Raw genomic sequence first — 56503 nt, 5'->3', positions numbered from 1 at the left:
CAAACGTCCACACCCCCAGGCCACGCCGCCAAGCGGCCAACGCCGCCAGGCCGAACGCCTGCCGCAATGGGGTGATCAGCAAGGTGAGGCACAGCAGGCGCAGGGTCCAGTCGCCAAGCCCGCGGATGAGGGCCTCGGCCGGATTCGCCCCCAGGCGGTCGGTGAAACCGGCCCACCAGAGCCACATGGCCGGCAGCGCGCACAGGACCAGCAGCGTGGGCTTGACCCAGGGGGCGGCCAGACGGCGTTGCCACATGGCGGGCTTGCGCTCAGTAAAAACGGCGCAAATCCATGCCCGCGTACAGCTGGCCAACCTGCTCGCCGTAACCGTTGAAGGGCAAGGTCTTGCGGCGCTTGGCCAGCAGGCCTCCCTCGCCGATGCGGCGCTCGCTGGCCTGGCTCCAGCGCGGGTGCGCCACGTCGGGATTGACGTTGGAATAGAAACCGTATTCCTGCGGAGCCGCCACGTTCCAGGCGGTGGCCGGCTGTTTGTCCACGAAACGGATCTTCACCAGCGATTTGCCGCTCTTGAAGCCGTATTTCCACGGCACCACCACGCGCACGGGCGCGCCGTTCTGCTGGGGCAAGACCTCGCCGTACATGCCGAACGCCAACATCGTCAGCGGGTGCAGGGCCTCGTCCAGGCGCAGGCCTTCCACATAGGGCCACAGCAGGACGCTGGAGCGCAGACCGGGCATGGCCTCGCGGTCGGCCAGGGTGTGGAATTCGACGAACTTGGCACTGCCCAGGGGCTGGGCCTGGCGCACCAGGGCGGCCAGCGAATAGCCCACCCAGGGAATCACCATGGACCAGCCTTCGACACAACGCAGGCGGTAGATCCGCTCCTCCATGGGCGCCAGCCGCAGCAGCTCGTCCAGGTCATAGGTGCGGGGCTTGGCCACCAGCCCCTCGACCTGGACGGTCCAGGGCCGGGTTTTCATGCGGCCGGCCAGGCGGGCCGGATCGGCCTTGTCCAGACCGAACTCGTAGAAGTTGTTGTACGTGCTGGCGTCGCGGTAGGGAGTGGGGGCTTCGGCGGTGAGCGCCCCCGGGACGTCCGAAGGCACACCGGCCAAGGCCGGTAAGCGCCCCGGCCGGCCCTCGGCCCAGGCCTGGCGCCCGGCCCAGGCAACCAGCGTGACACCGCCCAGCCCCCAGGCTGCCTGCTGCAGCCAGCGACGCCGTTCCTGGTAGACCGCGCGCGGGGTGATCTCACTGGGAATGGGGTGCTGAAATCCGTCTTGTCCGGTGCGGATCCTCATGGCGACTTCCTTTCGTGCGGTGGGGTGCAGCATCAGAGCCCAGAAATGGCACGGGGGTTCCGCGGAACCCCCGTGTGCCCAGTCACGCAGACGGCATCACAACTCGCCGTAGCTGTGGAGGCCGCTCAGGAACATGTTCACGCCGAGGAAGGCGAAGGTGGTGACCACCAGGCCCACCAGCGCCCACCAGGCCGCCACGGTGCCGCGCAGGCCTTTCATGAGGCGCATGTGCAACCAGGCGGCGTAGTTCAACCAGACGATCAGGGCCCAGGTTTCCTTCGGGTCCCAGCTCCAGTAACCGCCCCAGGCCTCGGCCGCCCACAGCGCGCCCAGCACGGTGGCGATGGTGAAGAAGGCAAAGCCGACGGCGATGGCCTTGTACATCACGTCGTCCAGCACTTCCAGCGCGGGCAGGCGCTCGGCGATGCGGCCGCGCGCAGCCAGGATGCCGCCGACGATCAGGGCCGAAACGCCGAAGTACACGAACCAATAACTGCCGCCGCCGCTGGTGGCACCTTGGCGGAACACCAGGGGCTCGAAGCACAGCACCACGCCCAGCAACCAGAGAGGCGCGAGCTTGTACCAGCGGGTTTCGCCGGCGCTTTGCTTGATCAGGTAGGCAAAGGCCAGCATGGCGGCGATAGCAAAGGTGCCGTAGCCGATGAAGTTGGCCGGCACGTGCAGCTTCATCCACCAGCTTTGCAGCGCCGGCACCAGCGGCTGGATCTGGTGGGCTTCGCGCACCACGGTGTACCACAGCAAAAAGCCCACGGCGGCGCTGACCACCAGCATCACGAAAGCACCCATGCGGCGGGTCTGGTAGCGGTCTTCGTAGTACAGGTAGTAGGCGGCGGTGAGCCAGGAGAACAGCACGAACACTTCGTACAGGTTGCTCACTGGGATGTGGCCGATGTCCGGACCCAGCAGGTAGCTTTCATACCAGCGCACCAGCGAGCCGACCAAGGCCAGCGTCACCGCCACCCAGGCCAGGCGCGAGCCGAGTTTTTCGAAGGCGTCGGCGTTGGCTCGCGAGAAAATCCCGACCCAGAAAAACGCGGTGCTCATGAAGAACAGCATGCTCATCCACAAGATGGCGGACTGGCTGGAGAGGAAGTACTTGAGCAGGAAGGCCTCGTCGGCGCGGGCCACCTGCGGCGCCCCATCGACCTGGTAGAGCCAGATGGCCAGCAGGGCCAGACCGGCAGCGGCCACCGTCAGCAGGCGCACCGGCCGCCAGAACCAGGCCAGCGCGGTCAGGCTGGGCACGGTACCGACGAGGATGGCTTTTTCGTAGCCGTCCATGTGGTCGCCGTACAGGAACAGCGCACCGGCACCGGCGGCGGCAACCAGCAGGGCATACAGCCAGTCCCACAGGTTGCGGCGGGCGAAGTAGCCCGGGCGCAGGCCGACGGTGCCGCCGCCTCGTTTCAGGTCCAGGGTGTGGGTCGCAGCGTTCATGGTGTCACCTCGGTCGGGTTCTGCAGCAAGCGTTGTTTCAAGGTTTCAAATTCGCGGTCGTTGTCCATCAGCTTGCGGTTGGACGACAGCGCCATGCTGGCCTGCGCGCCCCCGCCCTGGGGCGACAACCAGATCCACAGGCGGCGCTCGCGCACGTACAGCATGGCAAAAACCCCCAGGATGAGCAAGAGGCAGCCCAGGTAGACGATGTTCTTGCCCGGCGCGCGGGCCACCTGGAAGACGCTGGCCTGGACCTGCTCGAAGTCGGTCAACTGGAAAGTCAGGGGCGCGGGGTAGAAGAAGCCGTCGCTCAGGCTCAGCACCGCCTGAGTCATGAAGGCGGCGTTCTGCTCGCCGCGCTCGGCCGGCTTCAGGCCGGCGCGCTCGCGGCTCAACTGGTACAGCTCGAACAGGGTGCCGTTGAGGATGCGCAACAGCACTTCGCCGGCGCGATCGCGCTCGGCCTCGGGCACGTTGGCCTCCATGAAGGCCGACACCGCCTGCAGACCGCCCAGTTTGGGCTGGCCGTTGTGCGGCAGCTTGGCCAGCTCGGGGTCCACCCCGGCGAACAGGTCGATGGCGCGTTGGGCCGACAGGCTCAGGGCCTGCGCCAGTTCTTCGCGCTGGCCGCGGGTGGCGTCCTTGGCGTAACGGCGCACCGCCTCGCGGCGCAGCGTGGCGTCGTCCAGGGCAGCACGCAGGCGCACGTAACCGTCCATCGCGTCGTTTTCGTCGGCCGGCAGGCGCAGGTAGCGGAAGGCCTCGGCCGGGGTGTCGCGCACACCCAGCACGAACACGCGCGTGCCGTCCAGGTCGATCGGCAGCATGTAGTTGTGGTATTCGCGGGCCTGACCGGCCGCGTCGCGCAGCTTGTAGGTCACGCTCGGCCCCACGTTGCGCAGCTTTTTCTCGGTCATGGTCTTGTGGGCCGACCCCAGGCGCCCTTCGATGGCCTGGCGCAGGTCCACCTTGCGCACATCGGCACCGCTGCCGGCCTGGCCGCCGCCGAAGTTCTCGACGTTGATCACGCGCAGGCCGGTGAACTCCAACTGCATGCGGGCATCGCCGTTGCTCAGGGCGGTGCTTTCGCCGACACGCCCTTGCACCTCGAAACCTTTGAAGGCCCCGCCCATGGGCACGGCCTTGAGCTTGAGCCGCGAGCCACCGTCGTCGAAGCTGGACTGGTAGATCTGGATGCCGCGGTAGCTCACCGGGTGGTTCACCTCGACCCGGGCTTCCTCGGTTTCGCCGGTGTAGCGGTCGTGGATCACGATGTCGCTGGCGAACAGCTTGGGCATGCCGGTGGAGTAGTACTCGACCACGAACTTCTTCAATTCGACATCGAAAGGCAGGTCCTGCAGGATCACGCCCTGCGGCTGCGCCAGCAGCGCGGTGCCCGAACGGGTGCCTTCGGTCACCAGCAGGTTGCCGCGGAAGGTCGGGTTGCGGTCGCTCAGGCGGTGCTCGGGCGCCACATCGGCGATCAGGCCACCGCCGGTGAACGGCGTCTTGCCGTTGAACCACATCTGCGCGCGCACCACCAGGTCGCCGTCGAACAGGCCGCCGATGCACACCAGCACGATGGCGACGTGGGCGGCGATGTAGCCCAGCTTGTTCGCCGCACCGGCCTTGGCCGCCACCATCCATCCCGGGCCTTCGGGCGTGTCGCGCCGCTGCAAACGCACCTTCCAGCCCGAGGCGATCAGCGCCTGGCCCATGCGCTGGGCAGCGGCTTCGGTGCCTTCGGCCAGGGTGGCCTGCGCCTTGTGCGGGAAGGCCTTGAGGCTTTGCTCGCGGATGTTTTCCTTGTACTGGCGCAGGTCGGTGAAGATCTTGGGCGTGTTGCGCACGATGCACAAGCTGGTGCTGACCACCAGAAACGCCAGGATGAGCAGGAACCACCAGGCGCTGTAGACCGAGTAGAGGCTCAAGGCCCCGAACACCTCGGACCAGAACGGGCCGAACTGGTTGACGTAGTTGTTCAGCGGCTCGTGCTGCTTGAGCACGGTGCCCACCACCGAGGCGATGCAGATCACCGTCAGCAGCGAGATGGCAAAGCGCATGGACGACAGCAGTTCCACCGCCGCGCTCAGCCGTTGCGAGCCGCTTTTGAGTTCGATACCAGCGGTGGATGCGGTCATGTCAACAAGCAAATGGCAAGAAAAAAGGCAGGTCCGAAAAGGACCTGCCCTGACTGTGAGTCAATTGCCGGCAATCGGTTCAATGCACAGGGCCGAAAGGATTGTCCGGCTGAATATTAACGCTGGCTTATGGATGTACCGAATCCCGACTTGGTGCTGGGGCCACTGGCGCGTGCACGGGGCCCCATGGGGTCAGCGCAGGCCGGCGATGTAGTCGGCCACGGCCGCGATTTCCTTGTCGGTCATGTAGGCGGAGATCTGGGCCATTTGCGTGCTGTTCTTGCGCTCGCCGGCGCGGAACGCCTTCATCTGGGTGCTGGTGTAGTCGGCGTGCTGGCCTGCCAGGCGCGGGTACTGCGCCGGGATGCCGACGCCGTTGGGCGCGTGGCAGCCGGCACAGGCGGCCACCTTGCGGTCGGCAATGCCGCCGCGGTAAATGCGCTCGCCCAGGGTCACCAAGTCTTTGTCGCGCGAGAAGCCGGTCTTGGCCGGCTGGCTGGCCAACCAGTAGGACACATTGCGCATGTCGGCTTCCGACATCGCGGCCGCGAAACCGGCCATCACGGCGTTCGCGCGCTTGCCGGACTTGAATTCCTGCAACTGCTTGACCAGGTATTCCGGGTGCTGCTGGGCCAGCTTGGGGTTGGCGGCCACGGTGGAGTTGCCGTCCGCGGCGTGACAGGCCACGCACACCTGACCGAACAGCTCGGCGCCCTTCTTCAGGTCGGGTTTGGCGGCCTGCGCGTGCACAGACAGAGACAGCGTGGCGAGTGCGGCGGCACCGATGAGAGAGGCGATGAATTTCATTTCGTGGGCAGTGGGCGTGGATTGCTACGAAGTCGCCCCCCTGGCACAGGGCCGTGCGGAGGCAAATCGAACAGATTTTACAATGTCCGATGACCACAGATTTTCCCATGAGCCCCAACACCCCTCCGGCCAGCCCTTTGGTGGACGCCAAAACCGCCAACGGCTGGCTGCACACGGCCCGTTTCCTGACCGAAGCCCCGCAGCTGCACCACCTGCCCGCCCTCGACGTGCCCGAGGTCGCCTTCGTCGGCCGATCGAACGCGGGCAAGTCCACCTGCATCAACACCCTGACGCAGCAAAAGCGGCTGGCCTTCGCCTCCAAAACGCCGGGGCGCACGCAAAGCATCAACCTGTTCGCCCTGGGCAAGCAAGGCGCCACCGACGCGGTGCTCGCCGACCTGCCCGGCTACGGCTACGCCGCGGTGCCGCAGGAGGCCAAGCGCCGCTGGCAGCAGGTCATGGCCAACTACCTGGTCAGTCGCCCCAACCTGACCGGCGTGGTGCTGCTGTGCGACCCGCGCCTGGGCCTGACCGAGCTCGACGAAGCCCTGCTCGACGTCATCCGCCCGCGGGTGGCGCAGGGCCTGAAGTTTCTGGTGCTGCTCACCAAAGCCGACAAGCTCACCCGCGCCGAAGCGAACAAGGCCCTGTCGATTGCGCGACTGCAGGCCGGCGGCGGCGAGGCGAAACTGTTCTCTGCCCTGAAAAAACAGGGCATCGACGAAGTCGCCCTCACGCTGTGGCACTGGACGCACGCTGCCCCGGCCCCCGACACCCCGCCGCCCGACACACCATGATCCACACCCGCACCGTCCGACTCCCCCACGGCATCGACCTGGTCTGCCGTACCGCAGGGGAAGCCGGGCGGCCGGTGCTGCTGTTCCTGCACGGCTTTCCCGAAGCCGCCTTCGTCTGGGACGAGCTGCTGCAGCACTTTGCGCAGCCGGCACACGGCGGCTACCACTGCGTGGCGCCCAACCTGCGCGGCTACGCCGGCTCCAGTGCACCAGCGGATGTGGCCGCCTACCGCGCCAAGCACCTGGTGCAGGACATCGCCGCCCTGATCGCCGACATCACCGCCGACAGCCCCGACCCCGGACGGGTGCACGCCCTGATCGCCCACGACTGGGGCGGCGCCGTGGCCTGGGGCGTGGCGGCCCAGCACCCGGCGCAGGTGCGACGGCTGGCCATCCTGAACGCCCCGCACGCCGCCACCTTCCTGCGCGACCTGCAGGCCGACCTCGCCCAACAGGCGGCCAGCGCTTACATGAACTTCCTGGTGCGCCCGGACGCCGAAGCCCTGCTGGCCGAAAACGACTTTGCCCGCCTCTGGCCCTTTTTCACGAACATGGGCGATGGCGGGCGCTGCGACTGGCTGACCGAACCGCTGCGCGAGCAGTACCGCGCCGCCTGGCGCCAGGGCCTGAACGGCCCGCTGAACTACTACCGCGCCTCGCCCCTGCGCCCAGCCACTGCCCAGGACCCGGGCGCCCAGGCCGTGCAACTGCCCGACGCCTTGCTGCGCGTCACCGTGCCCACCCTGGTGGTGTGGGGCCTGCGCGACCACGCGCTGCTGCCCGGCCTGCTGGACGGACTGGACGCCCACGTGCCCGATCTGCGCATCGAGCGCCTGGCCGACGCTTCGCACTGGCTGCTGCACGAACGACCGGCCCAGGTGCAGGCGCTGCTGGCCGACTTCGTTCAAGGCTGACCCGACGCAGGTTCAGCCCCCCTTGCGCGGCGCCTTGTAGCGGGCGTAGCCCCACAGGTACTGGTCGGGCTGGCGCAGCACCATGCACTCCATCGCCCGGTTGATCTGGGTGGCGGCCTGGGTCATGTCGTCGGCCAGCGGCTCGCCCACCACCTCGTGCCAGGGCTGCACGTGCACCACAAAGCCCCGGCCCCACGACAAGCGCTCGCCCCAGATGAACAGCACCTGCGTGCCGGGGGTGCGGGCGAAGCGCACCGACAAGGTCATGGTGTAGGCCGGCTCGCCAAAAAACGGCGCCCACACGCCCAGGCCCTCGGGCGGCACCTGGTCGGGCAGCAGGCCCACGGTCTGGTGCTGCTTGAGCGCCTGGATGAGCTGGCGGACCCCCGCCAGGGTGGTGGGCGCCGTGGCCAGGCCTGGGCGTTCACGCGCGGTGCGCAGCACCTCCGCGGCCCAGGCCTTGCGGGGCGGGCGGAACAGCACCGTGATGGGCTGGGCCCCCTCAACGGCCGCATCGCCGAAGCGCGCCGCGTACGCCTGGGCGGTGATTTCAAAGCAGCCCAGGTGCGGCGTGAGGAGCAGGATGCCCTGGTCGTGGCGCAACGCGGCTTCAACATGGGACGCTCCCTCCCACCCGGTCGGCACCGGTGCGCCAAACCACAGGCGCGGCAGTTCGGCCACCTGCTTGCCGGCTTCGCCGATGGACGCCCAGCGGGCCCGGCCCCGCACCCCCGCCAAGGCGGTGTTGTGGAACCAGCGGCGGCGGTAACTGGGCGCCAGCAACCAGGCCAGCCAGCCCAGGCCCCAACCCACGGCGTGCAGCAGCGGCAGGGGCCAACGGGCCAGAAATTTGAAGACAGACAGCATGGTTCGTCCAAACGGGGGCGGCAGCGACTGGGCCCGTGCCCCACACCGCCGGCGGGTTGGAATTACAATCGATGCATCGCCGAGTTACTGAACAACTTGCGGGCGATTCAAAAATTCAGCTAAAGCGTTCGCCAAGCACCCTTTGCCCGGCGACCGCCAGGCAGTTCATAGGAGTGTATTCAAATGGCGAACGACTTTCTTTTCACATCCGAATCGGTCTCCGAAGGCCACCCCGACAAGGTGGCGGACCAGATTTCGGACGCCATCCTAGACGCGATTTTCGAGCAGGATCCGCGCAGCCGCGTGGCCGCCGAAACCCTGACCAACACCGGTCTGGTGGTGCTGGCCGGTGAAATCACCACCAACGCGCACGTGGACTACATCCAGGTGGCGCGCGACACCATCAAGCGCATCGGCTACGACAACACAGAATACGGCATCGACTACAAAGGCTGCGCGGTGCTGGTCGCCTACGACAAGCAGAGCAACGACATCGCCCAGGGCGTGGACCACGCGAGCGACGACTACCTGAACACCGGTGCCGGCGACCAGGGCCTGATGTTCGGCTACGCCTGCGACGAAACGCCGGAGCTGATGCCCGCGCCCATTTACTACGCACACCGCATCGTGGAACGCCAGGCCCAGCTGCGCAAAGACGGGCGCCTGCCCTTCCTGCGCCCGGATGCGAAAAGCCAGGTCACCATGCGCTACGTGGACGGCCGCCCGCACAGCATCGACACCATTGTGCTGAGCAGCCAGCACAGCCCGGAAATGAGCGACGGCAAGCACATGAAGCCCGCCTTCATTGAGGCGTGCGTGGAAGAAATCATCAAGCCGGTGCTGCCCAAAGAGTGGCTGCAGGACACCAAGTACCTGATCAACCCCACCGGGCGCTTCGTGATTGGCGGGCCGCAAGGCGATTGCGGCCTGACCGGGCGCAAGATCATTGTGGACACCTACGGCGGCGCCTGCCCGCACGGCGGTGGCGCCTTCAGCGGCAAAGACCCGACCAAGGTGGACCGTTCCGCCGCCTACGCCGCGCGCTACGTGGCCAAGAACATCGTGGCCGCCGGTCTGGCCAAGCAGTGCCAGATCCAGGTGGCGTACGCGATTGGCGTGGCCCGCCCGATGAATGTGACGGTGTACACCGAAGGCACCGGCGTGGTGTCGGACGAACAGATTTCCAAGATCGTGGGCGAGGTGTTCGACCTGCGCCCGCGCGGCATCATCCAGATGCTGGACCTGCTGCGCCCGGTGTACAGCAAGACCGCCGCCTACGGCCACTTCGGCCGCGACGAACCCGAGTTCACCTGGGAGCGGACCGACAAGGTGCAGGTGTTGCGGGACCTGGCGGGGATCAAGTAAGCGGCTTGGATGGGCCAGCCTCCCGGCTGGCCCAGGCCATGCTGACCAGCAGCGCGGCCATCAGGCTGAAGAAGTGGCTCTCGCGGGCGCTCCACAGGGCGGAATTGAACAGACCGTTCACCGCCAGCAGGGCCGTCAGACCCAACAGCAGGGTGCGGGCCTGCGGGTCGGCAGACTGCCAGGCCACCCACGCCATGCTGGCCAACAGGGCCAGGTACAGGCCCAAACCCACCACACCGTGGTCGGCCGCAAAGAACAAATACTGGTTGTGCGGGTGCCAGCTGTACGAGGGGCATTCCTCGGGCTTGTCCAGCACGTGGCAAATGGCCGTGTGGTAGGCCCCGGTGCCCCAGCCCAACAGCGGCTTTTCGGCAATCAGTTTGGGCGTGGTTTTGTAGTTGTACAGGCGGTGGCCGATGGACGACGCGTTGTTGGTGTCGTGCTGCTGCGCTTCGGTCACGGCCAGTGCAAAGCGCTCGCGCATGGTGTCTGACGTGGCCAACAAGCCACCCAGCAACAACACGCCCCCCACCAGGGCCCCCCAAGCGACCCGCCCTGTGAGCCGCGTGAGGATGAACACCCCCACCGCCACCACCAGCAGCACGTAACCCGTGCGGCCCATCGACAAATGGGTCATCGTCACGGCCGACAGCAGCGCCACCGCTGCCCACCCCCATCGCTGCCATGCCTGCGCCGCGTGTGCCCGGAACAGGGCCAACAACACGAACAACGACATCATCACGTTCTGGGTGATGTAATCGCCAAACACGTGGTGCGACACGCCCCAGCCCGGCTCTTGGCTTTGCGACCACGGCAGCTGGTACCATACGTTCAACCAAGTGGAGGCGGCCGTGAAAGCCATGGCCGCGGCAAACGCGTTCAGCGCGTGCTGGCGAATGCTGGCCGCCTGCCACAACAGCGCCAGCCACACCATCACCATGGGCAGCTTGATGTATTTCTTCAGGTGCAGTTGCCAGTCGTCAGCCGGCGCGGGGGTGTAGAGTACCCCCAGCAGCATCAGCCCGTACAGGGCCAGCACCAGCCAGGCCACGGGGTTGCGGCTGACGGCCTGCCAACGCTCGGCCCAGTGGCCGCCCAGGCACCACAACAACACGGCGAGCAGCATCAAGGCGTTGGCCAAACCCAAGGCCATGGGGAAGGCGCCAAAGGCGGCCACCAAGGTCCACTGGGCGGCGGTGTTGCATCCGCGGGAAAACTTGTTCATGGTCATCGGTTGGCCTCCAGGGCTGCGGGTTCGATGGGCAGTTGCACGGGGCGGCTGAGGATGTCGATGAGCACGATGGCGCGCTGCTGGGCGTCGGTCATCTGGTAGACGGCGTCCAGGCCGGCAAATGGGCCCTGAGTAATGCGCACTGCGTCGCCGGGCTGGAAGCGTGCCTGCTCGGGCAGGGCCAGCTCGTGCTGTTGCAGCCACTGCACCAGGGCGTCGTCCACCCTGGCAGGCTGGCTACCGAAGTGCACCAAGGTGCTCACCCCCTGCGTGGAACGGATGGGCGACCAGCTTTTGGCGCTCATGCCGGTGTCGAGCTGAATGAACAGGTAGCGGGGGAACAGCGCCTCGGTCACCCACACGGCTTTGCCGCGGCGTATTTTTTCGGCGCGCAGTGTGGGCAGGTAGCAGTGGTAGCCCTGGCGTTGCAGATGCTCCAGCGCCATTTGCTCCTGGCGAGGTTTGGTGTAGACGAGGTACCAGGTGGGCATGGGTTTGTTGGCGAAGGCATCAGTTACGGCCGCCACTGTACCCATTGGGGTTCATGGATTGCCAGCGCCAAGCATCTCTCATCATGTCAGGCAGGCCACGTTGAGCTCCCCAGCCTAACTCTTTCCTGGCCTTGGTCGGGTCGGCATAACAGTTGGCAATGTCGCCTGAGCGGCGGGGGGAGATGCGGTACGGTACAGGCCTGCCACTGGCGGCTTCAAAGGCGCGTACCATCTCCAGCACGCTGTAGCCTTGGCCAGTGCCCAAGTTCCACACATGGGCGCCGGTGCGGGTTTGCAGTGCCTTCAGTGCGCACAGATGGCCTTCGGCCAAGTCCAACACGTGGATGTAATCGCGCACCCCCGTGCCGTCGGGTGTGGGGTAGTCGTTGCCAAACACGGCCAGTTCGGGCAGCTTGCCCACCGCCACTTGAGTGATGTAGGGCAACAGGTTGTTGGGAATGCCGTTCGGGTCTTCGCCCATCAGCCCACTTTCGTGAGCGCCTACGGGGTTGAAGTAGCGCAGCAGCGCCACCCGCCAGCGCGCGTCCGCTACCGCGAGGTCGCCCAGCACTTGCTCCACCATGAACTTGCTTCGGCCATAGGGGTTGGTCGTCTGGCCTACCGGCTGGTCTTCGGTGATAGGTACTGTGGCTGGATCGCCATACACCGTGGCTGACGAACTGAACACCAAGGTGAACACGCCTGCCGCCGCCATGGCCTGGCACAGGTTGATGGTGCCCCCCACGTTGTTTTCGTAATAGCGCAGCGGCTGGGCCACGCTTTCCCCAACGGCCTTCAAACCCGCGAAATGCATGACGGCCTGCACGGGGTGGTGGGCCAGCAACTGATCCAGCAAGGCACGGTCGCGAATGTCGCCCTGCACAAACACAGGCTCACGGCCCGCCAGCTGCGCCACTCGCTTCAGCGACTCGGCCGACGCATTGCACAGGCTGTCCAGCACCACCACTTGAAAGCCGGCCTGCAGCAGCACTAGGGTGGTGTGCGAGCCAATGTAGCCGGCACCGCCAGTGACCAATATGGTTCGGGTCATGAGCGGACCCGTGAAGTTGTTTCCTGGCTGGACGACGCCTTCAGCACCGTGGTGATGGCGTGGACGGTTCGGGTGATCTCGTCTTCGGTCAAAGTGGGGTGTACCAAAAACATCAGGCTGGTTTCGCCCAGCTCGCGGGCCACGGGCAGGCGCTGCGCGGGGCGCCAGCCGGTATCGTCAAAGGCTTTTTCAAGGTACACCTCGCTGCAACTGCCTTGGTAGCAGGGCACGCCCTCGGCGTTGATGGCTTCGATGATGCGGTCGCGGCTCCAGCCGGGGTCCAAGTTGTGCGGGCGCACGTAGGCGTAGAACTTGTACTGGCCGTGTACGCAGTCAGCAGAGCCCGTGGCGCAGGGCCGGGTGCCACCGGGGCCGCAACCCGCCGCGCAGCCATGGCACCCCAGTTGCGGCAAGCGCACAGGCCCGCACTCCCCGGCAAATGGCTGCAGGGCAGCCACCAGTGCCGCTGCATGGGCTTGGCGGCGCGCCGTCCATTCGGTCATGCGGCGCAGCTGGATGCGGCCGATGGCGGCCTGCATTTCCAGCATGCGCCAGTTGGTCCCAAAGCTTTCGTGCAACCAGCGGAAACCGGGCGGGTGCTGGCGTTCGTACACGGCCTCGTAGCTCTTACCGTGGTCCTTGAAACTCCACATGGCACGCCACAGGGCGTCGTCGTTGGTGGTGACCATGCCGCCTTCGCCGCCGGTGGTCATGATTTTGTCTTGGCAAAAGCTCCAGGCCCCCACGTGGCCCATGCTGCCCACGCTGCGGTCCTTGTAGCGGGCGCCGTGGGCCTGGGCGCAGTCCTCAATCACTTTCAGGCCATGCTGCTCGGCCAGCGCCATGATCGGGTCCATGTCGCAGGGCCAACCGGCCAAGTGCACACAAATCACAGCTTTGGTGCGGGGGGTCAGCACCGCCTCAATAGTCTTTGCAGTGATGTTGCCGCTGTTGGCATCCACATCGGCAAACACTGGGGTGGCGCCGGCATTGACCACGCACGACACGCTGGCAATGAAGGTACGCGGGGTGACCACCACCTCATCGCCGGGGCCAATCTTCAACGCCTTCAGCGCCACATCCAGTGCCAGCGTGCCGTTGGCCAGCGCCACGGCATGGCGAGTGCCGGCCCAGGCTGCAAATTCCTTTTCGAACTCGCGGCATTCGGTGCCGGTCCAGTAGTTCACCTTGTTGCTCAGCAGCACGCGCTGCACGGCGGCAGCCTCTTCGTCAGTGAAGTTGGGCCAAGGCGAAAATAGCGTGTTCAGCATGGGCCTACCTCGGCTGGTTTGCTGCCATTTGGCTTGGGGCAGGTTGACCGCAATCCATCAATGTGTTCCATCAGGCTGTCTGACACGGAACGCCACATGGGGTCAAGTACAAAATCAATGCCCTCTCGCCTGGCCAACTTGGCTGCGGGCACAAAGTCTGCGTCTCCAGCAAACAAAACTATCTGATCCACCTGTCGTTTGAAAGCCAGCGAGGCAACATCCACACCAATGCGCATGTCTACCCCTTTCTGACGGATAGCCGGCATCACGTCCTCCTCCGTCAAAGAAGAAAAAACGCACTTCCCTGCCAGCAATTCAGCCACCTTGGTCGGCTTGATGGTCCACGGCGAATCGTTCGTCAAGTGCCCCAAGCGCAGGGCCAGCTTTCTCTTTTTCAGCAAACGCTGATGCAATTCAAGTCGAAATACCGCCTCTGCCGATTTGGCGAAATCGACCGCCTTTTTTGAAAGGGGGTTGTGTAGTTTTTTTTGGAGCGGCGGACAATCATAAAAAAAGACGCGGTACAACTCTCGTCGACGAGAGCGTTGTTCTGCCGGCTTGGAGGCCACTCTCTCTGACAGGTGGGCAACAGCCCACCGAAAAATGCAGTCAGCGGCCCGTTCTGCGTTGTAGGCGTTGTGCGGTTCAAGCGCCCTGAAACGTTTTACAAAATACCCACCGTCTATCAAAATCGCCGTAGGCATGTTTCTCCCCGAACCAACAAAAACGCCCTAGGGTTCGGCACGTCCTGGATGATTGGACGGCGTACTGCCAAGGGCGGGATACTTTTTACTATATCACAAGCCTGTCATGACAGCACCATCGGCCGCGCCGGGTTGCCCACCACCGTGGCTCCGGGCGGCACGCTTTTGGTGACAACGGCGCCCATGCCCACCACCGCCCCACGGCCAATCACCAGGGGCTCGCCGGGCTGGCCCTGTTTGATGACGGCGCCGGTACCGATGTAGGCGTGGTCTTCCACCACCACGTTGCCATTGCACTTCACCCCGGGGGCGAAGGTGACGTAGTCGCCAATCACGCAATCGTGTGCCACATAGCTGTAAATGTTGGCGTGGAAGTGTTGGCCTATGCGGATGTTGCTGGTGAGGGTGACGAAAGGGCAGAGGATGGCGCCTTCGCCCAGCTGCACGTCGTCCAGCTGCACCACGTTGGCGGCGCGCACCTCGAAGAACTGCACCCCGTCGGCCAGGCAGCGCTGCACCAGCCTCTGGCGCACCGCGCTGTTGGCAATGGCGATGTTGATGTGCCGGCTGCTGGCGGGCTGGGCCAGCCATTCGGCGTAGGTGAGCACGCGGTGGCCGTTGCATTCGGCGGCGGGGGGGTGGTCATCTACAAACACCAGTTGGTGCGGTTCGCCACCGGCGGCCCATTGCTGCCGGGCCAGTGGCATCACTTCGCGGCCAAAGCCGCTGGCGCCGAAGATGGCGACTTGCTTCATGGTTGTGGTTCCTGGGTATTGCTGCCGGTAAACCGGGGCATGGTGGCCTCGCCAGCCGCGCTGATGCCGTCGCGTACCAGCACTTTCTTTACCGTGAGCCACAGGATTTTGATGTCCAGCCAAAGGCTGCGGTGGTCCACGTACCACACGTCGAGCTGGAACTTGTCTTCCCAGCTGATGGCGTTGCGGCCGTTCACCTGGGCCCAGCCGGTGATGCCGGGGCGCACCTCGTGGCGGCGGGCCTGTTCGGGGGTGTAGAGCGGCAGGTATTCCATCAGCAGCGGGCGCGGGCCCACCAGGCTCATGTCGCCCTTGAGCACGTTCCACAGCTCGGGCAGTTCGTCCAGGCTGGTGGCGCGCAGAAAGCGACCAAACGGCGTCAGGCGCACGGCGTCGGGCAGCAACTGGCCGTCGGGGCCGCGTTCGCTGGTCATGGTGCGGAACTTCACCATTTCAAACGGCTTGCCGTGCAGGCCGGGGCGCACCTGGCGGAAGAAGACGGGGCTGCCCAGCTTTAGGCGCACGGCCCATGCCAGCAAAAGCAAAGGCAAGCTGAGCAGTGTCAACGCAACCGCAGACCCGCAAACGTCAAAGATGCGCTTCATCGCACTTCCCTCACACCCAAGACCTCCATCAACCTCTGGTTGATTTTGTCCACATCAAAACGCTCCTCTGCCAAGCGACGGCTTTCTGTGCCCATGGTGGCCACCAGGCTGGGGTTTTGGACGAACTTGAGCATGGCTGCTGCCAGCGTAGGCACATTGCGCGGAGGCACCATGAAACCGTTCACACCATCCACTACCGTTTCGCGGCAGCCCGGTACGTCTGTGGTGATGACGGGGCGGCCCATGGCCATTGCTTCTTGCGTGCTCCGGGGCACACCTTCACGGTATGAAGGCAATACATACACACTGGTCTTGGCCAGCCAAGGCTTCACATTCACCTGGCCAGGCCATTCCACGGTGCCATCGTCGAGCCAAGGCTGTATGTCGGCTTGGTTGATGGCACCGGGATTTTCGTCCAGCCCACCGAGCAGGTAAAAACGTACCTCTGGGTGTTGCGCTTTCACCAACCGTGCCGCTTGCAGATATTCCAAAATGCCTTTTTCGCGCAGCAGCCTGGCAATCAGTGTGAAGCTGATGGGCTGGGTATGGGGTGGGTGCAAGGGCCAGTCGGGCAGGGGCACGCCAATGCCGCCCAACATCACCGTTTTGTGCGGCGCCAGGCCGCACAAGCGCTGCAGGTCAGCTGCGTCGTCTGGGTTGAGCACCACCACCTTGTGCGCCAGCTTGAATGCCAGACGGTATAGCGTAGCCAGCACCGCACCCACCAGCCGCTGCTTGAAGGTGCGACCATTGGCACTTTCGGTAAAGGCGTAGCCCATGCCCTCCACCATGGCTACGCGGTGCGGCACCCCTGCCAGCGCGGCGGCCAGCATGCCCCACACATTGGTTTTTGCGGCGTAAGTAAATACAATATCTGGCTTCTCTGTCTTAAGTGAGCGCCACAAATCCCATAGAGTAATTAAATCACTCAAAGGATTCAATCCAGTGCGTTGAAGATGATATGAAAATGCCCGCCCCCTGCTGTTTTTTACAAAACCGACCGCACCTTCATTCCATTCCGAAGAATACACAATAAATTCTAAATTTAAATCGCTTAAGGCTGAAATTAACGAGCCTCGGAAGTTAATTATTCCCGATGCATGATGAGCAATGAAGGCCAACTTTTTCATTTAAATTATCTTACTAATCTTGATGGCGAAATTGCCTTGCATGCTCAGATGCAAGATAAAGAAAGGCCAATCCGATCCAAAACATCCAATTTCTGAGATTATAAGTGCCAAAGCTATAAGCCAATGGAGCAAAGAACAGCAGTTTCATCCACACTGTATCAAGCCGCATCCAGATTTTATACAGAAAAATGAGCAAGAAAAACAAACCAGGGATCCCATAATAAAACCATACACCTGCAAAGGTGGAATGAACTTCTCCATGAAATATGGCCTCGGCCTCCCATCTATGGTTTGCGCCTTCGCCAGCACCATAAAACAGATACTCAGGAAATTTCCACAGTCTGTCATATCCACGCCCTTCAAATGAAGAGTTTAAGCCTCTGTCAGAAACACGATCGTAAAGCGCCGTGTGTCGCGAAGCTTGTGAGATATGCTCATTTCCAAACAGACTGCAAAGCGATGGCGTAATAAAATTTACAAACAACAAAGGAGCTGATAAGATAAATGCTACACCGATCACTTTGACCACCCGAAAATCATTGGCTTTTAGAAAAATTTCAGACCTTGATTTCGAATAGAGTAGAACAAGCAATCCTACTAGCATGACAACAACCAAAGCGAGCATCCCGCTTCGGGATAGTGAAGCCAATATACCAGAGGCAGCCAAACTGAATGCAATCACGCCAGGCATACATGATTTCTTTATTGCCCAGCCAATTGCCGAAATAATCAATGCAACCCACAATAACCAATGAGCGAATTGATTGGGGTCGTTAAATGTAGACATTACCCTATATCCACCGAAACTACGCCCCAAACAAGAAAGTGCTATCATCAGCACAACGACCAATACACACCAAAAAACAATATAGAATATTTTTAGAAATATTTTTAAACCATATTGGGATGCGATTTTTATTATAAAAATAAACGAAATAATATTGAAAGCGTAATAGATGCTTGATAAAATTGTACTGCCATCTTGATGATAAACAAATACAGTCGTGTTTACGACAATTGAGTAAAACAGAAAAGCCAATGCATAATTTGATATCGGTGGAATGCTCATGGATTTTAAATTTTTTAAATTTAAAATCATCCACAACATCAGCCCAACTGAAAACAGAAGGTGCGAAGGTTGCGGCAGGCCGCTTGACCATAGATAAACTGGTGACAACCCTATGGCAACAGCGGCAATGATTCCAGTCAACTTTATTTGCATAAGAGAAATTTATTTATATTTAATAAATTATTTTCTGAGAGCAGTAATCATCAATCTTCTACAGAAACGAATCAGCGACCAAAAAGTCAATGCCATATAGGTTGCGAAATTTATCTCTCCCTCGTCTCTTATTCTTCGATATACATCGATTTCTCCCCGCTGCATTTTCCACAGCTGAGCTGAAAGCCCACCTTCACCGTAAGGCGCCTTGAATAAGTATGCAAGTGGCAAATCTATCGTGATCAGCGAGTTGGATTTACAAGCAAGCTGCAGCCATAACAAATAATCTTCGGCATGGAATTTGCCTGAAACAAATCTATACGGCACGTCTCGTCTCAGCATGACTGACCGTGTTGAAAAATAGTTTTTAAGAAGCAATTTAACCTTCGTGATACGGAGGCACTTTATAGAATCGATGTTGTAATTTGTATTAGGGAGAGATTTGCCTGTATCCCATTGTGCACAGCTGTGACCTGTTAATAAAATGTCAGGATTCTTAGACATCCAGCCATACTGGATTTCTATTTTCTGTGGATGCCAAGCATCATCTGCATCGAGGAATGCGATGTAATTTTGACGGGCAACTGACCAACCTGCATTTCGTGCTTCGCCTGGCCCACTATTTTTATGCAGATCGATTACCTGAATCCACTCATCCGAATATTTTGATTGAATTTTTTTGAGGAGCTCAAGTGTTCCGTCACTACTGCAATCATTTACCAGAATGACCTCTGCCGGCAATACTGTTTGCGCCGCAATCGATTCAATGGCACGCCTAATGGTATCAACACAGTTGTAACACGGGATAATAGTCGATACATCAGCTATTGATCTATTTATTTTCTTCATTGGTTTTTTGCTTTTCTTTTAATAGTTAAATTTCAGTTGTTTTGAATTTTTTATTTATACACATAAGAGTTAAATCATCTACTTTTCGCCTTAAAGATATACAGACCGTCATCGCAAGAGTTTGGGGTAGTTTTTTATAATTCGCAAGATGTAAAGCGCCACTTGTAGCCCTTTCAAGCGTTCGGTTTCGAGCTGAACACAAAAGAACTCAGATAGAGTGCCTGCCAAATTTACAGAACTCACACCTGTGTCACCAAACCGGCCGGCAAGAAAATTTCCAACTGCAATAGATGCACCGGATTGTACTGCACGCTTGATAAATAGTTGATCTGCAGCAATTGGATAGGCTTTCGAGTAATACCCAATTGACTTTTGGTTATGCAGCGACTTCCGAAACACAGATCCAATAGCATGTCCAGTGACGTAAGCCATTCCCCCATGAAACCATGAAGCTCCACTGGGACGTCTAACGACATAACGTCCATTCATTATTGCAACTGCTGCCGTCAAAATGTCAGCCCCTGTCCGAGAAGCTAATATCTTAAAATTCTCAATAGCAGTTTGATCGAGTTCATCATCGGCGCCGCTGACGAGATAATATTCACCACTTGCAAGTCTGACTGCCTTATTCAACGCATCATAAATCCCAAAATCGGGCCGTGAATCAATCACTACATTTCTCAGTTGCGACTTTGCCTTCTCCAGAAGCTCCAATGTTCCATCGGTAGATCCCCCGTCAGCCACCACCCATTCAAATTCTTGGTCGGTTTGCGCAACGAGTGATTCGATGAGCCTTGGCAAGTGCTCTGCCGCGTTGTATGTGGCCGTGATGATGCTGATAGTGGGTGTAGCTGATTCAGTCATGCCAACGCACTCTGTTTGAAGTCTTCATACGCCAGCCGAAGCCCGTCGTCCAGTTCAACAGCTGCTTGCCAACCGAGTTGATGCAGCTTGCTGCTCTGCATCAGCTTACGCGGTGTGCCATCGGGTTTGGAGGTGTCGAAACGTATGCTTCCTTCGTAGCCGACGACATGGGCCACCTGCTGGGCCAATTCACCAATGGTGTGGTCTTGGCCACTGCCTACATTCAAATGTGAGCACATGAGCTGCACCTGTGACTGCCACACCTCGGGGGGCAGGTTCATCACGTGCACGCTCGCAGCGGCCATGTCATCTACGTACAAAAATTCTCGGCGCGGTGTACCGCTGCCCCACACCACCACCTCGGCGTCGCCGCGCTGCTTGGCTTCGTGAAAACGGCGAATCAACGCTGGGATGACATGGCTGTTTTCGGGATGGTAGTTGTCACCAGGGCCGTACAGGTTTGTGGGCATCACACTGCGGTAGTCGCGCCCGTATTGGCGGTTGTAGCTTTCGCACAGTTTGATGCCCGCAATCTTGGCAATCGCGTATGGCTCGTTGGTGGGTTCCAATGGACCTGTAAGCAAAGCATCTTCAGCCATAGGCTGCGCAGCAAGTTTGGGGTAAATGCAAGAGGAGCCCAGAAACAACAGCTTTTGCACACCGGCCATATGGGCAGCGTGGATGACGTTAGCCTGAATCATCAGGTTGTCGTAGATGAAATCGGCCGGGTAGGTGTTGTTGGCGTGTATGCCACCCACCTTCGCCGCCGCCAAGTACACCTGGTCAATGCGCTCTTGCTGGAAAAAGGCTTGTACTTCCGCTTGGTGGCACAATTCGAGTTCGGCGTGCGTTCGGGTGATGATATTTTGCGCACCAAGCGCCTGAAGGCGCCGCACGATAGCCGAGCCGACCATGCCACGGTGGCCCGCGACGAAAATGGTTGGGTGCACAGGGGTCTGATTGGTCATGATCAGTTTTCTATCGAAACCACGACATTGTGCCCATGTGCCTTGAGCAGGGCATGGCGCTGCGCGGCCTTCAGGTCTTCTGACACCATTTCGGCGCACATGTCATGCACGGTGATTTCGGGCACCCAGCCGAGCTTTTCTTTGGCCTTGGTGGGGTCACCTAGCAGGGTATCCACCTCGGTGGGGCGGAAGTAACGCGGGTCCACACGCACCAGCACGTCGCCTACCTTCACTGCAGGGGCTTTGTCGCCTTCTACAGCCTGCACTACGGCGTGCTCATCAATGCCATAGCCGTCAAACCGCAAAGTGATGCCCAGTTCACGGGCTGACCATTCGATGAACTGGCGCACGCTGTACTGCAGGCCTGTGGCAATGACGAAGTCTTCAGGCTGGTCCCGCTGCAGCATCATCCACTGCATGCGCACGTAGTCTTTGGCATGGCCCCAGTCGCGCAGGGCATCCAGGTTGCCCATGTAAAGGCAGGTCTCCAACCCTTGTGCAATGTTGGCCAAGCCACGGGTGATTTTGCGGGTGACGAAGGTTTCACCCCGGCGCGGGCTTTCGTGGTTGAAGAGGATGCCGTTGCAGGCGTAGAGACCATAGGCTTCGCGGTAGTTCACCACGATCCAGTAGGCATAGAGCTTGGCCACCGCGTACGGGCTGCGGGGGTAGAAGGGGGTGGTTTCCCTCTGTGGGGTTTCCTGCACCAAGCCATACAGTTCGCTGGTGGATGCTTGGTAGAACCTGGTTTTCTTCTCCAAGCCCAGAATGCGAATAGCCTCCAGCAGGCGCAGGGTGCCCATGGCGTCCACATCGGCCGTGTACTCGGGCGACTCGAACGACACCGCCACGTGCGACTGAGCGCCCAAGTTGTATACCTCGTCTGGCTGCACCTCTTGCAAAATGCGGATTAGGTTGGAGGTATCGGTTAAGTCCCCGTAATGCAAGCGGAAATGGGCGTTTTCCACATGCGGGTCTTGGTAGATGTGGTCAATCCGCTGAGTGTTGAACAGCGACGCCCGGCGCTTGATGCCGTGTACCTCGTAGCCTTTGGCCAGCAGGAATTCGGCCAGATAGGAACCGTCTTGGCCGGTGATACCAGTAATAAGTGCTTTTTTCAACAAAACTTTCTCCTGCGACTCAATAACAAGCCAAACATCAATGACATCTCAGCAACCACCAGTGAAATAGCCGCACCCTTTAGACCAAGTAACGGAAGTAAAACAGAAATCAGAAATAAGCACAGCAACCCAAAGGAGACCCTCATTTTAACAAAATCCACATACTTACAATCCAAAATATAGTAAATCTCCATCACTACGTTAGGAAATCTGAATACAAAGTAAGCCGACGCAACCGAGAGAATAATCACGCCCTCATCATAACCCAAAGGATAAATTCGAGAGAAAAAGAAATAAGCAAAAACCTGATAAACCAAAGACACCAGCAAACCAAGGCAGCTCATTAGAAATATTTGCTGGCGGTGCGACCATATTTTCTCGCCACGAGAAAGCCTTGGCATGTACAACGACCATAGGACACTCACAGCTATTTGCCCCACACCCATAAATGCCATCGCAGCAGAATATACACCCAAGCTTTCAGCCCCCAACCCCCACTGAATCACAAGCTTATCAGCACCAAAGTACAGGAAGAAAGAGAAAAATGAAATGCTATATAAGCCCCAGCCCCTCCAATCCAACAAAACCCTCTTTAAATCAATAATTAAATTTTTCTTGCTCAAACCAGAAAAAAAATCAAAGGAACCCAACCATGAAGCATAAACAACTAACGAAGAAATTGATCCAACAAGCAACGCCAACACTAGATTATCAAAAGTTAAAAAAATCAAGATTTTCAACAAAACAGGAAGCGGCCTAACAAATACCTCCAACGCTGAAAACCTTGTCAACCTATTATCTGACTGATAGCTGTAGTACAAAGACTTATGAATTACGCCGAGTGCGTAAGCCTCCAGAACAAGAACCGCAAACAACAAAAAACTCCCGCCGCCGTAAATCACGAGAGGCACTTGAATTGCCAATATTATCAAAAATACAAAAGAGGAAACACCAAGCAAACAAGATGCACTCGCATAACCCGCAAGCAATCCATCTTTACTTAAGAAATAATCTTTTAACCCAAGATCAGAAAACCCAACAAGCAAGGAAAAAAACACCAACACATACGAAAAATCTCCAAAATACTTAACATCCACACCCTTCGCTACAATGATCAAAAATAGCAAACTAGACAAGGGCGCCAATATCATTGGCATTGACACTACAAAGATTTTTTTTAATTCTTTTGCAATCAAAGAAAATACCTCCAGGCACTCCTGGCAACCCATGAAATAAAACGGAAGCAAATAGAAGGAAACAAGCGGGATTTCATTTCCGGCGCCCATATGCATCTTGCAAGCGCACGATGTCGTCTTCGCCCAGGTAACTGCCAGATTGCACCTCGATGATCTCTAGTGGAATGCTCCCGGGGTTGGCCAACCGGTGAACTTCACCCAGAGGGATGTAAGTGCTCTGGTTCTCCGTTAAGAGCTGTGTTTCGCTGCCACGGGTAATTTCGGCGGTGCCTTTCACCACCACCCAATGCTCCGCGCGGTGGTGGTGTTTTTGCAGGCTGAGGCTGGCGCCGGGATTGACCTGGATGCGCTTGACCTTGAAGCGCTCACCTTCGTCTACGCTGTCGTACCAGCCCCATGGGCGTCGTACTTTGCGATGCGCTGAGTACTCTTCGCGCTGTGATTTTTGCAGTTGGGCAACGATGTGTTTTACATCCTGGCTTCGTGCTTTGTCGGCCACCAACACGGCGTCAGGGGTTTCCACCACGATAAGACCGTTCACGCCCACCAGGCTGACGAGGCGGCTCGTGGCGTGCACCAAGTTGTCTCTGCTGTCTGTGGTCAACACATCCCCCACGTGGGCGTTGCCATATTGGTCTTTGGGCAGCACGTTCCAGACGGCATCCCAGGCGCCCAAGTCATTCCAGCCCGCGTCCAGCGGCACCATGTGGATGGGGAAGGTGCTGCCTGGGCAGTGTTCCATGACGGCGTAGTCCACCGACTCGGCTGGAATGGAGGCAAATTCCGACTTCCTGGGACGCACGAAGGAAGTGCTGAGGTTTGGGTCTGTGTGGCGATGGTGCCAGGCCCGCGCTGTGGCTTGGTGAATGTCGGGCCGGAAGTGCTCGAGCGCCTTGAGCCAGACCGAGGCCTTGAGGACAAACATGCCCGCGTTCCAGAAGTAACCCCCCTCATTCACATAGGCTTGTGCAATGGCTACATTGGGCTTTTCCACAAAGCGCTTCACGGTGTGAGTGACCGCCGTAGTACCTGCTGGGACATCACCTTTTTCGACTTGGATGTAGCCATATCCGGTTTCGGGCCGGCTGGGGGTGACACCCAAAACGACAATGCTGCCTTGAGCGGCTTGTTCTATTGCACTTTGTATGGCAGAGATGAAGGCAGCAACATCCTTCACGGTTTGGTCTGCCGGGGCGACAACCAGAACAGGATCCTCCCCATTTTGGATGGCAGCATAAGCTGCGAGAGTGAGGGCGGGAGCGGTGTTGCGACCCACAGGCTCCAGCAAAGCAGACCCGAGGGGAATATTCCCCTCTCGCAGTTGCTCAGCGGCAAGAAAGCGATGTTCTTCCCCGGTGACGATGATAGGGGCAGCCACTTGAATGGAACTATTGCCCACACCCATCAAGCGCTTTGCCGCCTGCTGGAACAGACTCTCATCCCCCGTCAGACACAAGAACTGTTTAGGAAATCCCGTGCGCGACAGGGGCCATAGGCGAGTGCCTGAACCGCCACAAAGAATGACAGGAACCGCGTTAATCATTGAGATGGTCTGATGCGTTAACTTGTAATTTGTGTGGGCACGCTACCGCCCTGCCGTACAGCGCACAACATCAAAAAATCGAACCCGCGGCGGTGCCTGAGCACAGGCTCAGGCGGTGCGTTGCTGTTCGTGAACCCAGACGTGGTCCACCACCCCTTCGGCTGGCTGGTAGCCGCTGACGCATTGCGCCAGCAGGGCCTTGAGGGTGGGGACGTCGTGGTGCTGGGCGGCTTGCTCGATGCGTTGCAGCAAAGGTTGCAAGGCCGACCAGGGCAAAAATTCTTCGTGCGCCTTGAGGATGCGCGGGTGCTGCGTGGGCGTAGGGTTGTCGCCGATGAGCAGCTCTTCGTACAACTTTTCGCCAGGACGCAGGCCGGTGGTGACGATCTCGATGTCACCGTGGGGGTGTTGCGAGTCGCGCACGGTGAGGCCAGAGAGTTCGACCATGCGGCGGGCAAGGTCTTGGATGCGAACGGGCTCGCCCATGTCGAGCACGAACACATCGCCCCCGCTGGCCATGGCACCGGCCTGGATGACGAGCTGGGCGGCCTCGGAGATGGTCATGAAATAGCGGGTAATGTCCGCATGGGTGAGCGTGACGGGCCCACCCTGCTGAATTTGCTGCCGGAACAACGGCACCACCGAGCCGCTCGAGCCCAGCACATTGCCAAACCGCACCATGCACAGTGTGGTGGCTGACTGGGGATGCGCGGCGTGCAGCGATTGCAGCACCAGCTCGGCCAACCGCTTGCTGGCACCCATGATGTTGGTAGGGCGAACAGCTTTGTCGGTGCTGATGAGCACCATTTCCTGCACCTGGGCCACCATGCATTCCTGGGCTACTACCCAGGTGCCCCACACGTTGTTGAGCACGCCCTGCAGCGGGTTGTGCTCAACCATAGGCACGTGCTTGTAGGCGGCGGCGTGGTAAACGGTCTGCGGCCGCCATGTATGCAACACACTGCGAATGCGCGCAGCGTCTTGCACGGACCCCAGCAAGGCAATCACCGGGCATGGCGCCTTGGGCAAGAGTTCCTGTTCGATCTGGTACAACGCGTATTCGCTCACATCGAGCAGCAGCAAGGCCTTGGGCTGACAAGCGAGCACCTGGCGCGCGATTTCGCTGCCGATGCTGCCCCCCGCCCCGGTGATGAGGACCACCTTGCCGTGCGTGTTTCGGTTGAGCAGCAAGCCGTACGGTGGCACAGGGTCGCGGCCCAACAGGTCTTCAATGTCGAGCTCGCGCACGTCACTCAAGGTGACACGGCCACTGGCGAGATCAGCCAAAGCGGGCAAGGTGCGAACGAGAACGGGGTACGACTGGAGGGCGTTGAGGATCTCGTTTTTGCGCTGGCGGCTGGCAGAAGGCAGGGCCAGAAGGACCTCGTCGGCCTGGGTCTTGGCCAACACTCGATCGAGTTGAGCGGGGTTGAAAACGCGCAGGTTGTCCAAGGTATGCCCGTGGAGGCGGGCATCGTCATCGAGGTAGCCCACCACCAACTGCTGGCTGGACCGAGCCATGGCGGCCGCGATCTGGCGGCCGGCCGAGCCGGCGCCATAAACCAGCACGCGCGGCACGCCGTGGCGTGCCTTCCGCGAGGCACGGTAAGTGCTGTCGAGCAACACGCGGGCGAACAAGCGCGCGATCACCATGAACAACAACAAGGTGACCGGTTGCGCCACGCCCACCGACCTGGGCACCCCAGGCACCAGCTTGGCCACGGTGACCAGCGAGACAAAAACGGCGGCGTAAACCAACCACACCTTGCCCAGCGACATGAGGGCGTTCCAGCCCGTGTACCTGAAGATGGCACGGTAGGTGCCCGCCAATGCCAGCAACGGCAGCAGCAAGAGCACGGACAGTGCCGAGGTGCGCCAGAAGACGCTGTTCAGTGGGTACCAAATTTCAAGCCGAAGGCTGAGCGACAGCCAGACGGTGAACAGGCACAGCGCCACGTCCAACACCATGACCAGCAACTGCTTGAGCAGCCTGGGCCAGACCAACACCCCCTGCAACACAGAGGGCGAGAGTCTCATGCCACGCTCCTCTGCCGGGTCAAGGCCAGGCGTATGCGCTGGATTTTTTCAAGCGCGGCCGGATCGGCCTGGGCGTTGCGCCAGGACTGCCGAACAAACACCCAGAGCAAGAGGACAAAGCCTGCAACCAGGCCACTGAGCACAGTGATGAGTGCGCGTTTGGGCTTTGCAGGTTGCTGGGGCAAGGTGGGCGGCACCAAAACCGAATCGGCAGGCAGGCCTTGCAGGCGGGCTTGCTGCTCGGCCACAGAAGCCGACAAAGCCGTGATGGCTGCCAGCACATTGCCGTACGCGCTGGCGGCCTGGGGGCCAGATGCGCCTGCAGACGAAATTTGTTGCGCCAGGGAGGCCTCGATGGCACGGGAACGCTCCAGCGTGGCCATGTCGCGTTGCAAATTGGCTTGCAGCGTTGCAAACTCATCGCCTTGGGGGCGGCTCTGCGCCAGCAAAGCGTCAATCACGGCCTGGAGCGTGGCTTGCGCCGCCGGGGCATTGGAGGCAGAGACTTCCAGACTGATGGAAGGCGAGTTGCGCACGACGGAAGCCTTGACCGTGCCACTTGATGAGCCACTGGCTGCCTGCGCTTGGAGGCCTTGGGCTTCGGCCGCAAAGCCCGTTTGTGCCAGTGCACTGGCAGCACCGCTGAGCGTGGCAGCGGATGTGGCCAGCTGTGCCACCTCTGCGGGACTGAACAGCGGAACCTCTTTGCCGCCTACAACCAACAAGCGCTCGCCATGGAGTACGGCCTTGCTTACATAGGTGGGCTGAAAAAAACCAGCAGCTACAAAACCTAAAACAGCAGCCGAACAAGAACCCAAGACCAAAAGCCAGAAGTTTTCGGCAACGACAAGAAGCAAATCGAGCAGGCTGATTTCGTCATCGACCACGGACGCCGATGCACAATTTTCTACGGTTGAACTCACGTTTTCTTGTCCTTTCCCTCCCGGCATTGTCTCACCGATAGGGCAGGAATTGATCGCCCCAACCTGGTGCAGCGGCATCTTTTTCTGCCAGGATGGGCTGGCCCTGCAAGGGCCAGGCAATGCCCACCTGCGGGTCGCTCCACAGCAAACTGCGCTCGTGCTGGGGGTACCAGTAGTCAGTAGTTTTGTAGAGGAATTCGGCCGACTGGCTCAAGGTCAGGAAGCCATGCGCAAAGCCCGGCGGCACCCACAGCTGCTTGTGGTTGCTGGCGCTCAGCACCTCGCCCACCCACTGGCCGAAGGTGGGGCTGCTTTGGCGCAGGTCCACCGCCACGTCGAACACCTCGCCCTGCACCACCCGCACCAGCTTGCCCTGGGGGTGCTGAATTTGGTAGTGCAGCCCGCGCAGCACGCCCCGGGCGGATTTGCTGTGGTTGTCTTGCACGAATTGCACGCCTTGCAGGCCGGTGGCTTGCTCGAAGTCGCGCTGGTTGAAGCTTTCGAAGAAGAAGCCGCGGGCGTCGCCGAACACTTTGGGTTCGAGCACCAGCACTTCGGGGATGGCGGTGGGGGTGACGGTGTAGGGCATGGCAAACTTTATTTGAGCAAACCCAGCAGGTACTGCCCGTAGCCGTTCTTGGCCAGGGGCTGCGCGAGCCGTTGCAATTGTTCGGCACCGATCCAGCCGTTGCGCCAGGCGATTTCTTCCGGGCAGGCAATCTTCAAGCCCTGGCGCCGCTCCAGCGTGGCAATGAACTGCCCCGCGTCCAGCAGGCTGTCGTGGGTGCCAGTGTCCAGCCAGGCGTAGCCGCGGCCCATGGTTTGCACGTTCAGCTGGCCTTGCTGCAAATAGGCTTGGTTGACGCTGGTGATTTCCAATTCACCCCGCGCGCTGGGCTTCACGGCCTTGGCGATATCCACCACCTGCGGGTCGTAAAAGTACAGGCCGGTGACGGCGTAGTTGCTTTTGGGTTGTTTGGGCTTTTCTTCGATGCTGATGGCCTGGCCCTGGGCGTTGAATTCGACCACGCCGTAGCGTTCGGGGTCTTGCACGTGGTAAGCGAACACGGTGGCACCGGTGGTTTGCGCATCGGCCGCCTGGAGAAGCGGCTGGAAGTCGTGCCCGTAGTAGATGTTGTCGCCCAACACCAGCGCGCTGGAGGCGTTGCCGATGAAGGGCTCGCCAATGATGAAGGCCTGGGCCAGCCCGTCGGGGCTGGGTTGCACGGCGTACTGCAGGTTCATGCCCCACTGGCTGCCGTCGCCCAGCAGTTGCTGGAAACGGGGCGTGTCTTGCGGGGTGCTGATGAGCAGCACATCGCGCATGCCCGCCAGCATGAGGGTGCTGAGCGGGTAGTAGACCATGGGCTTGTCGTACACCGGCAGCAGCTGCTTGCTGATGGCCAGGGTGGCGGGGTGCAGCCGGGTGCCGGAGCCCCCGGCGAGGATGATGCCTTTGCGTGCGGTCATGTTCGAGTTTCTCCCTGTCAAAAATTCACAGAATTTCGGCCAGCAGCCGGTCCACCCCTTGCTGCCACGGCGGCAGGTGCAGACCGAAGGTGGCTTGCAGCAAGGTGGTGTTCAGGCGCGAGTTGTGCGGGCGCCGCGCGGACGTGGGGAAGGCGCTGGTGGGCACGGGGGCCACGTCCTGAACCGTCCAGTCGGCCTCGGGCCGCAGGCGCCGGGCCTGGGCGATGACGTGGTTGGCGTAGCCGTGCCAGGTGGTTTCACCCGCCGCGGCCAGGTGGTAGGTGCCTTGCCCTTCACCGGTGTGCAGCAGGTGGCGGATGCAGTGAGCGGTGACGTCGGCGATGAGTTCGGCCCCGGTGGGCGCACCGAACTGGTCGGCGATGACGGTGAGGCGTTCGCGCTCGCGCGCCAGGCGCAGCATGGTTTTGGCAAAGTTGCCGCCACGCGCTGCATACACCCAACTGGTGCGCAGGATGAGGTGCTGGCGTCCGGCCTGCAGGATGCGCTGCTCACCCTCGAGCTTGGTGAGGCCGTAGGCGTTGAGGGGGCCGGTGGCATCGCCCTCTTGCCAGGGGGTGTGGCCGCTGCCGTTGAAGACGTAGTCGGTGCTGTAGTGCACCAGCCAGGCCCCCACGGCGTGCGCGGCCTGGGCCAGCACGCCCGGGGCCTCGTCGTTGATGCGGCGGGCCAGGGCCACGTCGGACTCGGCTTTGTCCACGGCGGTGTAGGCGGCCGCGTTGACGATGACGTGCGGGCGCAGGGCATGGACCGTGCGGGCCAGGCCAGCCAGGTCGGTGAGATCGCCGCACAAGGGCTGGTCCAGCAGGGGCAGGCCCTGCCACGCGGGCAGGTGGGTGGCTTGCTGGGGTGTCAAGCCCTCGCGGTCCAGCGCGATGACGTGGCCCAGCGGTGCCAGGCTGCGTTGCAGCTCCCAACCCACCTGACCGTTTTTGCCCAGCAGCAGGATGCGCAGGCCCGGCTCGCCCCCTGCGCTCATGCGTCGGCTCCGTATTGCCGACTCACCCAATCGCGGTAGCTGCCGCTTTGCACGTGCTGCACCCACTCGGGGTGGGCCAGGTACCACTGCACCGTCTTGCGGATGCCGGTGTCGAAGGTTTCGGCCGGCTTCCAGCCCAGTTCGCGTTCGATCTTGCGCGCGTCGATGGCGTAGCGCCGGTCGTGGCCGGGGCGGTCTTGCACATGGGTGATTTGCGCTTTGTAGCTGCTGCCGTCGGCCTTGGGGCGCAACTCGTCGAGCAGCGCGCAGACGGTGTGCACGATCTCGATGTTGGGCTTTTCGTTCCAGCCGCCGACGTTGTAGGTTTCGCCCAGGCGGCCGGCCTCCAGCACACGGCGGATGGCGCTGCAGTGGTCTTGGACGTAGAGCCAGTCGCGCACCTGCAGGCCATCGCCATAGACCGGCAGCGGTTTGCCGGCCAGGGCGTTGACGATCATGAGCGGGATCAACTTTTCGGGGAAGTGGTAGGGCCCGTAGTTGTTGCTGCAGTTGGTGGTGAGCACCGGCAGGCCGTAGGTGTGGTGCCAGGCGCGCACCAGGTGGTCAGACGCGGCTTTGCTGGCGCTGTAGGGGCTGTTGGGTTCGTAGGGGTGGGTTTCGGCAAAGGCGGGGGCTTCTTGGCTGAGGGTGCCGTAGACCTCGTCGGTGCTGACGTGCAGGAAGCGGAAGGCGGCTTTCTCGTCTGCGGGCAAGGCGGACCAGTGGGCGCGCACGGCTTCGAGCAGGCGGAAGGTGCCGACGATGTTGGTCTGGATGAAGTCTTCCGGGCCATGGATGGAACGGTCCACGTGGCTTTCGGCGGCGAAGTGCAGCACGGCGCGCGGACGGTTTTCGGCCAACAGGCGGTCCACCAAGGCGCGGTCGCCCAGGTCGCCCTGGACGAAAAGGTGGCGTGCATCGCCCTGCAGGCTGGCGAGGTTTTCCAGGTTGCCGGCGTAGGTGAGTTTGTCCAAATTGACGACGGGCTCGTCGCACTGGGCCAGCCAGTCGAGCACGAAATTGCTGCCAATGAAGCCGGCGCCGCCGGTGACGAGAATCATGCGAAAACCCCTGAGTTGTTGGACGAAGCGAGCGAATTATCGATGAGGCGACAGGCGATGCGGGCCGGCGGGCGGCCGAATGGCCGGGGAATAGGCACAATGGATGTCTGTTGTGTTTGCCCCCTTGACCCGCATGTCCGACCTGAAAACCGCTTTTGAAGCCGCCGTGTCCGCCACCCAGGAGCTGACGCAGCGCCCCGACAACCAGACCCTGCTGAAGATTTACGCCCTGTACAAGCAGGCCACCGAGGGCGACAACACCGCCACCAAGCCGGGCTTCACCGACCTGGTGGGCCGCGCCAAGTGGGACGCCTGGGCCCTGCTCAAAGGCACCAGCGCCGACGAAGCGATGCAGCGCTACACCGAGCTGATCGACACGCTGGAATAAACGGCCGCGCCGCTCAGGCCGGCGCCACCTCCACCAGACAGTCGTAGAACGTGGGCGCCCGGCCCAGGTCGGTCAGGCGCTGGCTGGTGAGTTCGTTCACGTTGGTGCCATTGAGCCCCAATTTGCGCCACCAGATGCCCAGCCCGTTGACCACGCCAGGGCGGGCCCGTTCGCTGACGCGGGCGGCGCACACGTAGCTGCCGCGGTCGTTGAATACGCGCACAGTGCTGCCGTCGACGATGCCACGGTCGGCGGCATCGGCCGGGTGGATTTCCAGCAGCGGCTGGCCTTCGGCGTCGCGCAACGACTGCACGTTGACGAAGGTGGAGTTGAGGAAGTTGCGTGCCGGCGGCGAGATCATGGCCAGCGGGTAGCGCGGGTCGCTGCCCGGCGCCTCGTGGTTGGGCAGCACCTCGGGCAGGCCGTCCAGCCCCTGCGCGGCCAGGCGTTCGCTGAAGAATTCGCACTTGCCCGAAGGCGTGGGGAAGCCGCCCTGGGCGAAAGGCGCCTCCGGCAGCGGCAGGGTGACGAAACCGTCGCGCAACAGGGCATTGAAGTCCACCGCGTCGCCGTAGGCCTGGCGACACAGGGTTTCGTCGTCGTCCTGGAAGCAGGGGTCGGTGTAGCCCATGCGGCGTGCCAGTTCGCGGAAGATGTGCGTGTTGGGCCGTGCCTGCCCCACCGGGGCGATGGCCGGGCGGTTCAGCAACACGTCGGTGTGGCCGTAGCTGGCGTGCACATCCCAGTGCTCCAGTTGGGTGGTGGCGGGCAGCAGGTAATCGGCGTAATCGGCGGTGTCGGTCTGGAAGTGCTCCAGCACCACGGTGAACAGGTCGTCGCGGGCAAAGCCCTGCACCACCTTAGACGATTCCGGCGCCACCGCCACCGGGTTGCTGTTGTACACCACCAGCGCCTCGATGCGCGGGCCGAATTCGGCCGAGGTGGACCGCAGCAGGTCGTCGCCGATGGTGCTCATGTTGACCACGCGCGGCTGCGCTTGACCCGAGGCGGCGAACAGATCGGGCCGCTGCAACACCTGGCGCTGCACCGGAAACGCGCCGGAACTGCTGAGCAGCAGCCCCCCGGCCCGGTGGCGCCAGGCCCCGAGCACGGCCGGCAGGCAGGCCACCGCCCGCACCGCGTTGCCGCCGCCGCGCACCCGCTGCATGCCGTAGTTCAGGCGGATGGCCACCGGCGTCTGCTGCTCAAAGCAGGCGCCGATGTCGCGCGCCAGCGCCTCGATCTGCGCCACCGGCACGCCACAGACCTCGGCCGCGCGCGCCGGTGGCCATTGCAGTGCCCGTTCGCGCAACTGCGGCCAGCCCACCGTGTGCTGCGCCAGGTAGGCGTGGTCCACCCAGCCGTGCTGGACGCAGGCGTGGATGAGCGCGTAGGCCAGTGCCGCGTCGGTGCCCGGCCGCAGGGCGATATGTTCGTGGCACTTGTCGGCGGTTTCGCTGCGGCGCGGGTCGATGCACACCAGCCGGGCGCTGCGGCGCTTGGCCTCCTGCGCGTGGCGCCAGAAATGCAGGTTGCTGCCCACCGAGTTGCTGCCCCAGATGAGGATGAGGCGCGATTCGGCGAAATGCTCCACCCGCATGCCCTGTTTGGTGCCCAGGGTGTACTCCAGCCCGGCCGCTCCGGCCGAGGCACAGATGGTGCGGTCCAGCCACGAGGCGCCCAGGCGGTGGAAAAAGCGCGCGGCGATGCTCTCGCCCTGCACCAGCCCCATGGTGCCGGCGTAGCTGTAGGGCAGGATGGCACGCGGGTCGCGCGCGGCGATGGCCTGCAGGCGGGCGGCGATGTCGTCCAGCGCTTCGTCCCACGACACCGGCTCGAACCGCCCGGCGCCCTTGGGCCCCACCCGCTTGAGCGGCGTCAGCAGCCGTTCGGGGTGGTGGGTGCGCTCGTGGTAGCGCGACACCTTGGCGCAGAGCACGCCACCGGTTTGCGGGTGGTGGGGGTTGCCCTGCACCTTGACAGCCACACCGTTCTGCACGGTAGTGACGAAGGAGCAGGTGTCGGGGCAGTCGTGCGGGCAGGCACCGACGACGGTGCGGACACCGGTTTCAGGGACGGCAGGGGTGGCAGTGAAATCCATGCGACCATTGTGCGACACGCGTGCCCACCCGAACAAAGCGGCGGGTTTTCGTTAACATGGCCGTTCCACGCGAGAGAGACCGGCCATGAACCTGAACGACTCCATCCTGGCGCAAACCGCCGAGCTGACCCGTCTGCGACGCGACCTGCACGCCCACCCCGAGCTGTGCTTCCAGGAGGTGCGCACCGCCGACACCGTGGCCACCAAACTGGCCGAATGGGGCGTCGAGGTGCACCGGGGCCTGGGCAGCACCGGCGTGGTGGGCGTGGTGCACGGCCGCGACGGCGGTGCCTGCGGCCGCGCCGTGGGCCTGCGCGCCGACATGGACGCCCTGCCCATGACCGAGCTCAACACCTTCGCCCACACCAGCCGCCACGCCGGGCGCATGCACGCCTGCGGCCACGACGGCCACACCGCCATGCTGCTGGCCGCGGCCCAGCACCTGGCCCGGTACCGCGACTTCGACGGCACCGTGGTGCTGATCTTCCAGCCGGCCGAAGAAGGCGGCGGCGGCGCTCGCGAGATGATCAAGGACGGCCTGTTCGAACGCTTCCCCGTGGAAGCGGTGTTCGGCATGCACAACTGGCCCGGCTACCCGGCCGGCAGCTTCGCCGTCAGCCCCGGGCCGGTGATGGCCTCGAGCAACGAGTTCAAGATCGTCATCCGCGGCAAGGGCAGCCACGCCGCACTGCCCCACAACGGCATCGACCCGGTGCCCATCGCCTGCCAGATGGTGCAGGCCTTCCAGACCGTCATCACCCGCAACAAGAAGCCGGTGGACGCGGGCGTGATCAGCGTGACCATGATCCACACCGGCGAAGCCACCAACGTGGTGCCCGACAGCTGCGAGATCCAGGGCACGGTGCGCACCTTCACGCTGGAGGTGCTGGACCTGATCGAACGGCGCATGCGCGAGATCGCCCAGCACACCTGTGCGGCTTTCGGCGCCAGCTGCGACTTCGAGTTCGAGCGCAACTACCCGCCCACGGTGAACAGCCCGGCCGAGGCCGACTTTGCCCGCCAGGTGATGCGCGAGGTGGTGGGCGACGCGATGGTGCTGGCGCAGGAGCCCACCATGGGTGCGGAAGACTTTGCCTACATGCTGCAGGCCCGGCCTGGGGCCTACCTGTTCATCGGCAACGGCGACGGTGCGCACCGCGCCGGCTACGAAGGCGGCGGCCACGACGCCGGGCCCTGCACCCTGCACAACCCGCGCTACGACTTCAACGACGCGCTGATTCCGCTGGGCGGCACTTACTGGGTGGAACTGGCCACGCGCTGGCTGAAGCGCTGATGCGCGATGGCCAGCAGGCCATCGAAAATCAGGCTGTCCACCAGTTCGAACGACACCGTCATGCTCGGGGCCATCTTCCAGCCGGCACCGCCGGTCATGATGCAGGCCGGCTCCTCGCCGGTGTGCTGGCGCAGGTTGTCGACCATGCGCTGCACCGCCCCGGCGATGGCAAAGGTGCCGCCGCTGGTGAGCGCGTCGCTGGTGTTGGTGGGGAAGTTGCAGACCTCGCCGGTGGGCACGTGCAGGCCGGCGGTGCCGGACTCCAGCGCCCGCAGCATGATGCCGTGGCCCGGCAGGATCAGCCCACCCAGGAAACGGCCATCGGCGTCAATGGCTTCCACCGTGACGGCGGTGCCGACCATGACCAGCACGCAGGGCCGGCGCTGACCGCGGGCCAGCAGGCGCTGGCGCGCCCCGATCATGGCCACCCAGCGGTCGGAGCCGAGGCGCGAGGGATGGTCGTAGCCGTTGCTCAGGCCCGCCTCGGCAGCGCTGGACACCACCCATTGCGGCGCCACGTCCCACAGTTCCAGCTGCTCCTGCACCCGGCGGCGCACCGCGTCGCCGGCCACCACACAGCCCAGCACGTGGGTGGGGGGGCGCAGGCTGCTCCAGTCGCCTTCGGCCAGGGTTTCGATGTTTTCCAGGAACTGCACGCCGTGCGCGAGCATGCGCGCGCCCACACCGGGCGCCTCGTACAACGCCCACTTGAGGCGCGTGTTTCCCACATCCAGTGCCAGCAAAGTCATGTACGGATGATAGCGGGGGCGGTTTCGGTAGAAACCCGGTGGCGGTTTGAGCAGACGCTCAGTTCTGGCGCCAGGGCAGGCCGTGGAAGCGCCAGCCGCCGCGCTGGCCGCGGTGGGCGTCGCCGTCGGGGTCGCCTTCAAAGCCTTCGAGGATGTTGTAGGCCTCCAGCCCCAGTTCGGTGGCGCGTTTGGCCGCAGCGATGGAGCGCACCCCGCTGCGGCACAGCAGCACCAGCTTGTGGCCACCGGCGGCCGCAGCTTGCAGGCCTGCGTCAAAAGCCGGGTTCATGGCCATGCCCGGCCATTGCTTCCAGGCCAGCGCCACCGCGCCGGGCACAAAGCCCACCCACTCGCGCTCGGCGTCGGTGCGCACGTCCACCAGCACGGCCTGGCCGGCTTGCACCCATTGCCAGGCCAGGGGCGCCGGCACGTCCCCGGCGTAACCGGCGGCGGCGCGCGGCACCTGCAGCAGTGCGCCGTCCACGTCGTGGCGCAGGCCTGAGCTGAGGTTGGCCGGCACGGCCTCGTCCATGCGCTTGGGGCGTGGCAGGTGCAGCTTGTTCATGAGTGCCACGAATTCGTCGCGCGTTTTGCCGGCCACGCGGGCGTTGCCGGCCTTTTCCTGGCCGATGCTGGAATGGGTGCGGCCCTGGTAGTCGTGCCCGGGCCAGACGGTGGTGTCGTCGGGCAGGCGGAACAGCACCTCGGTCAGGCTGTGGTACAGCGCCTCGGGACTGCCGGACTGGAAGTCGGTGCGGCCGCAGCCGTTGATGAGCAGGGTGTCGCCGGTGAACACGTGGCGCTGGCCACCGGCCTCCCACGTGTAGCACATGCTGCCGGCGGTGTGGCCCGGGGTGGCCAGGGCACACAGGGTGTGCGCGCCAAAGCGCAGGGTGTCGCCGTCCTGCAACTGGCGCGCCGCGGTGGTGATGCCGCACGCGGCCGGTGCTGCGGTCTGGGCGCCGGCGTGTTCGGCCAGCTTGCCGGCGCTGGTGATGTGGTCGGCGTGGGCATGGGTTTCCACCGTCCAGACCAGGCGCAAGCCGTAATCGCGCAGCACGGCCAGGTCGCGCTCCAGCTGCAGATCCACCGGGTCGATGATCAAGGCCTCGCGCGTGGCCACGTCGAACAGGACGTAGGTGTAGGTGGAGGAATCGGGGTCGAACAGCTGGATCGGACGCATGCGGGGCCTCGCTCAGGGGGTGCGGACCCCGATGATAAAGAAAGTCGGCCACGCCCCACCCCAATGACGATTTTTGGCGCGGCGTTTGAAATTTTTTCCATCGCCCCCCGTCTCCCTAGAGGCGCAGCACAAAACCGGCGGCAGAGGTGTCTCGGAAAAGACCCCATATCGGTATAAACCCCCGTCGGCAGTCTGCATGGCGGCACCACAACCCCATGGAGACATTGACCGTGACCGCTCCCGCTCAGCCCAACTCCCGCCGCAAACTGCTCAAAGGCGCCGCCGTGGCCGCCGGGGCCATGTCGGCACCGATGATTGCATCGGCCCAGACCACCACCCTGCGCTTCCAGAGCACCTGGCCGGCCAAGGACATCTTCCACGAGTACGCCAACGACTTCGCCAAGAAGGTCAACGACATGGCCGGTGGCCGCCTGAAGATCGAGGTGCTGCCCTCCGGCGCGGTGGTGCCGGCCTTCCAGTTGCTGGAAGCGGTGAGCAAGGGCACGCTGGACGGCGGCCATGGCGTGATCGCCTACTGGTACGGCAAGAACTCGGCGCTGGCGCTGTGGGGTTCCGGCCCGGCCTTCGGCATGGACCCGAACATGGTGCTGGCTTGGCACAACTACGGCGGCGGCAAGGAGCTGGTGGCCGAGATCTACAAGAGCCTGAACATGGACGTGCAGAACTTCCTGTACGGCCCGATGCCCACCCAGCCGCTGGGCTGGTTCAAGAAGCCGGTGGCCAAAGTGGAAGACATGAAGGGCCTGAAGTTCCGCACCGTGGGCCTGGCCGTGGACGTGTTCACCGAAATGGGCACCGCCGTCAACCCGCTGCCGGGTGGCGAGATCGTGCCGGCGCTGGACCGCGGCCTGATCGACGCGGCCGAGTTCAACAACGCCTCGTCCGACCGCGTGCTGGGCTTCCCCGACGTGGTGAAGAACTGCATGCTGCAGAGCTTCCACCAGAGCGGCGAACAATTCGAAATCCTATTCAACGGCCCCAAGTACCGCGCGTTGCCACAGGAACTGCGCTCCATCATCGACTACGCGGTGCAGGCCGCCAGCGCCGACATGAGCTGGAAAGCCATCGAGCGCAACTCCAAGGACTACGGCGAGCTGAAGAAGCAGGGCGTGAAGTTCTACAAGACCCCCGACGCCGTGCTGCGCGCCCAACTGGCCGCCTGGGACAAGACCATCGCCAAGAAATCGGCCGAAAACCCGATGTTCAAGAAAGTGCTGGACTCGCAAAAGGCCTTTGCCCAGCGCGCCGGCCAGTGGCAGAACGACTACATGGTGGACTTCAAGATGGCCTACAACCACTACTTCGGCAAGGGTGCCAAGAAGGGCTGAGGCCAACGTTGTGACGCATCTCGCAGGGGCACAGGCGTGCCCCTGCCTTGTTTTTGAGGCGACCCAAAATGCAAAACCTGTTGCTGGCGGTGGACCGGCTGTCCACCTGGATCGGCCAATTGGCTGCCTGGACGGCGGCCATCCTGACCCTGCTGATTTCCTGGGAAGTCTTTTCCCGCTACATGCTGAACACGCCGCACGCCTGGGTGCTGGACATGCAGATCATGCTCTACGGCACCCTGTTCATGTGCGCCGGGGCCTACACCCTGTCGAAGAACGGCCACGTGCGCGGCGACGTGCTCTACGGTTTTTTCCAGCCGCGCACCCAGGCCGCCATCGACCTGGCGCTCTACATCGTGTTTTTCCTGCCCGGCATCATCGCCCTGACCTGGGCCGGCTGGAATTTCGCGCAGGACTCGCTGGCCATCAAGGAGCAGACCTTCTCGGCCGACGCCCTGCCGCTCTACCCCTTCAAGTTCGTGCTGCCGCTGGCCGGCGGCATCCTGCTGTTGCAGGGTCTGGTGGAAATCGTGCGCTGCGTGATCTGCCTGCGCGAGGGCGCCTGGCCCGCGCGTGAAGAAGACGTGGAAGAGGTGGACGTGGACAAATTGAAAGACATGGTGCACGTGAAAGACGCCGACATCGAGGCGCTGGACCGCTTCGTCACCCAGCAAGGCGCACAGAAAGGCGGCCAGGCATGAAAATCCGCAAAGAACTCTGGTTCGGCTTCAGCCTGATGGGGCTAATCCTGAGCGCCGCGCTGGCCATGATGCTGAGCGTGGACACCATGACCAACGGCCACTACGGGCTGTTGATGCTGTCGCTGGTGGTCGTCGCCATCATGCTGGGCTTTCCCACCGCGTTCACGCTGATGGGCATGGGCATGCTGTTCGCCTTCTTCGCCTACCACTCGGGCGACCAGTCGGCCATCGGCGCGGTGACGCAGACGCTGGACCTGATGGTGCAACGCGCCTACTCGGTCATGAGCAACGACGTGCTGATCTCGATCCCGCTGTTCGTGTTCATGGGCTACCTGGTGGAACGGGCCAACCTGATCGAGAAGCTGTTCAAAAGCCTGCACTTGGCCCTGGCCAGCGTGCCGGGCTCGCTGGGCGTGGCCACACTTGTGACCTGCGCCGTGTTCGCCACGGCCACCGGCATCGTGGGCGCGGTGGTGACGCTGATGGGCCTGCTGGCCATGCCGCAGATGCTGCGCGCCGGCTACGACGTGCGGCTGACCGCCGGCGCCATCACCGCGGGCGGCTGCCTGGGCATCCTGATCCCACCGTCGGTGCTGCTGATCGTGTACGGCGCCACGGCCGGCGTGTCGGTGGTGCAGTTGTACGCGGGCGCCTTCTTCCCCGGCATCATGCTGGCGGGCCTGTACATCGTCTACGTGATCCTCATCGCCAAGCTCAAGCCGCAATGGGCGCCGCCGCTGACCGCGGAACAGCGCTTCGTACCGCTGCCGCCACCGCTGCTGAAGATCGGCGCCCAGGGCGGCGCCTCGGCCCTGGCCGGCCTGGTCAAAGCCCTCAAAGGCCGCAACAACGCCGCCGTGCCCACCGGCTACCTGCTGCGCCAGCTGGGCATTGCCCTGCTGCCGGCGGTGCTGTTCGCCGTGGTGGCGCTGGCCAGCTACCAGTCCGTGACCCGGGTGGTGGTGGAAGAGAACTACAGCGAACTGCAGGCCATGGGCGAGGGCGCGGCCGAATCGGGCAGCACCGAAGAAGGCGGTCTGAGCGAGCCGCCGGCCGCCGAAGACGGCCTGGCCACCCCGCCCGACGACAGCAGCGACAGCCTGAGCCCTCCCCCGGGCGCCGAGGCCGGTGCCGCCGTGGCCGAGCCCGCGGGCAGCGACAGTGCCGCGGCACCGGCTGCACCCACCGAAGCGGCAGCCAACACCCCGCCCGCGGCCGAAACAGCCCCTGCCGCCACCAGCCAGCCGGCGCCGCAGAGCTACTGGATCGGCCTGGGGGCCGGCGCGGTGGCCCTGGCCGCGTTCTACGCCGTGCTCAGCTTCACCCGGCTGGAGGTGTTCAAGATGCTGCTCTCCAGCTTCTTCCCCCTGCTGGTGCTGATCCTGGCGGTGCTGGGCTCCATCGTCTTCGGTCTGGCCACGCCGACCGAGGCGGCGGCGGTCGGCGCCTTCGGTGGCTTCCTGCTGGCGGCGGCCTACAAGCAGCTCACCTTCAGCGTGGTCAAGGAGTCGGTGTTCCTCACCGCCAAGACCAGTGCCATGGTGTGCTGGCTGTTCGTCGGCTCGGCCATCTTCTCGGCGGCGTTCGCGCTGCTGGGCGGACAGGAACTGGTGGAGACCTGGGTGCTGTCGATGAACCTCACGAAGACCGAGTTCCTCATCCTCAGCCAGGTCCTCATCTTCATCCTGGGCTGGCCGCTGGAGTGGACCGAGATCATCGTGATCTTCATGCCCATCTTCATCCCGCTGCTGGACAACTTCGGGGTGGACCCGCTGTTCTTCGGCCTGCTGGTGGCGCTGAACCTGCAGACCGCCTTCCTCAGCCCGCCGGTGGCCATGAGCGCCTTCTACCTCAAGGGTGTGGCGCCCAAGCACGTGACGCTGAACCAGATCTTCGCGGGCATGCTGCCGTTCATGGGCATCCAGGTGCTGGCCATCGTGCTGCTGTACCTGTTCCCGGGCATCGGCCTGTGGCTGCCCGAAGTGCTCTACAAGTGACGCATTCCCTTCCCCTCACAGGGCGCTTCGGCGCCCTTTTTTGTGGATTGCGGTTAAGATTGACGTTTACGTAAACGTAAAGCAAGCCTGGGCCTTCAAAATCCAGGTTCATCGCCCACAACAGCCCAGGAGACCCGCGACATGACCAACCTGTCCGCCGAATTCAAGGCCCTCGCCGAGTACCGCCCCACGCACAAGGTGCGCTTCGTCACCGCCGCCAGCCTGTTCGACGGGCACGACGCGGCCATCAACATCATGCGCCGCATCCTGCAGAGCATGGGGGCCGAGGTGATCCACCTGGGCCACAACCGCTCGGTGGACGAGGTGGTGACGGCCGCGCTGCAGGAAGACGCGCAGGGCATCGCCATCAGCTCCTACCAGGGCGGGCACGTGGAGTACTTCAAATACATGGTGGACCTGCTCAAGGCACGGGGCGGCGCGCACATCCAGGTGTTCGGCGGCGGTGGCGGGGTGATCGTGCCCAGCGAAATCCGCGAATTGCACGACTACGGCGTGGGCCGCATCTACAGCCCCGAAGACGGTCAGCGCATGGGCCTGGCCGGCATGATCGGCGAGATGGTGATGCGCTGCGACCAAGACATCTCGGGCTACGCGCCAACGTCCATCACCGCCATCCAGGGCCAGACCGAGAGCGCCTGGCGCGCCTTGGCCCAGCTCATCACCGTGCTGGAAAACGGTTCGGCCGACGCGGGCCTGGTGGAGCAACTGCGCGCCGCGGCCCAGACCACCCAGGTGCCGGTGCTCGGCATCACCGGCACCGGCGGCGCGGGCAAGTCGTCGCTGACCGACGAACTGATCCGCCGCCTGCGCCTGGACCAGGACGACGAACTGCGCGTGGCGGTCATCTCCATCGACCCGTCGCGCCGCAAATCGGGCGGTGCCCTGCTGGGCGACCGCATCCGCATGAATGCCATTTCGCCGTGGCAAAAAGGCAGCCGCATCTACATGCGCAGCCTGGCCACGCGCGACTTCGGCTCCGAGATTTCCGCCGCCCTGCCCGACGTGGTGGCGGCCTGCAAGGTGGCCGGTTTTGACCTGGTGATCGTCGAAACCTCCGGCATCGGCCAGGGCGATGCCGCCATCGTGCCGCACGTGGACGTGCCGATGTACGTGATGACGCCCGAATTCGGTGCGGCCAGCCAGCTCGAAAAGATCGACATGCTGGACTTTGCCGAGTTCGTGGCCATCAACAAGTTCGACCGCAAGGGCGCCAGCGACGCGCTGCGCGACGTGGCCAAACAGGTGCAACGCAACAAGGAAGCCTGGGGCACCCCGACCGAGCAGATGCCGGTGTTCGGTACCATGGCCGCCCGCTTCAACGACGACGGCGTGACCGCGCTCTACCAAGCCCTGAAGGTGCGTCTGGCCGACCTGGGCCTGCGGTTGCAAGAAGGCCGCCTGCCGCGCGTGACGGTGCGCCACAGCAGCAACCAGACCCCCATCGTGCCGCCGGCGCGCACCCGCTACCTGGCCGAAATCGCCGACACCGTGCGCGGCTACAAGAAGAAAGCGCTGCAGCAGGCCCGGCTGGCGCGCGAGATCCAGCAACTCTACGCCAGTGCCGAGATGCTCAAGGTCGGCAAGGCGCACCGCCCCAAGGCCGCCGAAGCCGTGATCGACCTGGCCCAGGCGCGCGAACTCGACCAGGACCCCGCCGCCCGCAAACTGCTGGCCCAGTGGCCCGACATGCAGCAGGCCTATGCCGGTGACGAGTACGTGGTGAAGATCCGCGACAAGGAAATCCGCACCCAGCTCACCCACACCACGCTGAGCGGCAACAAGATCCGCAAGGTCGCCTTGCCGCAGTACGAGGACCACGGCGAAATCCTCAAATGGCTGATGCTGGACAACGTGCCCGGCAGCTTCCCCTACACCGCGGGTGTGTTCGCCTTCAAGCGCGAGGGCGAAGACCCGACCCGCATGTTCGCCGGCGAAGGCGACGCCTTCCGCACCAACCGCCGCTTCAAGATGGTGAGCGAAGGCATGCCGGCCAAGCGCCTGTCCACCGCCTTCGATTCGGTCACGCTGTACGGCGCCGACCCGGACCCGCGCCCGGACATCTACGGCAAGGTCGGCAACAGCGGCGTGAGCATCGCCACGCTGGACGACATGAAGGTGCTGTACAGCGGCTTCGACCTGTGCAACCCCACCACCTCGGTGTCCATGACCATCAACGGTCCGGCCCCGAGCATCCTGGCGATGTTCATGAACACCGCCATCGACCAGAACCTGGACAAGTTCAAGGCCGACAACGGCCGCGAGCCCACCGACACCGAAGCCGAAAAAATCCGCGAATGGGTGCTGGCCAATGTGCGCGGCACGGTGCAGGCCGACATCCTGAAAGAAGACCAGGGCCAGAACACCTGCATCTTCAGCACCGAATTCAGCCTGAAAGTGATGGGCGACATCGCCCAGTACTTTGTGCACCACGACGTGCGCAACTTTTACTCGGTGTCCATCAGCGGCTACCACATCGCCGAAGCCGGGGCCAACCCGATTTCACAGCTGGCGTTCACGCTGTCCAACGGCTTCACCTTCGTGGAAGCCTATTTGGCGCGCGGCATGCACATCGACGACTTCGCGCCCAACCTGAGCTTCTTCTTCAGCAACGGCATGGACCCGGAGTACACCGTGCTGGGTCGGGTGGCGCGGCGCATCTGGGCCGTGACCATGCGCGACAAGTACGGTGCCAACGAACGCAGCCAGAAGCTCAAGTACCACATCCAAACCAGCGGCCGCTCGCTGCATGCGCAGGAAATCCAGTTCAACGACATCCGCACCACGCTGCAGGCGCTGATCGCGGTGTACGACAACTGCAACAGCCTGCACACCAACGCGTTTGACGAGGCCATCACCACGCCGACCGAAGACTCGGTGCGCCGCGCCATGGCGATCCAGCTCATCATCAACCGCGAGTGGGGCCTGGCCAAGAACGAGAACCCGAACCAGGGCGCCTTCGTCATCGACGAGCTGACCGAATTGGTGGAAGAAGCCGTGCTGCGCGAGTTCGAGCGCATCGCCGAGCGCGGCGGCGTGCTGGGCGCCATGGAAACCGGCTACCAGCGTGGGCGGATTCAGGACGAGTCCATGCACTACGAAATGCTCAAGCACACCGGCGAGTACCCCATCATCGGCGTCAACACCTTCCGCAACCCCAAGGGCGACGAGGTGCTGGAGAGCCTGGAACTGGCGCGTTCCACCGAAGACGAAAAGCAGAGCCAGCTCACGCGCCTGGCCGACTTCCACCGCCGCCACGCCGATCGGTCACCGGCCATGCTGCAGCGCCTGAAAGACGCGGTGATCGACAACCGCAACGTCTTCGAGGTGCTGATGGACGCGGTGCGGGTGTGCAGCCTGGGGCAGATCACCCAGGCCCTGTTCGAAGTGGGTGGCCAGTACCGGCGCAACATGTGAGCGCCCAAATGGCACCAGAAAGGGGCGTGGCCGCGGCTATAGTCGTTCGGTGACCCTGCCGACGACACCCCTTTCGCCCCACGCGGGCAACTTGCAGAGCATCACCGCCATGGTCGTGGCGGTGGGCTTTTTCGCTTTGATGGACAGCGTCCTCAAGACGCTGGCCGACCATTACCCCGCCGTCCAGGTGGCCGCCCTGCGCGGCCTGGTGGCCCTGCCCCTGGTGTTCGCCTACCTGACATGGCGGCGCGCCTGGCCCCGGGTGTGGCACCTGCGCTGGCCCCTGCACCTGCTGCGCGGGGTGTTGGCGGTGGCCATGCTCTCGCTCTTCACTTACGGGGTGCACGGCCTGCCCCTGTCCAACGCCTACACACTGTTTTTCATCGCACCGCTGCTCATCACCTTGCTGGCCATCCCGGTGCTGGGCGAGCGCGTGCCGCGCACGCACTGGTGGGCGATTGCGGCGGGGCTGGCGGGCGTGCTGGTGGCCATGCGCCCCAGCCCCGGTGCCTTCGTCGGCTGGGCCGGCCTGGCGGTGCTGGGCGCGGCGGCCTGCTACGCGGCCTCGGCCGTCTCGGGCCGGCTGCTGTGCCGCAGCGATGCCCCCGAAAGCCTGGTGCTGTGGTCCATGGTGATGATGGCCGTGTTCGGCACCGCCCTGGCCCTGCCCGGCTGGGTGCCGGTGCGCGCAGCAGACGGCTGGCTGCTGCTGGCGTTGGCCGTCACCGGCTTCGGCGGACAACTGGCCATCACCCAGGCCTTCCGCCACGGGCAGGCCTCGGCCGTCGCGCCCTTCGAGTACACCGCCCTGGCCTGGGGCCTCGGGCTGGACTGGGTGTTCTGGCAGACCCTGCCCGACGGCTACACCCTGCTGGGTGCGGCCATCATTGTGGCCAGCGGCATCTACCTGCTGCGGCACGAACGGGTGCACGCCCAGGCCGACATCCACACCAGCACCGAACACCCCTGAGCGCCGGGGCGTCCGGCGCCTCGCCGCCGTTCAGCCCAGCGGCCAGACCACGCCGTTGTCGTTGAGGATCGCGTCCAGCGGCACGTCGTGCGGCTCGGGCTCCAGCTCGGGCAGGAAACCGTGGGTGTAGCCCAGCCCGACGGTGAACGGCCGCGGACTCAGTTCGCTCAAGGTGCGGTCGTAGAACCCGCCGCCGTAGCCCAGGCGGTAACCCCCCAGGCCGTAACCCACGCAGGGCACGAACAGCAGGGTCGGCTCGATGATCTCGGTGTCCTTGGGCTTGGGGATGCCGTAGGCGTCCTCTTCCATCGGGCAGCCCGGGTACCAGGTGTGGAAGGTCAGCGTCTTGGTGAGCTTGTTGATCACCGGCAAACCGATCTGGCGGCGCCGGCTGGCCCCCAGGGCATCGGCCTCCATGCCCGCCTCCTGCCAGCGGAACAGGGCCGGCAAGGGATCGAACTCGCCCTTGATCGGCCAGTACGCCCCGATGACCACGTCCGGGCGGTCCACCAGCCACACCCGCATGACGCGCTGCAAGGCATCGTTGCGGGCCAGGCGGTCGTCCAGATGCAACCGCTCCTCGACCAAGCGTTTGCGCCATTGGGACTTCAGATCTTTCTGATCGGACTGGGCTGCGGGGGCTTTGTTGTCCATAATTCTCCCTATGCGATTCACACTCATGTCGAAGCACTGGATGGCGGTGGCCACCCGCATCTTACTGCCTGCGGCACTCGCCTGGAGTCCCCTGGTCACCTCGGCTCAAACCGACGCCGAACGCGCCCTGCTGGACATGCGCCAGGCCTTCCAGGCCGGCAACGCCCAGCGCCTGTCGGCCCTGCTGCCGCGCACCCAAGGGCACCTGCTGGAACCCCAGGCCGCGTACTGGGAGTTGCGCGCCCGCCTGAACACCGCCAGCCCGCAAGAGATCCGGGCCTTCCTGCAGCGCCACGCCGGCAGCTACCACGAAGACCGCCTGCGCAACGACTGGCTGCTGCAACTGGGCAAGGCCCGGGACTGGACCACCTTCGCCCAGGAACTGCCGCTGTTCCGCATGAACGACGACCGCGAGGTCAAGTGCTACGGGCTGCTGGTGCAGCGCGACCGCCCGCTGACAGACCTGGCACCACAAGCCAAGGCCCTGTGGCTGGCGCAGCGCCGCGCCGACGACGGCTGCGCCACCCTGGCCGAGCGCCTCCTGGCCAGCGGCGCGCTGCCCGCCGACGCCGCCTGGCAGCGCGCCCGCTGGGCCATGGAGAACAACCAGCTCGCGGTGGCCACCCAGGCCATCGGCCTGCTCAACCCGGCCTGGCTGCCCCTGGTCAACACGGTGCACAGCGACCCGGCCCGTTACCTGGACGAGAAAGTCACCGCCATCCGCAGCCGCACCAAGGAGTTGGTGACGCTGGCCCTGGTCCGCCTGGCCGTCAGCAACCCCGACGCGGCCGCGGCCGAAGCCTCCAAACTGCGCTGGAAGACCCAGCTGACCGACGAAGAGCAAAGCTGGGTCTGGGGCGTGATCGGCAAGCGGGCCGCCTTGCGCCTGTCGCCCGAGGCCATGGCCCATTTCGCCAAGGCCGACAACCGCCACCTGAACGACGACCTGCTGGCCTGGAAGGCCCGGGCCGCACTGCGCGCCGGTGACTGGGAGCAGGTGCTGGGCGCCACCGCCGCCATGCAGCCGGCCCAGCGCGACGAGCCGGTCTGGCGCTACTGGCAAGCCCGCGCCCTGGACGCGCGCGGCACCCCCGAGGCCCGCGCCCAGGCCCGCGCCTTGTACGAACGCACCGCCAGCAGCACCGGTTTCTACGAGCAGCTCTCGCTCGAAGCCCTGAACCGCACCGTCACCACACCCCCGCCGCCCGCCACCCTGAGCGCCGCTGAAAAGGCCGACGCCCGCCAGAACCCCAGCCTGCAACGGGCCCTGGCCGCCATCGCCCTGGGGCTGCGCAGCGAAGGCGTGCGCGAATGGAACTACGCCGTCGCCCTGCACCACCCCGGCGGCATGACCGAGCGCGAACTGCTCGCCGCCGCCGACCTGGCCTGCGAACACGAGGTGTGGGACCGCTGCATCAACACCAGCAAACGCACCAGCGGCGAAATCGACCACGCCCAGCGCTTCCCCATGCCCTTCCGGCAGGCGGTGGTGCAGCGCGCCCGCGAGATCGGCCTGGACCCGGCCTACGTGTACGGCCTGATCCGCCAGGAAAGCCGCTTCGTAACCGCCGCCCAGTCGCACGTCGGCGCGGCCGGGCTGATGCAGGTCATGCCCGCCACCGCGAGCTGGACGGCCAAACGCATCGGTCTGCGCGACTTCAAGCCCGAACAGATCACCGAACGCGACACCAACATCGCCATCGGCACCGCCTACCTCAAGCTCGCGCTCGACGACTTCGAAGGTTCCATGGCCATGGCCGCGGCCGCCTACAACGCCGGGCCGGGCCGCCCCCGCAGTTGGCGCAATGGGCCGACGCTGGAGGCCGCCGTCTGGATCGAGAACATCCCCTTCGACGAAACCCGCGACTACGTCCGCCGCGTGCTGTCCAACACCACCAACTACGCCGCGCTCATCACCGGCCAGCCGCAACGCCTGAGCGCGCGGTTGGCCCCCATCGGACCGCGCCAGGCCAGCGCCCGGGCACCGAACACCGACCTCCCCTGAAACACTCCACCCCTTCCGCTTGAACATGATGCAAAAAGTCCTGGTCCTGGGCGGCACCGGCTTTGTCGGTCGCCACGTGTGCGAACAACTCAACCGCGCAGGCCTGCGCGCCACCGTCCCCACGCGCCGCAGCGCGCATGCCCAGGCGGTGCAGATGCTGCCCCTGGTGGACGTGGTCGAGGCCGATGTGCACGACGAAGCCACCCTGCGGCGGCTCCTGCCGGGCCACGACGCGGTGGTCAACCTCGTGGCCATCCTGCACGGCAGCGAGCGGGCCTTCCAGCGGGTGCACGTGCAACTCCCCCAGACCCTGGCACGGGCCATGCAGGCCAGTGGGGTGCGCCGCCTGGTGCACCTGAGCGCCCTGGGCGCGCAGGCCACCGGCCCCTCGTTGTACCAGCGCAGCAAGGCCCAGGGCGAGGCGGTGCTGGCCGCCGCCGGGCTGGACCTCACCGTGCTGCGCCCCAGCGTCATTTTCGGGGCCGAAGACCGTTTCCTGAACCTGTTTGCCCGCCTGCAGGCCACCCTGCCGCTGATGCCCCTGGCCGGGGCCCGCACCCGCTTCCAGCCGGTGTGGGTGGGCGACGTGGCCCAGGCCGTGGTGCGCTGCCTGCAACGGCCCGACACCGTGTGTCAAACCTTCGAAGGCGTGGGCGAACAGACCTTCACCCTGGCCGAACTGGTGCAACTCGCCGGCCGCCTGTCGGGCCACGAGCGCCCGGTGCTGAGCCTGCCGGTGGCGTTGGGCTACTTCCAGGCCCTGTTCATGGAACTGCTGCCCGGCGCGCCCCTGATGAGCACGGACAACCTGCGCTCGCTCGAGGTGGACAACGTCGCCAGCGGCACCCTGCCCACCCTGCATGCGCTGCACATCCAACCGAGCGCGCTGGAACCGATCGCCGCCGCCTACCTGGACAGCGCTGGCCGGGCCGACCCGCTGCTGCGCATCCGCGAGCGCTACGTCGGCCCGCGCTGACACGGGGCACAAATAAAACCGCCACACGCACGCGACGCAGGGCGGTGGCTGGGGCAAAAGCCGGCCCAAGCCGGCACCCCAGGGTCAGAACTTGCGGGCGTACTGCAGGCCGAAACCGTTCTGCTTCATCTGGATGGTGGCCGTGCCCCCACCCATGGCCGGGCCGGACACGGCGTTGTTCTTGCCATGCCACAGGGCCACGCTCCACTCCTCGTCTTTGCTGGGTGCGTACGTGGCACCGAAGGTGTAGTGCTTCTCGATCACGCCCGGCGCCAGGATGTTCAATTGCGCATCGCTGGACCGGATCGGGTTGTCGCCATCGTTGTAGCCGGCGCGCAGGGTCCACTGCGGGTTCATCTGCCACTGCACCCCCAGCTTGACAACGTTGACGTCCTGCCAGCCGAAGCCCGGGCCATTGGCGGCGCCGAACGGGGCCATCGCCGAACTGGAATTGCCGATGGACGCCACCTTGCTGTAGTGGATGCCCTGGTAATCCAGCGCCACCTGCACCGTGGGCGTCACCTGCAGGGCCATGCCCACGGTGTAGTTTTCCGGGATGTCGAAGTCGCCTTGCTCGGCAAACAGGTTGGCGTATTGGTCGAACTTGGACATGTTGATCTTGGGCGCGTAGGAAGCCCCCACCGTGACCATGTCGCTCAGTTTGCCGAAGTAGCCGATGCGCACACCCAGACCGTGGCTGTGGTCGTTACCGGGGTTGTTCACCCCAAATGCTTGCAAACCATAGGCCTTGAAACGCTGGTACACCAGCAAAGGCGACACGCCAATGGAATGGTTCTCGGCGACCTTGTAGGCCAGGGTGGGGGCGATGATGAGCTGCATCAGGTCCACGCCCAACTTTCCGGAACCTGCGGGCCCCAGCAGGTTGGAGCCATCGGGAAACGGGGCGTAACTGGTGTTCATGCCGCCGTTGCCGTACACCGTGAGCCCCAGGGACAGTTTGTTCGACAGCGCCACGTTATAGCCAAACTCGGGGATCAGAAAGGTTTCGCGGCCGCTGGTGGACTGGGCCGGGGTGCCGTCGTAACCGGCCGAGCGCTTGGGGTTGAAAATCTCGGCGCCCATCTCCCAGCGGTTGCCGGCAAAGGCGGAAGAAGCCGGGTTGTTCACTCCGGCAAAACCGTCGTGGGCCAGGGCCACGCTGGCGCCACCCATGCCCTTGGCCTTGATGCCGAAACCGTGCGGCATGTAGCCGTTGGTCGCGTGCGCGGCCCCGCCTGCGGCCAGCACGGCCACGGCCACGGCGGCGCGCTGCCAGGAAATCTGCTTGCCCATCTCTCGTCTCCTCGTTCGTGTGGTGAAAATGCGTGTCGGCCCAGGCGGCCTCAGAACTGGCCTTGCGAGGCGCGTTCCATCATTTCGTAGATGGTGTCGCGCACGGCCATGGCCTCCTCCTTCAAGGGCGAGGGGAGTTTACGGCCCATCTTGACCATCATGTCCATGTTCAGGGTGTAGAGCCACAGGCCGTCTTCCTTCTCGACCACGCTGATGCGGCAGGGCAGGTAAGCCGCCATGTGCGGGCTGAAATCCACCATCTTGCGCGCCGTGGTCGGGCTGCAGTAGGAATAGACGGTCAGGTGCTTTTCCTTCTTGCCGGAGCGTGCTTCCAGCTCTTTCGACAGGGGCAGCACGCCCACGTCGCGCATGTTGCGCTCGACAGCCACCAGCTTCAGGATCTCGGCCACGTCGCTGGGGCTGACGCCGTCCTTGACTTTGCGCTCCCAGGTGGTGGCCACGGCGATGTCGCCCTGGCCATCGACCCAGCGGTCCCACATGCGGCCGGCCTCGGCGGCGGCCCCATCTTCCAGCTTGCCGATGGTGCCCAGGGTGCCGCAGCCGGTGGTGATCAGCAATGCCGCGGTCACCGCGGCTCCCAGCGCCAGGCGCTTGAACGTCTTCATCCCATCTCCTCGCGGGCCCTCAAGCCCAGGTGTTGCAACTCGCATTCCAGACGCCCAAACAGTAACCGAGCAGATTGCTCAACCACATCCGTATCTACCCTAGGGGGTAGGGTTTAATGGGTGCTCACCAAAACAATGGGGTGCCTGCTGGCACAGCCGAGTTGCTTTTTTGGCACACTCCTAGTTGTTTCAGACCACACCGAAAGGGTCCACCGTGCCTACCGCCAAGAAAACCGCCGCGGCCCCCGCTGCCACCGCCCGCGCCGTCAACGCCTACCGCAGCGAGCACCAGCGCGATGTGATCAACCGCCTGCGGCGCATCGAAGGCCAGGTCCGTGCCCTGGCGGAGATGGTCGAAACCGGTCGCCCATGCGAAGATGTGGCCCAACAAATGTCGGCCGCGCGCAAAGCCATGGACAAAGCCTTCTACCGGATGATGGCCTGCTCGGTGATGGAGGCCGTGACCGGCACCGAGGCCGAGGCCGACGTGGAACGCTCCACCCGCATCCTCGAAAAATACGCCTGACCCCATGCTGCAGCTCTACATCGGCAACAAAAACTACTCGTCCTGGTCGATGCGGCCGTGGGTGCTGCTGCGGCAGTTCAACCTGCCGTTTGACGAGGTGATGGTGCGCTTCGATTCGTTCGAGGCCGATTCGCGCTTCAAGCAGACGCTGGCCGGCGTGAGCCCCACCGGCAAGGTGCCGGTGCTGGTGGACCACGCCGCCCCCGGGGGCCCGCTGACGGTGTGGGACACCCTGGCCATGGCCGAGTACCTGGCCGAACGCTTTGCCGACCACGCCCTGTGGCCGCGCGACCCGGCGGTCCGCGCCGTGGCCCGCAGCGCCTGCGCCGAAATGCACAGCGGCTTTGCCGCGCTGCGCAACGCCTGCCCCATGAACGTGGAAGCCCACCTGCCCGACGTGGGCGCGCTGGTCTGGCGCGACCAGCCCGGCGTGCGCGCCGACGTGGCCCGCCTGAGCGCCCTGTGGGAAGGCCTCCTGGCCCGCCACGGCGGCCCCATGCTGTTCGGCGACTTCAGCATCGCTGACGCCTACTACGCCCCGGTCTGCCTGCGGCTGCACGGCTACGCGCTGCCGGTGTCGCCCACGGTGGCCGCCTACGTGGCACGGGTGCGTGCCCTGCCCGGCGTGCAGGCCTGGATCGACGGCGCCCTGGCCGAGCAGGACTTCCTCGACTTCGAGGAGCCCTACCGCCTGCACCGCTGACCCCAGCCGCCGCCGCGACAGCGATCCGGCCCCCGCAGCGCGGCACCGCGGCACAATCGGTCGATGGACATTTACCTTGTGGGCGGGGCCGTGCGCGACGGCCTGCTCGGCCACTACCACACCCCGCACCCAGGCGCCGATGGCACGCCCCACGCCGACCGCGACTGGGTGGTGGTCGGCGCCACGCCCGAAGCCATGGTGGCGCGCGGTTTTCTGCCGGTGGGACGCGACTTCCCGGTGTTCCTGCACCCCGTCACGCGCGAGGAATACGCGCTGGCCCGCACCGAGCGCAAAACCGCCCGCGGCTACCACGGCTTCGCCTTTCAGGCCCACCCCAACGTCACCCTGGAGGAAGACCTGGCCCGGCGCGACCTGACCGTCAACGCCATGGCCCTGCCCGCCGCGGCGCTGGACGCCAACGGCCGCTTCGACCCGCAGCACCCCGCGCTGGTGGACCCCTACGGCGGCCGGCGCGACCTGCAGGCCCGCGTGCTGCGCCACGTGACCGACGCCTTCCACGAAGACCCGGTGCGGGTGCTGCGCATGGCCCGCTTTTGCGCCCGCTGGCCCGAATTCACCGTGGCGCCCGACACCCAGGCCCTGCTGCGCCAGATGGTGGACCACGGCGAGGTGGACCACCTGGTGCCCGAACGGGTCTGGCAGGAACTGTCGCGCGGACTGATGGAGCCGCGCCCCTCGCGCATGCTCGGCCTGCTACGCGACTGCGGCGCCCTGAAGGTGCTGCTGCCCGAGGTGGACCGGCTCTGGGGCGTGCCGCAGCGGGCCGAATACCACCCCGAAATCGACACCGGCCTGCACCTGAACCTGGTACTCGACATGGCCGCGCGCCTGCAGGCCCCGCTGACCGTGCGCTTCGCCTGCCTGTGCCACGACCTGGGCAAAGGCACCACCCCACGTGATGTGCTGCCGCGCCACATCGGCCACGAAGCGCGCAGCGTGAAACTGCTGCAGGCGGTGTGCGAGCGCTGGCGCGTACCGCGCGACTGCAAGGAACTGGCCGAGGTGGTGGCACGCGAACACGGCCACATCCACCAAAGCCTGGGCCTGGGCGCCGAGGCCACGCTGCGCCTGCTGGAACGTTGCGACGCGATCCGCCGGCCACAGCGCTTTGCCGAGGTGTTGCTGGCCTGCGAATGCGACGCACGCGGCCGCCTGGGCCACGCCGACGACGCCTACCCCCAGGCTCCACGCCTGCAAGCGGCGCTGGACGCTGCGATGGCCGTGGACACCGCGCCCATCGCGCAAGCGGTGCTGGCACAGGCCACCGACCCGGCCAAGGCCGGCCTGCAAGTGGCCCGCGCCATTGCCCAGGCCCGGGCTCAGGCCGTGGCACAGGCCCCGGGCGCCACGGTGTAGCGCCATGGGTCTGAAACCCCGGGACCTGGCGCTGGCCGGGCTGATCGTGCTGGTGTGGGGCGTGAACTTCGCCATCACCAAGGTGGGGCTGGCCGGCCTGCCCCCGATGCTGCTGGGCGCCTTGCGCTTTGTGCTGGCCGCCTTCCCTGCGGTGCTGCTGGTGCGCCCGCCCCAGGTGCCCCTGCGCTGGTACCTGGCCTATGGGCTGACGATTTCGGTCGGCCAGTTCGCGCTGCTGTTCACCGCCCTGTACGTGGGCATGCCCACCGGCCTGGCGTCGCTGGTGCTGCAGGCGCAGGCGTTTTTCACGCTGCTGCTGGGCGCCTGGTGGCTGCGCGAACGCTGGCAACGGCCGCAGCTGGTGGGCCTGGGGCTGGCGGCGCTGGGGCTGGGCTGCATCGGCAGTGCGCACGGCGCGGCCATGCCCTGGCTGGGTTTTGTCTTCACCCTGGGCGCGGCGCTGTCGTGGTCGTGCGGCAACATCGTCTCGCGCCAGATCAGCCGGCTCGGGCCCATCAATCAGTTCGCCTTCGTGGTCTGGGCCAGCCTGGTGCCGCCGCTGCCCTTCCTGGCCCTGTCGCTGTGGCTGGAAGGCCCGCAGGCCATGCACGCCGCGCTGGCGGGGCTGAACTTGGCCTCGCTCGGGGCGGTGGCCTACCTGGCCTGGGGCGCCACCCTGCTGGGCTACGGGCTGTGGACCTACCTGCTGTCGCGCTACCCGGCCAACCAGGTCTCGCCGTTCACGCTGCTGGTGCCGGTGGTGGGGCTGACCACGGGCTGGCTGGCCTTCGACGAGGCCCTGCAGCCGGTGCACCTGGCCGGGGGCGCGCTGCTGATGCTGGGCCTGGGCGTCAACCTGTTCGGTGCGCGGCTGCTGCAGCGCTGGCGGACCCGCGGCGCCTGAGCGGCACACCGGCCCCCGCCGGCATCAGCGCCCCAGGTGGGCGCGCACCCAGCGCACGATGTCGGCCTGCCCCATGGCACCGGGCTGGCGCGCGATTTCGCGCCCACCCTGGAACAGCGCCAGCGTGGGAATGCTGCGGATCTGGAACCGGGCGGCCAAGGCCTGCGCTTCCTCGGTGTTGACCTTGGCTAGGCGCACCTGGGGCTCCAGCTGCGCCGCGGCCGCCTCAAACGCCGGCGCCATCGCGCGGCATGGGCCGCACCAGGGCGCCCAGAAGTCCACCAGCACCGGCAGGTCGCTGCGGCCAATGTGCTTGTCGAAATTGCCCTCGTCCAGCGCCACCGGGCGCGCGGTGAACAGCGGGCGGTGACATTTGCCACAGTCCGGCGCGCTGGTCAGGTGGGCCGGGGCGACGCGGTTGGTGGTGTGGCAGTGCGGGCAGACGAGGTGCAGGGGATCGGTCATGGCGAAGACTTTCGGTAACGGCTGGCCATGTATGTGCAGGCCCTGCCGGCCTTTTCAAGATACCGGCGACCGTATCGCCTGCGGGTCAGAGGAGCCGCTGGATCAGGCTCGCCGCGCCGCTGAGCAGCAGCGTGGTGGTGACGGGCAAAAACCACTCGCGCCCAAAGGCGCGAAAGCGCAGGTCGCCAGGCAGCTTGCCGAAACCCAGCTTTTGCAACAAAGGGGTGAACCAGCTGATCAGCACCAACGCCAGGAAGATGACGAGGACCCAGCGGATCATGCGGCGGCTTTCACAAGGTGTGGGTGCGGTCGCCCTGGGCAAAGCCCAGGGGCAGCCAGTCGTCGGCGCTGGCAGCCGGCGCCAACGCAAGCACCTTGAACAGCTCGCCCATTTCGTGCTCGTTCACCAGCTTGGCCAAGTGGGCGCGGTCGGTCAGCGGGGCCTCGGCGGCCAGGTCCAGCAGGCCCGCGTTCAGCAAAAAGCGCCCCTGGCTGGTGTAGCCCATCACCTGCAGGCCGGCGTCCTGTGCAGCCAGCGCCACCCCGGTGAAGTTGACGTGCGCGGTGATGTCCTTCAACCCCAGGTCGGTCAGCGGGTCGGGATCGCTGCGGTGGGCACGGTGGCAAATCAGCGTGCCCATGTGGCGCTGTGGGTGGTAGTACTCGGCTTCGGGGAAGCCGTAGTCGATGAAAAAGGCCGCGCCGCGCCGCCAGCGTTCGGCCAGGGTGCGCACAAAGGCTTCGGCCTGGGGGTGGATTTCGGTCAGGTAATCGTGCGGGCCGGGCACGGCCAGCGGCGGGCGCAGGTCGGTCGGGCGATCGGCCCAGGCCAAGGCGGGGGTGCCGTCGGCCGCCGGGGCCAATGCCACGCCGCGTTCGTGCCACGCGCCGTTCAGGCGCACCAGCAGTTGCACCGGCATCGCGTCCAGCACCTCGTTGCCCAGCAGCACGCCGTTCAGCGCCTCGGGCAGTTGGTCCACCCAGTCCACCACGTCGGCAAACTCGGCCAGGCGCGCGCGCTGGCGTTCGCGCAGGGTGCCCGACAGGTCCACGATGCGGTAGCGGTGCACGGCCACGCCCTCGGCACGCAGTTGCTTCAGCACTTGGTGCGCCAGCGCGCCGGTGCCGGCACCGAATTCCCAGACCTCGTCGGTGCCGGTGGCGCGCAACGCCTGCGCCACCTGATGGCCCAGCGTGCGGCCGAACCAGGGCGACAGCTCGGGCGCGGTCACGAAGTCGCTGCCCCCGCCCGGCATGGCGCCGAACTTGACGCTGTCGTTGGCGTAATAGCCCAGGCCCGGGGTGTACAAAGCCAGCGCCATGAAGCGGTCAAACGGCAGCCAGCCGCCGGCGTCGGCCAGCTCGCGGACAATATGGGCTTTCAGCCGGTCGGTTGGGGAGGGTTCGCTCACGGTGGGGTCGCTTCTGGGTACTGGGGGCGGCGCCATCATACGGCGGCCGCGCCCACCGGCCCTGCCCACCGCCTCCATGCCCACTGCCTTGCACCCCGCACCGTCTTCCACCGCAGCGTCCGCCGTGCTCGTCACCGGCGGCGGGGTGCGGCTGGGCGCGGCCGTCTGCACCGCGTTCGCGCAGGCGGGCTGGCACGTGGTCTGCCAGTACCGGCAATCGGGCGCGGCGGCACAGGCCCTGTGCGAGCAACTGCGCGCCCAGGGCCACCTGGCCACCCCGCTGGACGGCGACCTG

At 64.1% G+C, this 56503-nt stretch carries 53 protein-coding genes and 1 pseudogene (1 of these 54 cut by a window edge); 17 read left to right on the top strand and 37 right to left on the bottom strand.

Annotation, left to right across the window (positions count from 1 at the left end):
• The 5 genes from msrQ to CON77_RS03160 form a co-directional block, all read right to left on the bottom strand.
• Positions 1-256: the 5' end (the start) of a protein-methionine-sulfoxide reductase heme-binding subunit MsrQ gene (gene msrQ, locus CON77_RS03180; protein WP_101047687.1), read on the bottom strand. Its footprint begins 389 nt before the window's first position; only the first 256 of its 645 coding nucleotides appear in the window; the start codon lies at positions 254-256; the stop codon falls past the left edge of the window.
• A 13-nt stretch (positions 257-269) separates the two neighbouring features.
• On the bottom strand, positions 270-1262 hold the full coding sequence (gene msrP / locus CON77_RS03175) for a protein-methionine-sulfoxide reductase catalytic subunit MsrP (RefSeq protein WP_101047734.1): 993 nt from the start codon (positions 1260-1262) through the stop codon (positions 270-272).
• Between the two features lie 96 nt (positions 1263-1358).
• On the bottom strand, positions 1359-2720 hold the full coding sequence (gene ccsB / locus CON77_RS03170) for a c-type cytochrome biogenesis protein CcsB (protein WP_101047686.1): 1362 nt from the start codon (positions 2718-2720) through the stop codon (positions 1359-1361).
• Positions 2717-4861, bottom strand: coding sequence for a cytochrome c biogenesis protein ResB (locus CON77_RS03165; protein WP_101047685.1), 2145 nt, complete (start codon positions 4859-4861; stop codon positions 2717-2719). The genes ccsB and CON77_RS03165 overlap by 4 nt, the downstream gene beginning before the upstream one ends.
• A gap of 192 nt (positions 4862-5053) precedes the next feature.
• Positions 5054-5668 (bottom strand): c-type cytochrome, encoded by a 615-nt coding sequence (locus CON77_RS03160; RefSeq protein ID WP_101047684.1) that lies wholly within the window; start codon positions 5666-5668, stop codon positions 5054-5056.
• A 107-nt stretch (positions 5669-5775) separates the two neighbouring features.
• Between CON77_RS03160 and yihA the strand changes: the two genes are divergently transcribed.
• Both yihA and CON77_RS03150 read left to right on the top strand, forming a co-directional pair.
• Entirely contained in the window at positions 5776-6465 is a 690-nt protein-coding gene (gene yihA / locus CON77_RS03155; protein ID WP_101047683.1) for a ribosome biogenesis GTP-binding protein YihA/YsxC, read from the top strand.
• Positions 6462-7379, top strand: coding sequence for an alpha/beta fold hydrolase (locus CON77_RS03150; protein WP_101047682.1), 918 nt, complete (start codon positions 6462-6464; stop codon positions 7377-7379). The genes yihA and CON77_RS03150 overlap by 4 nt, the downstream gene beginning before the upstream one ends.
• 12 nt (positions 7380-7391) lie before the next feature.
• Here the strand turns inward: CON77_RS03150 and CON77_RS03145 are convergent, their stop codons facing one another.
• Complete coding sequence (locus CON77_RS03145; RefSeq protein ID WP_101047681.1) at positions 7392-8246, bottom strand: lysophospholipid acyltransferase family protein; 855 nt, start codon at positions 8244-8246, stop codon at positions 7392-7394.
• A gap of 183 nt (positions 8247-8429) precedes the next feature.
• On the opposite strand from CON77_RS03145, the gene metK reads away from it, so the two are divergent.
• Positions 8430-9611: a methionine adenosyltransferase gene (gene metK, locus CON77_RS03140; RefSeq protein ID WP_101047680.1), complete on the top strand. Its 1182-nt coding sequence runs from the start codon at positions 8430-8432 to the stop codon at positions 9609-9611.
• Here metK and CON77_RS03135 read toward each other — a convergent pair.
• The 21 genes from CON77_RS03135 to rfbB all read right to left on the bottom strand — a co-directional run bounded on the left by CON77_RS03135 (position 9604) and on the right by rfbB (position 31100).
• Positions 9604-10836, bottom strand: coding sequence for an O-antigen ligase family protein (locus tag CON77_RS03135; protein WP_198552250.1), 1233 nt, complete (start codon positions 10834-10836; stop codon positions 9604-9606). The genes metK and CON77_RS03135 overlap by 8 nt on opposite strands.
• 2 nt (positions 10837-10838) lie before the next feature.
• Positions 10839-11333 carry a transcription/translation regulatory transformer protein RfaH gene (gene rfaH / locus CON77_RS03130; RefSeq protein ID WP_101047678.1) on the bottom strand — a complete coding sequence of 165 codons (495 nt, stop codon included), beginning with the start codon at positions 11331-11333 and terminating at the stop codon, positions 10839-10841.
• A gap of 19 nt (positions 11334-11352) precedes the next feature.
• The gene (galE, locus tag CON77_RS03125) at positions 11353-12384 is read right to left on the bottom strand and encodes a UDP-glucose 4-epimerase GalE (RefSeq protein ID WP_198552249.1); all 1032 of its coding nucleotides are present in this window, start codon (positions 12382-12384) and stop codon (positions 11353-11355) included.
• Positions 12381-13655 (bottom strand): DegT/DnrJ/EryC1/StrS family aminotransferase, encoded by a 1275-nt coding sequence (locus CON77_RS03120; RefSeq protein WP_101047676.1) that lies wholly within the window; start codon positions 13653-13655, stop codon positions 12381-12383. Before CON77_RS03120 ends, galE begins: the two co-directional genes overlap by 4 nt.
• On the bottom strand, positions 13649-14359 hold the full coding sequence (locus tag CON77_RS03115) for an NYN domain-containing protein (RefSeq protein ID WP_101047675.1): 711 nt from the start codon (positions 14357-14359) through the stop codon (positions 13649-13651). The genes CON77_RS03120 and CON77_RS03115 overlap by 7 nt, the downstream gene beginning before the upstream one ends.
• A 104-nt stretch (positions 14360-14463) precedes the next feature.
• Positions 14464-15114, bottom strand: a complete 651-nt coding sequence (locus tag CON77_RS03110; RefSeq protein ID WP_101047674.1) for an acetyltransferase — start codon at positions 15112-15114, stop codon at positions 14464-14466.
• On the bottom strand, positions 15111-15719 hold the full coding sequence (locus CON77_RS03105; RefSeq protein ID WP_101047673.1) for a sugar transferase: 609 nt from the start codon (positions 15717-15719) through the stop codon (positions 15111-15113). Before CON77_RS03105 ends, CON77_RS03110 begins: the two co-directional genes overlap by 4 nt.
• Positions 15716-16849: a glycosyltransferase family 4 protein gene (locus CON77_RS03100; RefSeq protein WP_101047672.1), complete on the bottom strand. Its 1134-nt coding sequence runs from the start codon at positions 16847-16849 to the stop codon at positions 15716-15718. The genes CON77_RS03105 and CON77_RS03100 overlap by 4 nt, the downstream gene beginning before the upstream one ends.
• A 13-nt stretch (positions 16850-16862) precedes the next feature.
• Positions 16863-18071: an O-antigen ligase family protein gene (locus CON77_RS03095; RefSeq protein WP_101047671.1), complete on the bottom strand. Its 1209-nt coding sequence runs from the start codon at positions 18069-18071 to the stop codon at positions 16863-16865.
• 27 nt (positions 18072-18098) lie between these two features.
• On the bottom strand, positions 18099-18920 hold the full coding sequence (locus tag CON77_RS03090; protein ID WP_101047670.1) for a glycosyltransferase family 2 protein: 822 nt from the start codon (positions 18918-18920) through the stop codon (positions 18099-18101).
• 108 nt (positions 18921-19028) lie between these two features.
• Entirely contained in the window at positions 19029-19784 is a 756-nt protein-coding gene (locus CON77_RS03085; RefSeq protein ID WP_101047669.1) for a glycosyltransferase, read from the bottom strand.
• The gene (fcl, locus tag CON77_RS03080) at positions 19781-20752 is read right to left on the bottom strand and encodes a GDP-L-fucose synthase (protein WP_101047668.1); all 972 of its coding nucleotides are present in this window, start codon (positions 20750-20752) and stop codon (positions 19781-19783) included. The genes CON77_RS03085 and fcl overlap by 4 nt, the downstream gene beginning before the upstream one ends.
• A 2-nt stretch (positions 20753-20754) precedes the next feature.
• Complete coding sequence (gene gmd / locus CON77_RS03075) at positions 20755-21873, bottom strand: GDP-mannose 4,6-dehydratase (RefSeq protein WP_101047667.1); 1119 nt, start codon at positions 21871-21873, stop codon at positions 20755-20757.
• On the bottom strand, positions 21870-23165 hold the full coding sequence (locus CON77_RS15075; protein WP_198552248.1) for an MATE family efflux transporter: 1296 nt from the start codon (positions 23163-23165) through the stop codon (positions 21870-21872). The genes gmd and CON77_RS15075 overlap by 4 nt, the downstream gene beginning before the upstream one ends.
• Entirely contained in the window at positions 23143-24612 is a 1470-nt protein-coding gene (locus tag CON77_RS03065; protein ID WP_101047665.1) for a mannose-1-phosphate guanylyltransferase/mannose-6-phosphate isomerase, read from the bottom strand. The genes CON77_RS15075 and CON77_RS03065 overlap by 23 nt, the downstream gene beginning before the upstream one ends.
• Before the next feature lie 108 nt (positions 24613-24720).
• Complete coding sequence (locus CON77_RS03060) at positions 24721-26649, bottom strand: polysaccharide biosynthesis protein (RefSeq protein WP_101047664.1); 1929 nt, start codon at positions 26647-26649, stop codon at positions 24721-24723.
• Positions 26646-27650 (bottom strand): hypothetical protein, encoded by a 1005-nt coding sequence (locus tag CON77_RS03055; RefSeq protein WP_198552247.1) that lies wholly within the window; start codon positions 27648-27650, stop codon positions 26646-26648. Before CON77_RS03055 ends, CON77_RS03060 begins: the two co-directional genes overlap by 4 nt.
• Positions 27604-28161 carry a dTDP-4-dehydrorhamnose 3,5-epimerase gene (gene rfbC / locus CON77_RS03050; RefSeq protein ID WP_101047662.1) on the bottom strand — a complete coding sequence of 186 codons (558 nt, stop codon included), beginning with the start codon at positions 28159-28161 and terminating at the stop codon, positions 27604-27606. Before rfbC ends, CON77_RS03055 begins: the two co-directional genes overlap by 47 nt.
• A gap of 8 nt (positions 28162-28169) precedes the next feature.
• Entirely contained in the window at positions 28170-29042 is an 873-nt protein-coding gene (gene rfbA, locus CON77_RS03045; RefSeq protein WP_101047661.1) for a glucose-1-phosphate thymidylyltransferase RfbA, read from the bottom strand.
• A gap of 25 nt (positions 29043-29067) precedes the next feature.
• Positions 29068-30015, bottom strand: coding sequence for a dTDP-4-dehydrorhamnose reductase (rfbD, locus tag CON77_RS03040; RefSeq protein ID WP_101047733.1), 948 nt, complete (start codon positions 30013-30015; stop codon positions 29068-29070).
• A 20-nt stretch (positions 30016-30035) separates the two neighbouring features.
• Entirely contained in the window at positions 30036-31100 is a 1065-nt protein-coding gene (gene rfbB, locus CON77_RS03035; RefSeq protein WP_101047660.1) for a dTDP-glucose 4,6-dehydratase, read from the bottom strand.
• Between the two features lie 133 nt (positions 31101-31233).
• Between rfbB and CON77_RS03030 the strand changes: the two genes are divergently transcribed.
• On the top strand, positions 31234-31488 hold the full coding sequence (locus tag CON77_RS03030) for an acyl-CoA-binding protein (RefSeq protein ID WP_101047732.1): 255 nt from the start codon (positions 31234-31236) through the stop codon (positions 31486-31488).
• Between the two features lie 13 nt (positions 31489-31501).
• On the opposite strand, the gene CON77_RS03025 is transcribed toward CON77_RS03030, so the two are convergent.
• On the bottom strand, positions 31502-33589 hold the full coding sequence (locus CON77_RS03025; protein WP_101047659.1) for a molybdopterin-containing oxidoreductase family protein: 2088 nt from the start codon (positions 33587-33589) through the stop codon (positions 31502-31504).
• Between the two features lie 85 nt (positions 33590-33674).
• Here CON77_RS03025 and CON77_RS03020 point away from each other — a divergent pair, with 85 nt between their 5' ends.
• The gene (locus tag CON77_RS03020) at positions 33675-34883 is read left to right on the top strand and encodes a M20 aminoacylase family protein (RefSeq protein ID WP_101047658.1); all 1209 of its coding nucleotides are present in this window, start codon (positions 33675-33677) and stop codon (positions 34881-34883) included.
• Here the strand turns inward: CON77_RS03020 and CON77_RS03015 are convergent.
• The 3 genes and pseudogenes from CON77_RS03015 to CON77_RS15460 form a co-directional block, all read right to left on the bottom strand.
• A complete protein-coding gene (locus tag CON77_RS03015; RefSeq protein ID WP_101047657.1) occupies positions 34844-35632 on the bottom strand; it encodes a type III pantothenate kinase in 789 nt (262 codons plus the stop codon). The genes CON77_RS03020 and CON77_RS03015 overlap by 40 nt on opposite strands.
• Positions 35633-35690: 58 nt before the next feature.
• Positions 35691-36164 (bottom strand): rhodanese-like domain-containing protein, encoded by a 474-nt coding sequence (locus CON77_RS15465; protein WP_439650510.1) that lies wholly within the window; start codon positions 36162-36164, stop codon positions 35691-35693.
• Positions 36165-36302: 138 nt separating this feature from the next.
• Positions 36303-36815, bottom strand: a pseudogene (locus CON77_RS15460) (MBL fold metallo-hydrolase); the annotation flags it as partial.
• 230 nt (positions 36816-37045) lie between these two features.
• Here CON77_RS15460 and CON77_RS03005 point away from each other — a divergent pair.
• The 5 genes from CON77_RS03005 (at position 37046) to CON77_RS02985 (ending at position 45267) form a co-directional block, all read left to right on the top strand.
• Positions 37046-38164, top strand: coding sequence for a TRAP transporter substrate-binding protein (locus CON77_RS03005; protein ID WP_232788384.1), 1119 nt, complete (start codon positions 37046-37048; stop codon positions 38162-38164).
• A gap of 68 nt (positions 38165-38232) precedes the next feature.
• Positions 38233-38865, top strand: a complete 633-nt coding sequence (locus CON77_RS03000) for a TRAP transporter small permease subunit (protein ID WP_101047654.1) — start codon at positions 38233-38235, stop codon at positions 38863-38865.
• The gene (locus CON77_RS02995; protein WP_101047653.1) at positions 38862-40862 is read left to right on the top strand and encodes a TRAP transporter large permease; all 2001 of its coding nucleotides are present in this window, start codon (positions 38862-38864) and stop codon (positions 40860-40862) included. Before CON77_RS03000 ends, CON77_RS02995 begins: the two co-directional genes overlap by 4 nt.
• Before the next feature lie 141 nt (positions 40863-41003).
• On the top strand, positions 41004-44297 hold the full coding sequence (gene icmF / locus CON77_RS02990) for a fused isobutyryl-CoA mutase/GTPase IcmF (protein WP_101047652.1): 3294 nt from the start codon (positions 41004-41006) through the stop codon (positions 44295-44297).
• Positions 44298-44388: 91 nt separating this feature from the next.
• Positions 44389-45267 carry a DMT family transporter gene (locus CON77_RS02985; RefSeq protein ID WP_232788383.1) on the top strand — a complete coding sequence of 293 codons (879 nt, stop codon included), beginning with the start codon at positions 44389-44391 and terminating at the stop codon, positions 45265-45267.
• Between the two features lie 30 nt (positions 45268-45297).
• On the opposite strand, the gene CON77_RS02980 is transcribed toward CON77_RS02985, so the two are convergent.
• Positions 45298-45921: a 5-formyltetrahydrofolate cyclo-ligase gene (locus CON77_RS02980; RefSeq protein ID WP_101047651.1), complete on the bottom strand. Its 624-nt coding sequence runs from the start codon at positions 45919-45921 to the stop codon at positions 45298-45300.
• 10 nt (positions 45922-45931) lie between these two features.
• On the opposite strand from CON77_RS02980, the gene CON77_RS02975 reads away from it, so the two are divergent.
• Together CON77_RS02975 and CON77_RS02970 are read left to right on the top strand one after the other, a co-directional pair.
• Positions 45932-47926: a lytic transglycosylase domain-containing protein gene (locus CON77_RS02975; RefSeq protein ID WP_232788382.1), complete on the top strand. Its 1995-nt coding sequence runs from the start codon at positions 45932-45934 to the stop codon at positions 47924-47926.
• Positions 47927-47954: 28 nt separating this feature from the next.
• Positions 47955-48902, top strand: a complete 948-nt coding sequence (locus CON77_RS02970) for a complex I NDUFA9 subunit family protein (RefSeq protein ID WP_101047729.1) — start codon at positions 47955-47957, stop codon at positions 48900-48902.
• 84 nt (positions 48903-48986) lie between these two features.
• Here CON77_RS02970 and CON77_RS02965 read toward each other — a convergent pair whose 3' ends face one another.
• Positions 48987-50195, bottom strand: a complete 1209-nt coding sequence (locus CON77_RS02965; protein WP_101047650.1) for an OmpP1/FadL family transporter — start codon at positions 50193-50195, stop codon at positions 48987-48989.
• A 50-nt stretch (positions 50196-50245) separates the two neighbouring features.
• Positions 50246-50821 (bottom strand): DUF302 domain-containing protein, encoded by a 576-nt coding sequence (locus tag CON77_RS02960; protein WP_101047649.1) that lies wholly within the window; start codon positions 50819-50821, stop codon positions 50246-50248.
• A gap of 214 nt (positions 50822-51035) precedes the next feature.
• Here CON77_RS02960 and CON77_RS02955 point away from each other — a divergent pair, with 214 nt between their 5' ends.
• The 4 genes from CON77_RS02955 (at position 51036) to CON77_RS02940 (ending at position 54331) form a co-directional block, all read left to right on the top strand.
• Entirely contained in the window at positions 51036-51347 is a 312-nt protein-coding gene (locus CON77_RS02955; RefSeq protein WP_101047728.1) for a metal-sensitive transcriptional regulator, read from the top strand.
• A 4-nt stretch (positions 51348-51351) separates the two neighbouring features.
• Positions 51352-52050 carry a glutathione S-transferase family protein gene (locus CON77_RS02950; RefSeq protein WP_101047648.1) on the top strand — a complete coding sequence of 233 codons (699 nt, stop codon included), beginning with the start codon at positions 51352-51354 and terminating at the stop codon, positions 52048-52050.
• 63 nt (positions 52051-52113) lie between these two features.
• The gene (locus tag CON77_RS02945) at positions 52114-53427 is read left to right on the top strand and encodes a multifunctional CCA addition/repair protein (RefSeq protein ID WP_101047647.1); all 1314 of its coding nucleotides are present in this window, start codon (positions 52114-52116) and stop codon (positions 53425-53427) included.
• A gap of 10 nt (positions 53428-53437) precedes the next feature.
• On the top strand, positions 53438-54331 hold the full coding sequence (locus CON77_RS02940; protein ID WP_439650509.1) for an EamA family transporter: 894 nt from the start codon (positions 53438-53440) through the stop codon (positions 54329-54331).
• 24 nt (positions 54332-54355) lie between these two features.
• Here CON77_RS02940 and trxC read toward each other — a convergent pair whose 3' ends face one another.
• The 3 genes from trxC to CON77_RS02925 all read right to left on the bottom strand — a co-directional run bounded on the left by trxC (position 54356) and on the right by CON77_RS02925 (position 56247).
• Positions 54356-54796: a thioredoxin TrxC gene (trxC, locus tag CON77_RS02935; protein WP_101047645.1), complete on the bottom strand. Its 441-nt coding sequence runs from the start codon at positions 54794-54796 to the stop codon at positions 54356-54358.
• A gap of 85 nt (positions 54797-54881) precedes the next feature.
• Positions 54882-55076: a DUF2905 domain-containing protein gene (locus tag CON77_RS02930; RefSeq protein WP_101047644.1), complete on the bottom strand. Its 195-nt coding sequence runs from the start codon at positions 55074-55076 to the stop codon at positions 54882-54884.
• Between the two features lie 10 nt (positions 55077-55086).
• Positions 55087-56247: a class I SAM-dependent methyltransferase gene (locus CON77_RS02925; RefSeq protein ID WP_439650506.1), complete on the bottom strand. Its 1161-nt coding sequence runs from the start codon at positions 56245-56247 to the stop codon at positions 55087-55089.
• Between the two features lie 37 nt (positions 56248-56284).
• Here CON77_RS02925 and CON77_RS02920 point away from each other — a divergent pair.
• Positions 56285-56503, top strand: a 219-nt coding sequence (locus CON77_RS02920; RefSeq protein ID WP_157826827.1) for an SDR family NAD(P)-dependent oxidoreductase, incomplete at its 3' end; no start/stop codon positions are given.

Source organism: Macromonas nakdongensis (genome assembly GCF_002837145.1).
Lineage (GTDB): Bacteria > Pseudomonadota > Gammaproteobacteria > Burkholderiales > Burkholderiaceae_C > Macromonas_B > Macromonas_B nakdongensis.
Note: the sequence above shows the minus strand (reverse complement) of the source record. Positions and strands in the feature narration are given on the sequence as shown.

What these genes read in the sequence shown, in the direction of transcription:
- CON77_RS02970 (WP_101047729.1), top strand. Translation starts at nt 47,955, where the DNA reads ATGCAAAAAGTCCTGGTCCTGGGCGGCACCGGCTTTGTCGGTCGCCAC.
- CON77_RS03100 (WP_101047672.1), bottom strand. Translation starts at nt 16,849, where the DNA reads ATGAAAAAGTTGGCCTTCATTGCTCATCATGCATCGGGAATAATTAAC.
- yihA (WP_101047683.1), top strand. Translation starts at nt 5,776, where the DNA reads ATGAGCCCCAACACCCCTCCGGCCAGCCCTTTGGTGGACGCCAAAACC.
- CON77_RS03110 (WP_101047674.1), bottom strand. Translation starts at nt 15,114, where the DNA reads ATGAAGCAAGTCGCCATCTTCGGCGCCAGCGGCTTTGGCCGCGAAGTG.
- galE (WP_198552249.1), bottom strand. Translation starts at nt 12,384, where the DNA reads ATGACCCGAACCATATTGGTCACTGGCGGTGCCGGCTACATTGGCTCG.
- CON77_RS03160 (WP_101047684.1), bottom strand. Translation starts at nt 5,668, where the DNA reads ATGAAATTCATCGCCTCTCTCATCGGTGCCGCCGCACTCGCCACGCTG.
- CON77_RS03135 (WP_198552250.1), bottom strand. Translation starts at nt 10,836, where the DNA reads ATGAACAAGTTTTCCCGCGGATGCAACACCGCCGCCCAGTGGACCTTG.
- CON77_RS03120 (WP_101047676.1), bottom strand. Translation starts at nt 13,655, where the DNA reads ATGCTGAACACGCTATTTTCGCCTTGGCCCAACTTCACTGACGAAGAG.
- CON77_RS02945 (WP_101047647.1), top strand. Translation starts at nt 52,114, where the DNA reads ATGGACATTTACCTTGTGGGCGGGGCCGTGCGCGACGGCCTGCTCGGC.
- CON77_RS03165 (WP_101047685.1), bottom strand. Translation starts at nt 4,861, where the DNA reads ATGACCGCATCCACCGCTGGTATCGAACTCAAAAGCGGCTCGCAACGG.
- CON77_RS03090 (WP_101047670.1), bottom strand. Translation starts at nt 18,920, where the DNA reads ATGAAGAAAATAAATAGATCAATAGCTGATGTATCGACTATTATCCCG.
- rfbA (WP_101047661.1), bottom strand. Translation starts at nt 29,042, where the DNA reads ATGACCGCACGCAAAGGCATCATCCTCGCCGGGGGCTCCGGCACCCGG.
- CON77_RS03060 (WP_101047664.1), bottom strand. Translation starts at nt 26,649, where the DNA reads ATGAGACTCTCGCCCTCTGTGTTGCAGGGGGTGTTGGTCTGGCCCAGG.
- CON77_RS02975 (WP_232788382.1), top strand. Translation starts at nt 45,932, where the DNA reads ATGCGATTCACACTCATGTCGAAGCACTGGATGGCGGTGGCCACCCGC.
- CON77_RS02925 (WP_439650506.1), bottom strand. Translation starts at nt 56,247, where the DNA reads ATGATGGCGCCGCCCCCAGTACCCAGAAGCGACCCCACCGTGAGCGAA.
- ccsB (WP_101047686.1), bottom strand. Translation starts at nt 2,720, where the DNA reads ATGAACGCTGCGACCCACACCCTGGACCTGAAACGAGGCGGCGGCACC.
- fcl (WP_101047668.1), bottom strand. Translation starts at nt 20,752, where the DNA reads ATGACCAATCAGACCCCTGTGCACCCAACCATTTTCGTCGCGGGCCAC.
- CON77_RS02995 (WP_101047653.1), top strand. Translation starts at nt 38,862, where the DNA reads ATGAAAATCCGCAAAGAACTCTGGTTCGGCTTCAGCCTGATGGGGCTA.
- CON77_RS03085 (WP_101047669.1), bottom strand. Translation starts at nt 19,784, where the DNA reads ATGACTGAATCAGCTACACCCACTATCAGCATCATCACGGCCACATAC.
- CON77_RS03030 (WP_101047732.1), top strand. Translation starts at nt 31,234, where the DNA reads ATGTCCGACCTGAAAACCGCTTTTGAAGCCGCCGTGTCCGCCACCCAG.
- CON77_RS02930 (WP_101047644.1), bottom strand. Translation starts at nt 55,076, where the DNA reads ATGATCCGCTGGGTCCTCGTCATCTTCCTGGCGTTGGTGCTGATCAGC.
- CON77_RS02980 (WP_101047651.1), bottom strand. Translation starts at nt 45,921, where the DNA reads ATGGACAACAAAGCCCCCGCAGCCCAGTCCGATCAGAAAGATCTGAAG.
- icmF (WP_101047652.1), top strand. Translation starts at nt 41,004, where the DNA reads ATGACCAACCTGTCCGCCGAATTCAAGGCCCTCGCCGAGTACCGCCCC.
- CON77_RS02960 (WP_101047649.1), bottom strand. Translation starts at nt 50,821, where the DNA reads ATGAAGACGTTCAAGCGCCTGGCGCTGGGAGCCGCGGTGACCGCGGCA.
- rfbB (WP_101047660.1), bottom strand. Translation starts at nt 31,100, where the DNA reads ATGATTCTCGTCACCGGCGGCGCCGGCTTCATTGGCAGCAATTTCGTG.
- trxC (WP_101047645.1), bottom strand. Translation starts at nt 54,796, where the DNA reads ATGACCGATCCCCTGCACCTCGTCTGCCCGCACTGCCACACCACCAAC.
- CON77_RS03015 (WP_101047657.1), bottom strand. Translation starts at nt 35,632, where the DNA reads ATGACTTTGCTGGCACTGGATGTGGGAAACACGCGCCTCAAGTGGGCG.
- rfbC (WP_101047662.1), bottom strand. Translation starts at nt 28,161, where the DNA reads ATGCCCTACACCGTCACCCCCACCGCCATCCCCGAAGTGCTGGTGCTC.
- CON77_RS15465 (WP_439650510.1), bottom strand. Translation starts at nt 36,164, where the DNA reads ATGGACGAGGCCGTGCCGGCCAACCTCAGCTCAGGCCTGCGCCACGAC.
- CON77_RS03115 (WP_101047675.1), bottom strand. Translation starts at nt 14,359, where the DNA reads ATGCCTACGGCGATTTTGATAGACGGTGGGTATTTTGTAAAACGTTTC.
- CON77_RS03025 (WP_101047659.1), bottom strand. Translation starts at nt 33,589, where the DNA reads ATGGATTTCACTGCCACCCCTGCCGTCCCTGAAACCGGTGTCCGCACC.
- CON77_RS03150 (WP_101047682.1), top strand. Translation starts at nt 6,462, where the DNA reads ATGATCCACACCCGCACCGTCCGACTCCCCCACGGCATCGACCTGGTC.
- CON77_RS02950 (WP_101047648.1), top strand. Translation starts at nt 51,352, where the DNA reads ATGCTGCAGCTCTACATCGGCAACAAAAACTACTCGTCCTGGTCGATG.
- CON77_RS03065 (WP_101047665.1), bottom strand. Translation starts at nt 24,612, where the DNA reads ATGATTAACGCGGTTCCTGTCATTCTTTGTGGCGGTTCAGGCACTCGC.
- msrP (WP_101047734.1), bottom strand. Translation starts at nt 1,262, where the DNA reads ATGAGGATCCGCACCGGACAAGACGGATTTCAGCACCCCATTCCCAGT.
- CON77_RS03000 (WP_101047654.1), top strand. Translation starts at nt 38,233, where the DNA reads ATGCAAAACCTGTTGCTGGCGGTGGACCGGCTGTCCACCTGGATCGGC.
- CON77_RS03105 (WP_101047673.1), bottom strand. Translation starts at nt 15,719, where the DNA reads ATGAAGCGCATCTTTGACGTTTGCGGGTCTGCGGTTGCGTTGACACTG.
- CON77_RS15075 (WP_198552248.1), bottom strand. Translation starts at nt 23,165, where the DNA reads ATGCATATGGGCGCCGGAAATGAAATCCCGCTTGTTTCCTTCTATTTG.
- metK (WP_101047680.1), top strand. Translation starts at nt 8,430, where the DNA reads ATGGCGAACGACTTTCTTTTCACATCCGAATCGGTCTCCGAAGGCCAC.
- CON77_RS03095 (WP_101047671.1), bottom strand. Translation starts at nt 18,071, where the DNA reads ATGCAAATAAAGTTGACTGGAATCATTGCCGCTGTTGCCATAGGGTTG.
- CON77_RS02965 (WP_101047650.1), bottom strand. Translation starts at nt 50,195, where the DNA reads ATGGGCAAGCAGATTTCCTGGCAGCGCGCCGCCGTGGCCGTGGCCGTG.
- CON77_RS03145 (WP_101047681.1), bottom strand. Translation starts at nt 8,246, where the DNA reads ATGCTGTCTGTCTTCAAATTTCTGGCCCGTTGGCCCCTGCCGCTGCTG.
- rfaH (WP_101047678.1), bottom strand. Translation starts at nt 11,333, where the DNA reads ATGCCCACCTGGTACCTCGTCTACACCAAACCTCGCCAGGAGCAAATG.
- CON77_RS03055 (WP_198552247.1), bottom strand. Translation starts at nt 27,650, where the DNA reads ATGCCGCTGCACCAGGTTGGGGCGATCAATTCCTGCCCTATCGGTGAG.
- CON77_RS03020 (WP_101047658.1), top strand. Translation starts at nt 33,675, where the DNA reads ATGAACCTGAACGACTCCATCCTGGCGCAAACCGCCGAGCTGACCCGT.